We start from the raw sequence: 56,064 nt of genomic DNA, 5'->3' as shown, positions 1-56,064 counted from the left end.
CCCGTAGCGGTCGGCGACGGCGCCGAACACCAGCATCAGGCCGCCGAACACCACGGCGTAGGAGTTCGACACCCACTCCAGTGCCGTGGTGGAGGCGTGCAGGTCGCGGCCGATCGCGGGCAGGGCGACGTTGAGGATCGAGTTGTCGAGCATCTCGAACAGGAACACGGCGGACAGTCCGGTGAGGGCGATCCACGCTTCTCCCAATGAAGGGGTGCGGGTAGTTGTCACGAACACTGTTCTACTCACGAACACTGTTCGGGTCAACTGGTAGGGTGGGTGGCATGAAGCGGAAGAGCTCACGCGAGGAGTGGGCGACCCAGATCGCGGCGCTGGAACACGCGGCCCCGGCGCGCAAGGAACCGATCACGGTCGACCGCATCCTCGCGACCGCGTTGCGGCTGGTGGAGACCGAGGGGTTCGACGCGCTGACGATGCGCCGCGTCGCCGCCGCCCTGGACACCGGGCCTGCGTCGCTCTACGCGCACGTGCGCAACAAGGCCGAGCTCGACGACCTGCTGATCGGCGTGCTCAGCAAGAACGTGGCGCTGCCCACGCCGGACCCAGCGCGGTGGCGTGAGCAGGTCGCCGACGTCTGCGGGCAGCTGCGCGACCAGTTCCTGCGGTATCCGGGGATCTCGCGCGCCGCGCTGTCGGCCGCCCCCACCAACCTCGACACGCTCCGGCTCACCGAGGGGCTGCTCGCGATCTTCCTGGCCGGCGGTGTGTCGCCGCAGTCCGCGGCGTGGGCGATCGACGCCGCGTTGTTGTACGTGAGCGCCTACACCTTCGAAGCGTCACTGCGACGGCACCCGGACCACGACGCGGACGCCCGCGTGATCGACCGCGAGGAGATGCTCGCGCGGCTGCGAATGCTGCCGGTGAGCCGTTTCCCGCACACGGTCGAACACGCGGACAAGCTGAACGCAGGCGATGAGCACGAACGGTTCGACTTCGCCCTTCAGCTGATGCTCCGTGGACTCTAGGAGTGCGGGCAGTTGCCCCGGTACTCCTCGATCAGCGCACTGGGGGCCGGCAGCGGGCAGAGGAACTGCTCGTAGCGGGTGTCGTTGTCGATGAACCGCTTGAGCCACGAGATGCTGTACTTCGCGATCGTCGTGTTGGGCGTGTTCGGCGCGAGGTGTGACGCGTTGTTGAGCTCCAGGTACGCCTTGTCCAATGTGGACGGCAAGCTGGTGTAGAACGGTTCGGAGTGCGAGGCGACCGGCGCGATGGAGTCGTTCTCGGCGCCGATCACCATCGTCGGCACCTGCACGGACGGCCAGCTCTTCGTGGTGTGCCACGCGGTCAGCGGGATCGCCGCCTGCAACGCCGGCCGCTGACTGGCCGCGCGCAGGGTGCCGCCACCGCCCATCGAGTGGCCCATGACGCCGAGCCGGGTGGCGTCGACGCGTGTCCGCACGGTGCTCTGCTGGGTCAGGTAGTCCAACGCGGCGAGGAGTTGCGTCGCGCGGCTGTCGGGCGGGTCCCAGGTCGAGATCGTGTCGATGGTGAACACGACGAAGCCCTGGGACGCGAGGCGCGGGCCCAGCCACGCGATGGCGGACTGTGGGCTGAGGAAACCGGGCGAGATGGCGATCGCGCCGAACGTGCCGTCGGCGGTGCTCGTCGGGTAGTAGATCGTGCCGCCGCCGAAGCCGGTGACCGGCGGTGGCACCGAGGTCTGGGACACGGCGAACGGCCCTTGCACCGCCTCGATGCTCGCCACGGTCGGCGCCGGGCCGCGTTCGTACGGGTTGGCCGCCGCCTGTGCGGTGCCGGTGACGAGTATCAGTGAGAGTGCGACAGGGATCAGGGCGCGGAGTTGCACAGCGATGTACACCTCATTCGGCAGGGGAACCGAGGACGTCTCGACCCTGCAAGCCCGGCGCGCCGGCCCGCATCGGTACAACCACCGGTCTGCCGCGGAAAAACTAACAGCGGTAGTTAAAAGTTGCCCGAACCCCTTCCGCAGGTGGTCCCGCCGCCGCGAGACTGGCTCGATGCTGCGAGACCGCGAGCGGCAGCGCGTCGCCGTCGACGCGTTGATCGACCGTGCGCGTGCGGGGTGCGGCGGGGTGCTGGTGCTGCGCGGAGAGGCCGGTTCGGGCAAGACGGCGCTGCTCGACGCGGTACGGCCCACCTATGACGCGCTGCTGTGCGTGGAGGTCCTCGCTCTCGATGACGACCTTCTGCGGCTCGCCCGCGATGTCGCCGGCACGCGAGCCGCGTTGCTCATCGCCACCGAGGGAGAGCCGCACGGGCTGCCGAGCGTCACCCTCGACCCGCTGGACCGCTCGGCGAGCCTGCTCGTGCTGCACGACCTGGTGCCGGGACTGCCCGCCACCCTCGCCGTGGATCTCGCCGATCTGGCCTGCGGAAACCCGCTGGCGCTGGTCGAGCTCGCGGGATCGCTCACGTCCGCCCAGCTCGGCGGCACCGCACCGGCGCCGGACGTGCTGCCGGAGACCAGTTCGCTGCGGGCTCGGCTGCGTGCCCGGTTCGCCGCGTTGTCACCCCGCGCGCGGCACGTCGTCGCGCTGGCCGCCGCGGACGAGGAGCTCGACGCCGAGGCGCTGGCGAGGCTGGACCCGGACGCCGTGGCGGAGGCCGGCACGTTGCTCGACCCGCGCAGGCTGATCCGGTCGGTGCTGCGGGCCGAGGTGCCGTCGGCGCTGAGATGGCGGGCGCACGCCGAGCTGGCGAAGTCGCTGCCGCCGGGTGCGCGGCGCACGTGGCACGAGGCGGTCGCGCACCAGAACACCGCCCTCGCCGGCGACCTCACCAAGCACGCCGAACACGCCCGCCGGTGCGGTGATTTCGCCACCGCGGCCCGCGACCACGGCCGTGCGGCCCAGCTGGTCACCGATCCCGAGGCGAAGGCCCGGTGCCTGCTCAACGCCGCCGCCGACCATCTGACGCATGGTGCGCCGCACCGGTCGCGGGCGGTCCTGCGCGGCGCGGTCCGGTTGACCGACGATCGCGAACTGATGGCGCTCGTCGACCTCCTCGTCGGAGGTATCGACCTGGGCGAGGGACTCCCGGACATCGCCGCCGACCGCCTGATCCGTGCCGCGAAGAGCCTGGTCGGTACGCGCCGGACGCTCGCGATCGCCGCGCTGGGGTTCGCGGGCGAGGCGGCGAACATCGCGGGTGACCAGCGCAGGCACACCGCCGCGGCGGAGTTCGCCAGGGCGATCCGGCGCGGCGACGAACCACCGGCCACCCGCCTCACCCTCGATCACCTGATCGGGATGTCCGCGACGTTCGCCGGACGGCACGAGGAGGCCCTGCCCGCACTGCGTGAGGTGGTCGAGCTCGCCGACGAGGTCCCCGGCGCCCAGGCACGGATCTGGGCGAGCCAGGCGGCGTACGTGCTGGGCGACGCGGGCCGCTCGCACGAGATGGCGACCAGCGCGGTCACGTCGGCGCGAGAGGGCGGACTGACCGCGCTGGTGCCGTGGGCGTCGATGTACCGGGCGCTGTCGGCGTTGTTGCTGGACCAGCACGACGCGGCGCTGACCGCGGCCACCGAGGGCGTGCACGCGGCGACGGCGATCGGTCAGCACAACGCGGTGATCGACCACCTGACGATCCTCGCCCTGCTGGCGGCGTTGCGCGGCGACGCGGACAGCGCGCTGCACCGCATCGACACCGCCACCGAACACATGACCCGGCGTGGACTCATCCGGCCCGGCACCCTCCGCGCGTGGGCGTTCGCGTGCGTCGACCTCACGCGCGACCGGCCAGCCGACGCCCTGGCCCGGCTGCGGTTGCATTCCGGTCATGTCGGCATCAAGGTGATGGCCGCGCCGCACGTCGTGGAGGCCGCCGTCGCCTGCGGTGAACCGTCCACAGGGGACAGAGCGCTCGCCCGGTTCGAGAAGTGGGCGGACATCACGGGGAGCGCGGCACGGCTGGCCCTCTCACACCGGTGCCGCGCCCTGCTGGCGACCGGGACCGCCGACGAGCACTTCGAGGAGGCGATCCGGCTGCACCGAGCCAGCGGCACCGCCATGGAGCTCGCCAAGACCGAGCTGCTGTACGGGAACCGGCTCCGCAGAAGCCGCAAACCCAAGGCGGCACGCGAACATCTGCGGGACGCCGTGCGCATCTTCCAGTCCTACCAGGCTGATCACTGGACCGCGCGCGCCCAGGCCGAGCTGCGCGCGGCCGGTGACCCCACCGGTGAACCGAAGGACCACCCGGCGCTGACGCCGCAGCAGGCGCAGATCGCCCGGCTGGTCGCCGAGGGCGCCACGAACCGCGAGGTCGCCGCGCGGTTGTTCCTGAGCCACCGCACGGTCGAGCACCACCTGCGCAACATCTTCGCGCGGCTCGGCGTACGGTCACGGGTCGAGCTCACCCGGAGGCTCGACTGACGACGATGGAGGTCGTGTGCGCGACGACTACCGGCACTGGCAGCGGATTCCGACCCGGTGGGCGGACAACGACGTGTACGGACACGTGAACAACGTCGTCCACTACGCGTTCATGGACACCGTGATCAACACGTGGCTGATCGAGGCGGGCCTGGACATCCAGGCCGGGCAGCAGATCGGGCTGTGTGTGGAGTCCCACTGCAACTACCGCGCCTCGGTGTCCTTCCCGGACGCGCTGGACGCTGGGCTGCGCGTCGGGCACCTCGGCCGGTCGAGCGTGCGGTACGAGGTCGGGTTCTTCCTGGAGGGAAACGCCGACGTCGTGGCGGAAGGCCATTTCGTGCACGTGTTCGTCGACCGCACGACCCGCAAGCCGGTGGAGATCCCGGCGAACCTCCGCACGGCGATGGAAGGTCTGGTGATCGCGTGAGGACGCGAGGCGCGGTGCTGACCGGCGTCGGCGGGCCGCTCGAGATCGTCGACCTCGAACTCGACCCGCCCGGCCCCGGCGAACTGCTCGTCAAGGTCCACGCCACCGGCCTGTGCCACTCGGACCTGTCCGTGATCGACGGATCGCGCATCCGGCCGTTGCCCATGGTGCTCGGTCACGAGGCGGCGGGCGAGGTCGTCGAGGCAGGGCCGAACGCCGAGTTCAAGCCGGGCGACCACGTCGTGATGTCGTTCGTGCCCGCGTGCGGCGCCTGCCGTCGTTGTGCTTCCGGACGGCAGGCGTTGTGCGAACCGGGCGCCGCCGCGAACCGCGACGGCACCCTCCTCAGTGGACACCGCCGGTGGACGCTCGCGGACGGCACCCGGCCGCACCACCACCTCGGCGTGTCCGGATTCGCCGAGTACACCGTCATTTCCGACCGCTCGGCGACGCGAGTGCCATCGGACCTGCCACTCGACATCGCCGCCCTGTTCGGCTGCGCGGTGCTGACCGGCGCGGGTGCCGCGTTCTACAGCGCCCAGGTGGTACCGGGGGAGAAGGTCGCGGTGTTCGGCCTCGGCGGGGTCGGCCTCGCCGCGGTGCTCGCGGCCGTCACGGCCGGCGCGACCCAGGTCGTCGCGGTGGACGTCGTCGAGCACAAACGGCGGCTCGCCCTCACCCTCGGCGCGACGCACGAGGTCCCAGGCGGCCCGGACGTCGTCGAACACGTCCGAGAACTCACGAACGGTGGTGCCGACAAGGTCATCGACACCACCGGAGTCGCGGCCGTGCTCGAACAGGCTTATGCCGCAACGGCTGTCGGCGGCACCACGGTCACGGTCGGCCTGCCGCACCCGGATCGCACCGTCACCCTTCCCGCGCTGAACCTGGTCGCCGAGGAACGCACGCTCAAAGGCAGTTACCTCGGCTCGTGCGTGCCGCGCCGGGACGTGCCCCGGTTCGTCGACCTGTACCGGGCGGGCCGGTTGCCGGTCGACGGGCTGCTGTCCGGGCGGCTCGGCCTGGACGAGGTCAACGACGGGTTCGCGAGGCTCGCGTCCGGCGAGGCGGTCCGGCAGGTCGTGATCATGGCCTGAGCCGTTGCCTGATCTCGGCTTTGAGCACCTTGCCCACCTTGGACCGCGGCAGGTCGGGCCAGATCTCGACCTGCTTCGGCGCCTTCACGCTGCCCAGCTGCTCCTTCACGAACGCGATCAACGCGTCCTCACTGGCGTCACCAGCGGCGCGCAGCTGCACGACCGCGGCCACCCGCTCGCCCCACTTGTCGTCCGGAAGACCGACAACAGCGCTGTCCTGGACCGCCGGATGGGCCTGCAACGCCTTCTCGACCTCGGCCGAGTAGACGTTGAACCCGCCAGTGATGATCATGTCCTTCGCGCGGTCGACGATGTACAGGAAGTTGTCCTCGTCGAGATAACCGATGTCACCGGTGTGGTGCCAGCCGTGCGCGCTCACCTCGGCGGTGGCCGTCGGGTTCTCGTGGTACCCGGCCATCACCAACGGCCCGCGGACGACGATCTCACCGCGCTCACCGGGAGGCAGCAGCGCGCCGTCCGGAGCCATGATCGCGACCTGGGTCAGCGGCGTCGGCCTGCCCGCCGACGACAACCGCGCGGTGGCGATCGACCCGTCGGGCAGGAAGTGGTCGGCGGGGGCCAGGGTGGAGATCATGTTCGGTGCCTCGGTCTGCCCGAACAGCTGGCCCAGTACCGGCCCGATCCGCCGCAGCGCCTCGGTCAGCCGCACCGGGGACATCGGCGCGGCGCCGTACCAGAGGCAGCGCAACGAGGTCAGGTCTGTCGAGTCCAGGGCCGGGTGGTCGAGCAGGCCGTAGATCACCGTCGGCGGCAGGAACGCGTGCGTGATCCGGTGCTCCTCGATCAGCCGCAGGAACTCGCCGAGGTCCGGCGCCGGCATGATCACGGTCTCTCCGCCCAGCGCCATGATCGGGAACGTGAGCACGCCCGCCGAGTGCGTGAGCGGCGCGAGCGCCAGGTAACGCGGCCGCTCGCCGAACGGGTAGCTCATCAGGGTCAGCGCGGTCGCGGTCTGCAGGTTGTGGCCGGTCAGCCGCACGCCCTTGGGCCGGCCGGTGGTGCCGCCGGTGCCCGCGAGCACGCAGAGATCGTCCGGCGGCGTCACCGGCTCCGGCTCCCGGCCGTGTTTCGCCAGCCACTCGTCGAACGTGACAGCGCCGTCGACCTCACCGTCCAGGCACACCAGCGTGGTCAACGCCGGCAGGTCGCCGTGGATGCGTTCGACGAGTGGCGCGAACTTCGCCTGGAAGAACAGGCATCGGCAGCCGAACAGGTCGAGCAGCTCTCGGTTCTCCGCCGCCTCGTTGCGGGGGTTGACCGGGCACCACACCGCGCCGGCCCGCGAGATGCCGAACACGCAGGTGAGGGCGAGGGGGTCGTTGGCGGAGAGCACCGCGACCCGGTCTCCCGGCCTGATTCCGCTGTCCTGCAACGCTCCCGCGATCGCGCGGGAACGTTGCCGCACCTCGGCGTAGGACTGGGAGACGTCTCCGATGGTCAGACAGGGCGCGTCGGCACCGAGCGACGCGCCCTTGTCGAGGTAGTCGCAGAGCCGCATCAGCGGTGCACCTCGTGGATCGGGTCCAGCACGAGACCGAACGACCGCAGCGCGCCCAGCAGCTCCCGATGGCCGAACGCCTGGCAGCCCGACGCGAACCCGACCCGCCGCGGCACGTCCTGCAACAGGTGCACCGCCGCGTGCACGTTCAGCAACGCCGTCTGCTTGTAGTTGCAGTTGCCGTGGATGACGCAGTGCGCGCGCCCGAGCGGTCCGGAAGCGTGCACGGAGTCCAGCGAGATGTTGATCCGCGGGTTCTCGCGTGGCGGCATCTCACTGCGCACCTGCGCGGAGAACTCGTCGACGATCTGGTACTTCTCCGCGTCCGACTTGCCCTCCATCTGCTGGAGTGCGGCGGTGACGATCTGCGGCACACCGAGCATCAACGGCCGGTTGAACACCCCGCCGAGCGCCCGCACCGACGCCACGCGCGGATCCTTCTTGAACCACACCGGATGCGCGGTGCCGCCCCACGGCAGCGCCAGGCCCAGTTCGTGCTGGCCGGGCACCACGAGCTCGTACAGTCCCGCGTCCGCCGGCCATTCCACGTACTGGTTCTGTTCGAGGTAGTAGGCCTTCGCGAACGCGGCGTTGGTGAGGATCGTGTTGGTCGAAGCGACGGTGGGATAACCCTTCCAGAACACCCCGATGTCCAAAGTGTCCAGTCCGGGCTCCTCCAGGCAGATCTGCGCGGCGATCTCGCCGACCGTGTACATCTGCGCGAGGCCGGGGGACAGCAACAGGTTCTGCCTGGCGAACTCGGCGCCGTACTGCGCGTCGGCGTCGATCATCCAGTCCTGCTCGCCGTTGGTGTCGGTGTAGTGCGCACCGACGTTGAGGCTCGCCCGCACCGCTTCGTGGCCGTAGCGGGAGAACGGCCCGACGGTGTTCAGCACGACCTGGGCCCCGGTGAACGCCTCGGTCAGCGCCGCCTCGGTGTGTTCGACCTCCAGGATCTCGTGGTCGACGGTCTCGATGCCGGGCACCGCGTCGACGGCTTCCTTGACCCGCTTGCCGTCCCGGCCGGCGGCGAGGAACGGCACCCCGTACTCGCGCAGGTACTCGCAGATCAGACGTCCCGTGTAGCCGGAGGCGCCGTAGACGACGACAGGCTTGTCCATCACATCCCCATCCCGCCGTCGACCGGAAGACCAGCTCCGGTGATGAACTTCGAAGCGTCGGAGGCGAGGAACACCACGGCGTCGGCCATGTCGTCGACCTGCCCGAGCCGGCCGAGCGGCGTCAGCTCCACCACCGCGCCCGCGGCGGCCTCCGGTGAGGGGAACAGGCCGAGCTCGGCGCAGTCGACGGCCAGCTGGTTGCCCATCGCGGTGGGTGTGAGGCCGGGGTAGATGCAGTTGACCCGCACGCCGTAGCCGAGCTTGCCGGACTCCGCGGCCGCCACCCTGGTCAGCCGGTCGATGGCGGACTTGGTCGCCGAGTAGACGCTGATGCCGGGGAAGGCGATGGTCGCCGCGACCGATGCCACGCTGATGATCGAACCGCCGTTGCCAGCCGCGCCACCGGGACGCATCGCGCGCAGCCCGTGCTTCATGCCGAGCGCCGTGCCGAGCACGTTGACGTCGAGCATCTTGCGGATGTCGGGCGTCTTCAGCTCCGTGATCAAACTGGTGATCTCGACGCCTGCGTTGTTGACGAGGATGTCGAGCCCGCCGATCGCGTCGACCGCCGTGCTGACCGCCGAGGCCCAGCTCTCGTCGTCGGTGACGTCCAGCGGCACGAACTCCACGGTCGCGCCCGAGTCACGCAGCGTCTGGGCGGTCTGCTTGCCCTCGTCCTCCAGAACGTCGCCGATCAGCACCGACGCGCCGGCCGCGGCCAGCGCCTCGGCCATGCCCGCGCCCAGTCCTCGCGCACCTCCGGTGACCAGCGCTTTCCGCCCGTTCAGCTGATAACTCGTCATTGCGACGCCTCCTCAGTGAGTTGGCTCACACCCTAGCTGCGGCTTGACAGTCGTCAAGTTTTTCTTTGACAACTGTCCAAGATTCTTTGGACGACTGGTCAGCCATTGTCGTGATCGGCGTTAGGATCCGAGACGTGACAGACGTCGCTGAGGGCAAGGTCGCGCAGAGCAAGCAGGACCGCATCGCCCGCCGGCAGGTCGACAAGTTCGACGCCCGGCGGACCGAGCTCGCCGTGGCGACCCTGCACACGCTCGCCGAACTGGGCTACGCCCGCACCAGCCTGCGGGAGATCGCGCAGAACTCCGAGTTCTCGCACGGCGTCCTGCACTACTACTTCGCCGACAAGCGCGACCTGATCACCGAGGCCGTCCGCCAGTACGAGGTCGTCTGCGTGACGCGGTACGACGAGGTGGTCGCCCACGCCGTCACGTCGGAGCAGCTGCGGTCCGAGTTCGTGGCGATGTTCTTCGACACCCTCGGCCAGGACGCCACGCTGCACCGGCTCTGGTACGACCTGCGCAACCAGAGCCTGTTCGACGCGTCGTTCCGGGCGGACGTGCTGGAGATCGACAGCCACCGGGAAGCCATGGTGTGGCGGGTGATCAGCCGGTACGCCGAGCTGCTGGGCGGGTCGGTCGCGGGGTCTTCGGCCGCTGTCTACGTGACGCTGGACGGGGTGTTCCAACGCGCGCTGCTACACCACTTGGCGGATGACGCCGCCACCGTTGCGCAGCTACGCGCTGAGCTGCCGGCCGTGATGGACCTGCTCGTACACCCGTGAGCTGGCCATGAACGGCGCTTTCGTGGACCTCAGGTCCACGAAAGCGCCGTTCATGGCCAGCGATAGATCGGTACGGGGGCGAGCCGGGACTACGGTGGTCGGGGTAGTGACGGTGGAAGGCGGATGACGTGCTGACGACCACGACGGCGGACGTGCGGCGGCAGGTGGACGAGCGGATCAGGCGGCTGGAGTCGCGGCTGGTCCGGGAGCACGACGAGGTGCCACCGAGCCTGGTGCACGAGTGGATCGAGCGCGCCAACGCGCGGTTCGGTGACGCTCGGGTGCGGGACTTCGTGCCGTTGCTGGTCGAACGCGCGGTGCGGGCGTCCGCGCTGGACTTCTCGGCCGAGGTGCCGGAGGTGTCGGGGACCTGGCTGTCGGACTGGGCGCGCAACACCGCGCGACGGCTGCTCGCCGCCGAGTTGCCGCGCCGGTGGGCGCACACGGCCGGGGTGGCGCGCCGGGCTGGGCAGGTGGCGCGGGTGCTGCCGGTCGAGGAGCGCGAGCTGCTGGTCGCGGCCGCGTGGGTGCACGACATCGGGTACGCCTCGGAGCTCGTCGACACCGGCCTGCACTCCCTCGACGGGGCGCACTACCTGCTGCGGGCCGGACTCGACCGGCGGGTGTGCGGGCTGGTGGCGCATCATTCCGGCGCGTCGGCGGTGGCCGAGCTGACCGGGCTGGGTGAGCGGCTCGCGGAGTTCGGCGACGAACGCGGCAGGCTGCGGGACGCGCTCTGGTACGCCGACATGACGACCAGCCCGGACGGTCATCCGACGACGGTCGAACAACGGCTCGCCGAGATCCGGCGGCGGCGTGGGCCGGACGATCCGGTGGTGCGGGCGCTCGACCTCAACGTCGGCGAACGGCTGGCGGCGGTGCGGCGCGTCCACCGGCTGCTGCGCCGGACGTACCAGCCGGTCCGCGACCGCGGCTGATGCGCGTCGCGGTCGTCTCCGGGGGCGATCCGGGGCACGTCGTGCCGGCGATCGCGTTGTGCCTGAGGTTCGCGGCGGCCGGCGACACCCCGGTACTGCTCACCGGCGATCGATGGGTCGGCGCCGCGGCGGACGAGGGGATCACGGCGGCACGGGTGACCGGTCTGGCGCTGGCCGACCTGCGGGACGCCGAGGATCTCGGCCGCGCGCTGCACGACCAGGCCGCGGAACTGGCGTCCAAACTCACCCCGCAGCTCGCGGCGATCGATCCCGACCTGGTGGTGTGCGACGTGCTGGCGTTGGGCGCGAGCATGGCCGCGGAACTGCTCGGCGTGCCGTGGGCGCAACTCTCGCCGCACCCGCTGTACGAGCCGTCACGGGCGTTGCCGCCGATGGGCAGCGGGCTGGCCGCGGGTGTCGGGGTCCGGGGCAGGCTGCGGGACTCGGTGCTGCGGGCGATGACGGCCAGGTCGATCCGGCAGGGGGAACGGCAGCGCGCTGTTGTACGGCAGCGGATCGGTCTGAGCGCACGGGGCGCGGGCCCGGCGGTGCGGTTGATCGCCACGTTGCCCGCGTTGGAGGTGCCGCGCCCCGACTGGCCCCGCAACGCGCACGTGGTCGGGCCGCTGTTGTGGGAGGCGAGCCGGGAACGGATGAGTCCGCCGCCGGGTGACGCTCCATTGGTGATGGTCGCGCCGTCGACGGCCTGGACCGGTGCTGCCGACATGGCCGGCATGACGCTCGACGCGCTGCGGGACCTGGGTGTGCGGGCGGTGGTGTCGACGTTCGCGCCGCCACCGGGCGAGCTGCCGGCGTGGGTGCGGTCGGGGCCTGGCAGGCAGGACGAGTTGCTGCGCGCGTCGTCGGTGCTGGTGTGTGGCGGTGGGCACGGGATGCTGGCCAAGGCGTTGCTGGCCGGGGTTCCCGTCGTGGTGGTGCCGGGTGGTGGCGACCAGTGGGAGATGGCGAACCGGGTGGCGAGGCAGGGGAGCGGGGTGATCGTGCGTCCGGCCACTGTGGACGATCTGCGCGCCGCCGTGGCGCGGGTGCTGGGTGATTCGCGGTTCGCCGCCGCCGCGGCTCGTGCGGCGGCGACGGTGGACGAGGTGCGCGATCCCGTCGAGGTGTGCCGCGCGGTGCTGAGGGTCGCCACCTGACCGGGTGAAGTTCTGTCCAAACGGTGGCAGCGATTGGATTTTCGGTATCGCGGTCCGGTAATCCCTGCGCCGTGCGTCTTCCTCACGCGGTTTGGATCAGTGGGCTGTTGGTGCCCGCGCTGCTCGCCGCCACCGGCGTGTTCGTGTACGGCAACGACGTCGAACGGACGTTGTACACCGATGTGCGTTCGGCGCTGAGCAAGGCCGGCTATCACGGCGTTGTCGAGGTGAGCGGCCGTTCGGTCGTGGTGAGTGAAGTGTCGCCGCGGTCCGTGGACGCGGTACGCGCCGTGGTCTCTGACGTGTCCGGTGTCAGCAGCACCGACGTACGGCCCGCAGGACCCGAACAGCTGCTCGTCGCCGTGCGCGGTGGCGAGATCCTGTTGTCCGGCGCGGTCGCCGACGACACCGAGCGCGTGGCGTTGCTCAACGCGGCGAAGGCCGACGACCACCGGGTGACGGCCGCGCTCCGGCTCGGCGGCACGCTGCCCGTCCCGCCGGCCGTGGTCGGGCGACTGGTGTCGGCGGCGTTGTCCGCCAAGGTGTCCGAGGTGACCACGACCATCCACAACGGACAGGTCGCGATCGCCGCCCGCGTGCCGGACGAAGCCCGTGCGACCGCGGTCCGGGACGCGGTCCGGCAGGCCGCGAACGGACTGCAGATCACGGACCGCGTCGAGGTCGGACCGTCCGCGTCCGCCGGTGACCTGAACGTCGAGGCGCTGCACGACTCGATCAACCGGCTGGTGAACGGCAACGGCGCCATCCGGTTCGTGCAAGGCACTACGGCGTGGGAAGGCCACGGCCCGGTGCTCGTCCAACGCGTCGGTCGCATGCTTCTCGTCGCACCGCGCGCCTCGATCACGTTGGTGGCACACGGCACCGACCCCGCGATGGCCACGACACGCGCGGAGATGGTCCGCGATGTGCTCGTGGGCCAGGGCGTGTCGCCCGCGCTGATCGCACTTGAGACCCGTCCCGCCCCCGACGGCGAGTACGACCCGGCCCTGCGCCAGGTCGACGTCGTAGTCCGCTAGGAGTTCGTCGTGCTCTGGTTGTTCTCGCAGATGTTCCTGCTCTGCCTGGTGTCCTTCGGCGTCGGTTCGCTGATGACCTGGCTGTCGGTGCGCAACCGGCTGCGCCCTGAGCAGCCGTTGCCCCGGCTGGCCCTGCCCGCGCCGAGGCGTGCCGCGCCCGAGGAAGTGGTCGTGGAGCAGCCGCCGGTCACGCAGTCGTTGCCGGTCAAGGGGAACTCGAAGACGATGGTGTACCACACCTCCGATTCCCCTTACTACAACCGGATGAAGGGCGACATGGCCTTCACCTCGGAGACGGAGGCCGTCGCCGCGGGCTACCGGATGTGGACCACCAAGGCCCGTGTGAAGGTGTGACCGTCACACGAGCGAGATGACCATCATGGGTGGACTGGTCGGAGTCGCGGAACCTCCCTGCGGCTCCACGGTCAACGCCACCTTTTCCGCGCCGGACACTCCTGACGCCATCAGCGGAGCCGACCCGGTCGCGGGCAGCACTCCCGCTGGGCGGGGGCCGTCGGCGCCGATCATCCACAGCTGGTAGACCCGGTCGGTGGGTGGTGCGGGCAGATTCCGGCTCAGGAACAGCATTTCGTCCCGGCTCGCCGACACGACCGCGGTTCCCGTGGCGCCGTCCGGACCAGTGGCGCTGACCAGCCGGACGTCCGGGGTGGCCAGGAAATCGGTGAACTGGCTGTACTCGCGGGAGATCTGGGCCAGCGTGTCGCTGTCCTCGCTCGGCCCAAGTCCCTGCACCGTCAGGACGACCGCCGCGACCAGACAGGCGGCCGCGAGCAGCCCGCCCAGGCCGCGCAGGCTCCGGGCGCGGGCCACGCGTGCCGTTCGCGGTGGCAGCTGGCGGGTTTCGGCAGCGGCCGCCAGCACCCGCGCGCGCAGTTGCGGAGGTGGCGGGGAGGCGACCGCCGCACCCAGCCGGGCCGCCGTGGCGGTGAGCTCGGCGACCTCCGTGGCGCAGCAGCCGCAGCGGGAGAGGTGGGTGTCGAACGCCGCTCTTTCGGTGTCCGACAACGCGTTCACGGCGTAGGCGCCGGTGAGCGTGTGCAGGTCTGCGGATGTGCTCCTCATCCGGTCACCCCCATGCAGTCGCGGAGTCTGATCAGCCCGTCGCGCATCCTGGTCTTGACCGTGCCGAGCGGCAGCCCCAGCAGGCTCGCGACCTCCGGATACGAATAGCCCTGGTAGTAGGCGAGCAGCACGGACTCGCGCTGCAGATCGGTCAGGAAGCTCAGGCAACGGCGCACCTGCCGTTGTTCCAGGCGGCCGTTGACCTGTTCGCTGACCTCGTCGAACGGCCTCTCGGTGTCCAGGCGCGCCACGCGGTCCTCGCGGTGCGTGGCGGCCTGGGCGGACCGGACGCGGTCGACGGCGCGCCGGTGCGTCAGGGTCAGGATCCAGGTGTTGGCGCTGCCCTTGCCAGGATCGAACCTGGTGGCTGTTCGCCACACCTCGAGCATCACCTCCTGGAACACCTCCTCCGACTGCGCCTGGTCTCGCACGATCCGTCTGATCAGGCCGAACACCGAGCTGGACACGTGGTCGTACAACCTCTCGAACGCGGCCTCGTCGCCCCGTGCGACCAGGGCCAGCAGGTCGTCGGCCGCGAGCTCGGCCGGGCGGTCGTCGTCGCGTGGAATGCTTTGCAGCGACCGCTCACGCTTCTGCATCGGGTGTCCTCTCCACGGCGTCGTCCTCTGGTGTTCGCAGCGGAGGCCTCGATGGATCGGTCTCGAATGAGGAAAACGGTCTGACCGTCGACTGTGGACAGTGGGCTTGGTAACGGATCGGTAACCGCACCCATCCGTTCCTCGAATGGTGGCGAATCACGGGCAGCAACCGCTCGGCCACTCTTTGGAGATGTCCTGTCATGAACAAGACCGTCCGCAGCACCGCCCTGGCCATCGGCGCCGTCTCGCTCACCCTGCTCGCCGGCGCCTGCGGTTCGGGCGACATGGCGAGCAGCAGCAACTCCAGCGCCGCGCCCACCCCGACGACGACGTCGTCCGCCGCGATGGCCGACCCGGCCAAGGATCTCGTCGGTCCCGGCTGTGCCGACTACGCGAAGCAGGTCCCGTCCGGTGCCGGTTCCGTGTCGGGCATGGCCGCCGACCCGGTCGCCGTCGCCGCGAGCAACAACCCGCTGCTCACGACGCTGGTCAGTGCGGTGTCCGGCAAGCTGAACCCGAAGGTGAACCTGGTCTCGACGCTCAACGGCGCCGAGTTCACGGTCTTCGCGCCGGTCGACTCGGCGTTCGCGAAGATCGACGCCGCGACGATCGAGAAGCTCAAGACCGACGACGCGCTGCTGACCAAGATCCTGACCTACCACGTCGTCCCCGGCCAGATCTCGCCCGACAAGATCGCCGGTGACCAGAAGACGGTGCAGACCGGCACGGTGAAGGTCAGTGGTTCCAAGGACGCGCTGAAGGTCAACGACGCCAACGTGATCTGCGGTGGCGTGCACACCGCGAACGCGACCGTCTACCTGATCGACTCGGTGCTGCTGCCCCAGTGATGTTGTACCGCAGCACCTTCAGCGGATGAACGGATCGGCCGGACGGTCATCACTTCGGCGCGGGAGCCGCCAGGTGTCCGTCCGGCCGCAGCAACCCCTCCTCGGTCTCGACGTGCTCGCCGGTGCGCAGCCGCTCGAAAAGCCGCAGGCCGCCCACGCGCCGACCGGTCTCGTAGGTGACACCGAGTCCGGACAGCCGCTCGGCGAGCACCTTCGACATGTCGGGCGCCGTCGAGATCAACTGGCTGAGGACCGCGCGGAGTGCTTGTCCCTCAGGGGAGAACGTCGTCATCAACGCGGTCTGCGCCCTGGTGTGTTCGAGCAGTTCCGCACCGACCGGGTGCCGCTCGCGGTGATAGGTGTCCAGCAGGCTGTCGTCCGCCCGCCCGGTGACGACCGCGGCGAGCTTCCAGCCGAGGTTGTGCGCGTCCTGGATGCCCACGTTCATGCCGACGCCACCGGTGGGGAAGTGCATGTGCGCGGCGTCTCCCGCGAGCAGGACGTTGCCCTTGCGGTAGGTCGCGGCCTGCCGGGTCGCGTTGCTGAACCTCGACAGCCACACCGGATCGCGCATGCCGAAGTCGGTGCCGGCGATGCGCCGCACCGTCGTGCGCAACTCGTCGAGGGTCAGGTCGCCTGGCCGGTCGGACCGGTTCGCGGTGGGATCCCCGCCGACCAGCCGGTGGCGTCCGCCCGGCAGCGGCACGACCATCAGCCCGCCGTCCGGGCCCGTGACGTTCGCGAACCCCCGCGCGGGCGGGTCGTCCAGGACCACGTCGCCCAGCCAGCCCCACGTCGTGGGCCCGGTGCCCGGGAAGTCGATGCAGGCGGCCGTCCGGACGGTGCTGCGCGTGCCGTCGCAGCCGACGACGTAGCGCGCCTCGACCACCTCTCCGTCCGACAGCACCACGCCGTCCTCGGTCAGCCCGGTCACCTCGCGGCCCCGGCGGATGGTCACGCCCATGCGTTCGGCGCGGGCTTCGAGCAGTTCCTCGGTGCGGGCCTGCACGAGCACCAGCGTGAACGGGTACGGCGTGTCCAGCGCCGAGAAGTCGAGCCGGGCCGGCAGGCCCGCGAAGTGCCCGTCCGGAATCCGGATGCCCTCCTCCAGGAATGGTGCCACGACCCCGCGGCTGTCGAAGACCTCCAGCGTGCGCGGGTGAATCGTGAGCGCCTTCGAGTTCGGGTCCCGCTCCTGCCTGGACTCCAGCACCGTGACCGACGCCCCGCCCAGCCTCAGCTCGCCGGCCAGCCACAACCCGGTCGGCCCGGCTCCGACCACGACAACGTCCTGCATGCGACACCTCTCTTGGTCACTGACCAACAAGTCCTTTCGAGTAGACTTGGTCAGTGACCAAGAGTCAAGCCGATGTCGTGCGCACCGCACTGGAGCTCCTCGACGAGGAAGGAGCCGGCGCCGTCACGTTGCGCGCGATCGCCCGCCGCCTCGGGGTGCACATGAACTCCGTGGTGTGGCATGCCCGCAGCAAGGTCCGCCTGGCCGAGCTCATGGCCGACGCGATCGTCGCCGGCACCTCGCTCGACGGTCTTCCGGACGACTGGCACGCCCGCGCCACCGAGATCGCCCGCCGCTACCGCCGCGCTCTGCTCGCGCACCGCGACGGCGCCGCCGTCGTGGCCGGCACCTACGCGAACGAGCCCGCGACGCTGGACGTCGCCGAGGCGTTCGTCGCGGCGCTGCTCGACGGTGGCCTGTCCGAACGTGAAGCCGCGTGGACCTGTTGGGGCGTCATCTACTTCATCCTGGGGCTGTGCCAGGAGGAACAGGCCCTGTCACAGCGTTCGTCCGGCGAGCTCACGCCGGGGGAGCGCCCCGCGTTGGAGAAGGTGCTGCCGTTCCTCGCCGAGGAGTCGTTCGAGGAGCGGTTCGAGTTCGGCGTCGCGAAGCTACTAGCTCGCTGAGTCGCGGTTCGCGTTGATCTCGTCGCGGTGCTCGATCGCCCACTCGGCCAGCGCGATCACCAGCGGCACCAGCGTCCTGCCCAGCGCGGTCACCTCGTACTCGACGCGCGGCGGCACCTCGGGGTAGGCCGTGCGGCTGACCAGGCCGTCCTCGACGAGGTGTTTCAACGTCAGGGTGAGCATGCGCTGGGAGATGCCGGTGATCGTCTTCTCCAGCTCGCCGAAGCGCAGCGGCCCCGACCGCAACGCGCCCATGGCCAGCAGGCTCCACTTGTCGCTGATGCGGTCCAGTACCTCCCGGACCGCGCCGCCGTCGTTCAACGGCGGCGGACAGGTGCGCGTGTGCGTGATCCCGGCCACAGCCCACCTCGCCTTCCTGGACACATACATCGATGTGCCTTTTGCAGAACTTCAAAACTTACCGAGCATGAGGCTACGCACAACTCGTAAGGATTGGAGACTGCGGTGAACATCGCGTTGTGGGTGGTGCAGGGGCTGCTGGCGGCGGTCTACCTGGCGGCCGGCGTCATGAAGGTGGCGCGCTCACGTGAGCAGATGGTGGCCTCCGGCGGGTTCGAGTGGGCGAAGGACATGACGGACGGGGCCGTGAAGGCGATCGGTGCCGTCGAGGTGCTGGGCGCGCTCGGCCTGGTCCTGCCGCAGCTGACCGGTATCGCCCCGGTGCTCACGCCGATCGCCGCCGTCGGGCTCGTGATCGTGCAGGTCTTCGCGATGCGGGTGCACCTGAAGCTGGGGGAGACGAAGTCGTTGCCCGTCAACGTGATTCTGCTGCTCCTGGCCGCGTTCGTGGCGGTGGGTCGCTTCGCCACCGGATGATGGGCCCATGCGTCTGCACGAGGGTGAGGCCGAGGCCACGGGTTGGCGGGTCGAGAAGCTGGCGGACGTCGGGCGACGACTGTGCGCACTCGGACGGCCCGCTCTCGTCGCGGTCGACGGACGTGGCGGTGCCGGGAAGTCCACCCTCGTCGAACGGCTGCGGCAGGTCGTTCCCCGGTCCGCGGTCGTGCACACCGACGACATCGCGTGGAACCAGGCGTACTTCGACCGGGCGGACCTCCTCGCGGAGAACGTCCTGAGGCCGCTGCGCCGGGGCGGGGCGGTGGAGTTCCGGCCGCCCGCCTGGATCGAGCACCACCGTCCCGGCGCGATCCGCGTCCCCGCCGGGATGGACGTCGTGTGGGTCGAGGGCACCGGGATCATCCGCGCGGATCTCGCCGGGTGGTTCGACGCCTCGGTCTGGATCCAGGGTGACCTCGACGAGCAGGAACGCCGGCTGGTGGCCAGGGACGGCGACTCCGCGGCCCAGCGACGTCACGTCCGGGCGTGGCTGGCCGAGGAGCTGCCGTTCATGCTGCGCGAACGGCCGTGGGAGAAGGCGACGATCATCGTCGCCGGCATGACGGGGCTCCCGCACGATCCCGAGACCGAGATCGTCACAGCTCCTTGTGGAAGATGAGGAAGTCGCACGGACAGGCGAGGTGCGGGACCAGTTGCGGAAAGGCCTCACCGAAATCGTCCGAGCGCACGACGCGATAGCCGATGCGCGTGTACCAGACCCGCAGGAAGTCCTTGACCGGATGCGTCCAGCCCTGCGGGACCAGCAGTTCCAGCTGCATGCGGGACAGCCCGCGCTCGCGGGCCCAGTCCTCGGCGAAGGAGACCAGGTCCCGGCCGAAGCCGGTGCCGCGTTCTTCTGGCGCGGCGACCAGCATTCCGAACTCGCCCATGTCGTCATCGAGTTGCTGGACGCGCACGGCACCCACGACGCGCTCGGACGACCGGGCCACGGCGATCTGCCCGGCGTCGACCAGGCCCGCCATCTCGGCCTCGGTGGTGCGGGCGGCGCCGGTGACCCAGAGTCCCTTCTCGGCCTCGGCGTACACCCGGTTCACCAGGTCGGCGAGCTCGGCCGCGAGCCCGGGAGCGGCGGACGCGAAGGTCACCACGGGGACGGCTGGGTGGTCTCGGCGAGCTTGTTCGCGTGCTGGAGCACTCCCAGTTCGCGCAACATCCGGTCGCGCTGGGCGGGGTCGTGCGCCACGTGCGAGACGTGCAGAGCCTTGCGCAGCCGAGCTTTCCGCCACGGCGTCCAGCGGCTGGCCAGCGCGAGTTCGGCCGCGCGCAACGCCGCCCGGTCGCGGGTGCGCGCCAGGGCGTCGCGGCCGTCGTCACCCAGGCCCAGCAACGACAGCACGCGTTCCCGCAGTTCGCGGCCCACGCGTGCCCAGGTGGTCGTGCGCTGACGCGACGCGCGGATCTCGATGCCGAGTGCGAGGTGCAGCATCACCAGGCCCAGCACCGGTCCGAGCAGGACACGGGCGGTACCGGCGATCGGGCCGGACAGGCTGAGGGCGGCGAACGCGGCGAACGCCGTCAGCGCCCACGCCACCAGCCGCGCCGGACCGGGGCGGCCGTCGCGGCGCACGCCACCGCGCATCGCCCAGCCGCACGCGATGAGCGCCGCCTCCATCACGGAGAACAGGGCGACGCGCTCCCAGGTGTCGGTGATGCCGAGGCGCTGCTCGAAGAACCGCCACGAGGTGTCGACGCTGACGCCGATGCTCAGCAGCGCGACCGCGTAGAAACCCTTGGCACCATCGGGTTCAGCCGGCACCGCGGGAGTGTTGTCGGCCTTCTCGACGGCACTGTCGGCTTCGTCCAGCTTCGCGATCAGTTCGGGTGTGAGCAGCACCTGGCCGCTCGTGTCGGTGATCCCGTTGCGAGCGCGCCATTCGTTCACGATCGGCGTGGCGTACGGCCTGCTGGGCACCTTCTGGCCCTGCTTGCTGAGCCAGCGGCGCACGTCCTCCACCGAACTCCCGCGCGGCATGTGCTCCAGCGCGTACTGGATCTGCTCTTTCATGGTCTTGAGCCGGCCTAACTCGGCTTTCTGGCCGGCCTCTTCGGTGCGCACTCGTCCTCTCCGTCCTCCGCGCCGGCGACGCGAATCTCCACTGTGCAATTCGAGACGCGCGGCACCCTACCGGCTGCCCGGGACGGCACAGCACCGGGTTTTCCCACTCGCCGCGGGGACGGCTGCCGGAGCAGGGGCCACGGCGCCAGCACGCCGCGGCCCCGCGGTGTGGTCAGGCGGTCGGCAGGTGGATGTCGCTGACGTGCACGTCCACGGCCGCGACGTCGAAGTTCAGGAATCCCTCGACAGCCTCGATCACGTCGGTGCGGACCTGCTCGGCCAGCGTCTTGATCGGGTGGCCGAACACGACCACCAGCGAGAGCTTGATCGTGGCGACGTCGCCGTCCACCTCGACGGAAATGCCGTCCGCGTCAAGGCTGTGCACGCCGTCGATCTTGGCGGTGACGATGGTGACGACCTTCGCGACGACGCCGTGGTCGACGCTGATGTTGCCGCGAGCGCCGGCGGCGGCGCGGGCCGGTGCCGCGGCTTCCTCGGCGGCGGGCTCTGCCGCAGCGACTGGCGCTACCACGGTGACGGGCTCCGCCACGGCGACCGGCACGATCTCGGTGACCGGCTCGGTCTTCTCGTCCTCGTCGGCTTCCTCGGCCTCGTCCACTTCGGCCGCGGTGGGCTCGTCGGACTGCTCGGCGAGGGCCTCGTCCGCGTCGGATTCCTCGGACTGTTCTGCCTCGTCCTCGGCGACGGCCTCGTCGGTGCCGGACTCCTCGGCGGCGGCCTCTGCCTCGTCGGTCTCGTCAGCTTCGTCTTCGGCAACGGCCTCGTCGGACTCCTCTGCCTCGTCCTCGGCGACGGCCTTGTCTTCGTCGGACTCCTCGGCAGCCTCGGTCTCGTCGGCTTCGTCCTCGGCGACGGCCTCCGCCTCGTCTTCGGCGTCGTCGTCTGCCTCGTCGTCCGCGGCGACGGGCTCGTCCTGCTCGTTCTCCTCGGCCTCGCTGGAGATCTCCTCGGCGGACTCGCCTTCCACGTCCTCCTTCGCGTCGGACTCGACGTCGGCCGGCTCGGTGGGCTCGATCGCTTCGGTGGCAACGGTTTCGTCGGTGGCGGCAGGGGGCGCGACGGCCTCGCGGGTTTCGGCGGTGTCGTACTTGGGGCGGCCGAAGAAGTTGCTGATGATCTCGGTCATGGGTGTGTCCCGTCTCGCGAGCGAAGGAAGCAGGGGAGGAAGCGACGAGCAGACGGCGCAAGAATAGGCACGGGGCCGGTGATCCACGTCACCGGCCCCGCTTGGAGATTTCCCTGTGTCCCAACAATGTTCAGCTCGTGACTTGACAGCGGTCGCACGAGGAGTCAGCAGCGTGCGGGGGTGCTGCCAAGGGCGGCGTGAGGTGTGCCGGCGGCCAGGCCGGACAGCGTGATCGGGACCCGGACGCAGTTGTTGTGGTCGGCGACCTCGCGGATCTTGTCGGTCGGGTCGACACGGGTGACCAACGTGTAGGTGCCGTCCGACAACGAACTGACCTCGATCATCTGATCTGGCAACGCCCACCAGTACTCGTCGGCCCAGCCGCGCGAGATGCCGTTCTTGAACGCGTCGACACCGGGTGGTGAGGTCGGTTCGGGGTCGAGGCAGCGCGGCGCCGGGTAGCTCTGCGGTGCGTTGCCCTTGCGTGCCCACCAGGGCATCTCGGTGTCGGCCATGCAGAAGCCGTTCTTCTTCCCGGTGGCGACGACCACGCCGGAGGAGTTCTCCAGCGTCGAGACCGAGAAGTCCTCGAAGTGGTAGTGGCTGTGGATCGGGTGGTAATGCATCACGCCGACGGACGGCACGTCGCGGAACGTCCCGTCGGCGCGGTGGATGCGTTGCGAGCCGGGCACTTCCGGCGGGCGCTGACCGGCAGGGGTCGAGTAGCGCACGTCGGCGGGGCCCTCGCCGACGTTGGCCATCGCCTGGCCGAAGCGCAGGCACGTGCGGGCGTGCTGCTCCTCGACCTCGCTGCGGAAGCACGACGAGCCCGGCGCCGCGACGTCGTCGAAGAACGGTGGTGGCGTCTCGAACGTCGCGTACCGCTGGGGGAGTGCCTCCAGGTCGGGCAGCAGTTCGCGGGAGGACGGCCGGAGTGAGTTCTCGTTCTCCAGCAGGCCCTCGTACCGGACGATGTCAGAGCCCAGCTCGGGAACGAACGGGTTGTAGAAGACGTAGACGGTGTAGCGCGCGGAGGTCTTCGGCAGCCAGATCGACCGGGCCGGGCCGATCTGCGCGTCGACGAGTGCGACGCGCCGAGACCCCTGGTAGACGGCGAACCCGAGGCTGTCGTCGGGGGTGGCGCCGACCGACCGGATCGCCAGTTCGACACCACCGGGTTTCGCTCGCAGGCCGGCGGGCAGCCGGACTCCGACGGACGCGCGGTCGCAGCCGTTCTTCCGGCACTCGGGTACGTCGCGCAGCCGTGGATCCGACTTGCGCACCTCGCCCTTCCAGAAGACCGCGCGGTCGGAGACGACCGTCGGTGCCGAAGCGATGGCGGACGGCGTGAGCAGCAGTAAAAGTGTTGCCAGGATTGCCAAGCCTCTCATTCCATGCCCCCTCAGTGCACGTTTTGGTCACGCTCAGCAACTAGCACGCTACTCGCTACTGCAACGTTGACACTGTCACGGTTGCAGTGTCACTATCGAGTGGTGTGGACGCTCGACGAGTTGCTGGAACGTGTCTCCGCCGCGCTGACGGCGGAGTACCCAGGCGCGCCCAACGGACGTGTGCGGGACGTGCCCGACCGTCGGGCCGTGCGCTGGTACGCGACGACCGGGCTGGTCGACCGGCCGTCCGCGATGCGCGGCCGCACGGCGTTGTACGAGAAGCGCCACCTGCTCCAACTGGTGGCCGTGAAGAGACTGCAGTCGGAGGGGAGGGCGCTGGCGGAGATCCAGACCGAGCTCGCGGGCGCCACCGACCAGACGCTCGCGGCGATCGCCCGCGTGCCCGAGGAACTGCTCGAAAGCGGTGATCCGGAACCGCAGGAGGCCGTCCGCCCCCGGTTCTGGGCCGAATCCGCCGCAGCACCACCCGCAGCGCCGTCACCCGCGCCGGCCGTCGCGTTGAACGGGGTCGCGCTCGGCGGGGGTGCTGTCCTGCTCGTACCGGGTACGCCCACCGCGGCCGACTGCGCGGACCTCGCGGCCGCCGCCCGGCCGTTGCTCGACCTGCTCGCCGCCCGTGGTCTGCTCACGAACGAAAGGGACTCCTGATGACCATCTCCGTCGCCCCGATGACGTCCGCCGAAGCGGACCGGATCGCCCGGACCAGCGAGGACGCGGGTGTCGGCGCGCTGCGCACCGAACGCGGCAACCTGCCGCTGGAGCGCCTCGACGTGCGGGCGACGATCACCGGTCTGGTCGGCCGAACGGTGCTGACGACCGGATTCGTGAACACCCACGACACCGCCCTCGAAGCCACCTACGTGTTCCCGCTGCCGGACCGCGCCGCGGTCACCGGCATGAAGATGACCGCGGGCGACCGCACCGTCGAGGCCGAGTTGCAGGAACGCGGTGCCGCGCGCCAGGCCTACGACGACGCGATAGCGGCGGGCCGGAGAGCGTCCATCGTGGAGGAGGAGCGGCCCGACGTCTTCACCATGCGGGTCGGCAACATCCCGGCGGGCGAACGGGTGACGGTCGAGCTCAGCCTGGTCGGGCCGCTGGTGTTCGAGGACGGCGCGGCGACGTTCCGGTTCCCGCTGGTGGTGGCGCCGAGGTACGTGCCGGGCTCGCCACTGCCAGGACCGTCGGTCGGTGACGGGTACGCCGACGACACGGACCTGGTGCCGGACGCCTCCCGGATCACGCCGCCGGTGTTGCTGCCGGGCTTCCCGAACCCGGTCCGGCTCGCGATCGGCGTGGAGATCGACCCGGCCGGGCTTGAGCTCGGCGAGGTGCGGTCGAGCCTGCACACGGTCGTCAGCGAGGGCAACACGGTGTCGGTCGTGCCGGGAGAGCGCGTCGACCGCGACTTCGTGCTGCGCCTGGCCTACGCGGGCAACAGCTCCGCCGCCGTGTGCGTGCCCGATCCCGGCAACGCCGACGAGGGCACCTACCAGCTGACCGTCCTGCCGCCCGACCTCGCCGGCCAGGTGCGCCCGCGCGACGTGGTGCTGCTGCTCGACCGGTCCGGCAGCATGTCGGGCTGGAAGATGGTCGCGGCCCGGCGCGCGGCGGCCCGCATCGTCGACACGCTGACGAACGACGACACGTTCTCCGTGATCACCTTCGACGACCGGGTGGAACGGCCGGCCGAGCTCGGGACCGGACTGGTCGCGGCCACCGACCGGCACCGCTTTCGCGCCGTCGAGCACCTCGCGGCCGTGCAGGCACGGGGCGGCACCGAGATGTTCGAGCCGCTGCGGCAGGGACTGAGCCTGCTCGCGGACGTTCGGGAGGGCCGCGACCCGGTCCTGGTGCTGGTCACGGACGGACAGGTCGGCAACGAGGACCAGCTGCTGCGCGACATCGGCCCGGTGATCAACCGGACGCGCGTGCACGCCGTCGGCATCGACACGGCGGTCAACGCGGGCTTTCTCGGCAGGCTGGCCGCGGCGGGCGCCGGCCGGTGCGAGCTCGTCGAGAGCGAGGACCGCCTGGACGAGGCGATGGCGCACATCCAGCGGCGGATCGGCGCACCGGTGATCACCGACGTCGTGGTCTCGCCCGAGTCGTCGTTGCCCAAGCAGCCCACGGCGATCTATCCCGGTGTGCCGCTGGTCGCGTTCGGCCGTTATCGCGGGACGGCGCCGGAGTCGTTGAGCGTGCGCGGCCGGACGCGGGACGGTGCCGAGTGGCAGGAGACCGTGCCGGTGGTGCGGCACGCCGAGCCCGCGGTCCGGGCGCAGTGGGCCCGCGCGGCGCTGCGCGACCTCGAGGACCGGTACGCGACCGGTGAGCGGGCGGTGGAGTCCGAGATCGTGCGGACCTCGTTGCGGTTCGGGGTGTTGTGCCGCTTCACCGCGTTCGTCGCGGTGGACGAACAGGTGGTGTCCGACGGCAAGGTGCACCGGGTGGTGCAGCCGGTCGAGTCGCCCGCGGGCTGGGAGATGCCGGTGGCACCGTTCGCGGCCGCGCCGATGGTCAGTTACGCCGCGGCGCCCGGTGGTGGTTACGGCGGCGGACCCGCCGCGCGTGCCGGGTTCGACGGCGCGCCGTTGCCACCCCCGGCGCCCCAGGCCGCTGCCGGCCACGCCCGCAGCCGTCCGGCCGCACCGAAGATGATGCCCGCACCGGCACCCGTGCCGTCGCCCGACGACCCGGCGGAACTGCGTGGGATCGCCGCGCTGGAGGTCCAGCGGCTGGAGCAGGACGCGGGACGGCCCGACTGGGAACGCCGGGAGCTGCTCGCCGACCTGGCCAGCCGGCTCGGCACCCTCGTCGCCTCCCGGCAGGGGCCGGCGTACGAGCCGCTGAGGCAGCTGGTCGTGGAGCTCACGGCGGGCGGCGACGTGAACCAGCTGTGGGCACGGGCTCAGCAGGTGCTGCGGGAGTTCGCGCAGGCACCCGCCGCACCGGAGCGCCGGCGGAGTTTCTGGCGCTGATCGGACGATTGCCCGCCCGTGGGTGTTGCCGGAACGCTGCTACGGGTGAGCGCGTTCGGGGAGTGGACGACGGCCGAGGGCCTGCCCGCGTTCGACTACCGGGCGGGCCCTCGGCCGTGGGATCCGATCCTCGACCCGCCGACGCCGGTGCACCGGGTGCACCTGGGCAACCGCCGGATCACGCTGGTGGCCGGCACCGACGGGCTCAGCGGCGTGTGGGACGAGCACCTCGGGTGCCGGTGGCTCGCCGAGCACACCGGCATCGCCCGGTTCGGTGCGCTTTCCACCGATGCCGCCGCCACAAAGCTGTTCGGACCCACGTTCTTCCGGCTCTCGGTGGCCGATTCGCACTGCGAGGTCGAACGCACGGTCCTGTGCCCTGAGGGCGCGGCGCCGTGGCTCCTGATCAGGGTGGACGTCGTCAACCGCGGCGAGACGACGCTGCGCCGGTCCCTGACCGAGGAATGGGTGGTGCGCCGGCGTTCGGTGAACCTGGAGTTCGGCCCCAAGGCTGTCGATGAAGGGACCCTTNNAAGGGTCCCTTCATCGACAGCGGGTGGGGTTGGAGGTGTGCGGCGGCGAGCGGGTGGAGGGCGTTGCCGGAAAGTTGACGGTCGGGATCGCGCTGGAGGTGCCACCGGGCGGGCGGACCACCGCGTGGTTCCGGTTCGGTTTTCTGGACGAACCCGTGGACCCGGCGGTGGTCTACGCCGACAGCCTTGCCGCGCTACGGGAACGCCTTCCGGCCGAGACTCCGGAGATCACCTGGCACGCGGCCATGCTCACGGGCGGCGCCTGCGTCGACGGGGTGCTCGGCGGCCACACCCTGAACCAGGGATCCGCCTATGCGTTCCGGCACGGATTCAACGGCGCCGCAAGGGATCCGTTGCAACACGCCCTCCCGCTCGTCCACCTCGAACCGGACCTCGCGCTCTCGGTCCTGCGCAACACCTGCGCCTGGGGCAGCCCGGACGGCGACCTGCCGTACGCGCTCGACGGTCACAAGCAGCCCTGGACCCAGCTGTTCCGGCCGTCCGACCAGAACCTGTGGGCGCTCTGGCTGGCCGCCGAGTACGCCGCGGCGACCGGCGACCTGGCCGCGTTCGGCCGGCCGGTGCCGTATCACCCGTGCCACGGCGCGGATCCCGTACCGCTGGCGGAGAACCTGCGGCGCCAGTTCCGGTTCTTCGTCGACGAGGTGGGCGTGGGGGAGCACGGGCACGTCCGCATCCTCAACGCCGACTGGAACGACCTCGCCATCAGCGAGTCCGGCGTGGACCGCGACCTGATGATCGAACGCGGTGAGTCGGTGCTGAACTCGGCGATGGCCGCCTGGGTGCTCCCGGTGTACGCGGGTCTCGCCGAACGGCTGGGTGACCACGCGACGGCGGAAGAGGCGCGCGACCGTGCGGCCGATCTCCGCGAACGGGTTGCAGGGGAGTGGAACGGCCGTTGGTTCCGGCGCGCGCACGCCCCCGGTGGTGAGCCAGTTGGCGATCACGACCTGTGGCTGGAGGTGCAGCCGTGGGCGATCCTCTGCGGTGCGGCCACTCCAGAGCAGGCACGCGCGTTGCTGCACACGATCGACGAAACGTGCCGAGCCGGGTCACCGCTGGGCGCGCGGCATCGGTGGCCGGTCAGCGGGCAGGGCCAGGTGTGGTTCTCGGTCAACATGACGCTGATCTGGGCGGCTTCCCGGTACGACCCGGAACTGGCGTGGGACGAGTGGCGGCGCATGACCCTGCACGCGCACACCGCCGCCTACCCGGAAACGTGGACCGGCACCCTGTCCGGCCCCGACTGCTATCTCGCGCCGGAGAGCGATCGGCCCGGCGAGACGTGGGCGCTGCCCGATGTCGGCGTCGCGATGCAGGCCTATCCGGTCGCCAACCTGCACAGCCATTCCCAGCCGTTGCTCGCCCACCTGCGGCTGCGAGGTGTCGAACCCCGGTTCACCTGAGCGCGAGCAGCGCCGTGAGCAGGTCCTCGGGTGTCTCGACCTGGGGCAGGTGGCCGGTGCGGGGGAGCAGGGTGAACGTCGCCGACGGGATCGCGGCCGCGTACGCCTTGCCGTAGCCCGGATCGACGATCCGGTCGCTCTCGCCCCAGAGCACATGGACGGGAAGGCGCACGTCGCCGAGCCGGCCGAGCAGCGTCGGGTCCGACATGGACGGTCCGGCGTAGGAGATGAGCGCCTGCACGTCCGGGCTCGGGCCGCCGCCGGCCGGTGCGGGCGCCTTGCCGGGGTCGTGGAACGAGAACGACTGGATCTCGGCGACGGACATGCCGCTGACGTCGGTCATCGGGTGGCCGGCGACCTCGATGCCGATCCCGTTGACGATCACCGCGCTGCTCACGCGGGGGCTGGCGCACAGGGCGATCTCGGCCGCGAGCCAGCCGCCGAACGAGTTGCCGACCACCGTCACGTTCGTGAGGTCCTGCTGGTCGAGCAGGGCGACGTAGTGCCGCGCGAGGCCGGGAACGTCGGTGAGCCCGGCGCGCGGCGTACCGCCGAAGCCCGGATGGGTCGGTGCGAGCACCTGGGCACCGGTGCGATCGGCCAGCAGGTCCGCGAACGCCGTCATCGTGCGGGCGCCGCCACCGCCGTGAAGAAGTAAGTAGGTCATGTAAGGAACCTTATGTAAGTATCCTTAGATAAGCAAGCTGGTTAAGCTCTCCGCTGTGAAACCCACTGACGTCGCTCTTGCCGTGAAGCGCCTGCAGCACCGCCACCACCGGGCGCTCAGCCAGGCGCTGGCCCCGCTCGGACTGTCGCTCGTGCAGTGGGACACCTTGCGTCATCTGCATCAACGGCCGGACGCGTCGCTGCACGACCTCGCGGTGCTGACCTTCCAGACCGACCAGTCGTTCGGTTCCCTGGCGGTGCGGATGGCCGAGCGCGGGCTCATCGAGCGGGTGGCCGGGCCGGGGCGCGCTGTGCGTCATCGGCTCACCGAGGAAGGTGCGCGGCTGCGGGCCGAGGGGCAGGGCCTGGTCGACGGCGTCGTCGAGTCGTCGTTCAGCGCGTTGTCGGCCGAGCAGCTCCAGCAACTGGGCGGTCTGTTGAACATCGCGCTCGATGAGTGACCCGTCATGCGAACCCGCGGTGCGGCCCATACCGTCGATTTGTGATCGTGGTGGTGGGAGCAGGCCTTGCGGGGTTGAGCGCTGCGTTGGAACTGACCGCGGCCGGCGTCGAAGTCACCGTGCTGGAGGCCGGTGACGAGGTCGGTGGCCGCGTCCGGACGGACGTCGTCGACGGCGTGCGGTTCGACCGGGGTTTCCAGATCATGCTGCCCGCGTACCCGGAGCTGGAGCGGCTGGACCTGGGCCCGTTCCCGTTGCGGCACTTGCGGTCTGGCGTGTTCGTGCACGACAACGGCAGGCACGACCTGCTCGCCGACCCCCGCGGCAGCGGATCCGCCGCGTGGGACGGAATGCTGCGTCAGCACGTGCTGGGCGCGCGCGATCTGGCGGCGCTGGCCGCGTTCTCGGCGCGTGACGCTTTCGGGCCCGTGTGGCCGCTTCTCGCCGCAACGGACCGAACGACGCGAGAAGAGTTACGCCGCCTCGGCATCACCGACCGGGCGGTGGACGCGGTGTTCCGCCGGTTCCTCTCCGGCGTGTTCCTGGAACGGGATCTGAAGACCTCGTCGCGCTTCTTCCACCTGGTGTGGCGCAGCTTCGCGCGGGGTGGTGCGGCCGTGCCCGCGCTCGGCATGGGTGAGCTGCCGAAGGCGATGGTGGCGCGGTTGCCCGAGGGGACCGTCCAACTGGAAACCGCCGTGCGCGCTGTGCACGACGACGGCGTGGACCTCGAAGGCGGCGGACACGTGGCCGCCGACGCGGTGGTCGTGGCGACGGACGGCACGACCGCGGCCACCCTGCTGCCGGGGCTGGCCGAACCCCGCTGGAACAGCGTGACCACCTGGTACTTCCGGCCGCCGCGGTCCCCGCTGCGCGACGGGTGCCTGGTGATCGACGCCAACGGTGGTCCGGTCGTGAACACCGCCGTGATGTCGGAGGTCTCGCGCCCCTACTCGCCGCACGCCCCGCTGGTGCAGGCAACCGTGCTGGGAGAAGCGTCCGAACAGGACGTTCGCACGCACCTGAACCGCCTGTACGGCACCGACTCCAGTCGATGGGAAATCCTGCGGAGGTACGACATCGAGCGTGCGCTCCCGTCGATGAACGCGCCGCACCGGCTGCGGCAGTCCGTCCGTGCGGGCGGACGTCGTTACGTGTGCGGCGACCACCGTGACACCAGCTCGATCCAGGGCGCGCTGTACTCCGGACGCAGGGCCGCCCGTGCGGTGCTGGAGATTTACAAATAGCCGACTCTTGTCAAACCAGATTTACAAGCCCTATCGTTCTGTCAACCTCCTGAGGAGCGTGGCATGAGCGACAAGAAGGCAACGGTGCCCGTCGGCTCAACCGAGCAGTGGACGGACGGCAAGCGCTACCTGTGGCTGCTGGGACTGGTCGTGCCATCCCTGGCGTTCCTGGCGATCGGCCTGCACGCGGCGACCGGCTGGGGCATCTGGTTCTGGATCGGGCCGATCGTGGTGCTGATCGTCGTCCCGGCCATCGACCTCGTCGCCGGGCTGGACCGCGGCAACCCTCCCGACGACGTGATCGAGCGGCTGGAGAACGACCGCTACTACCGCTGGATCACCTACCTGTACCTGCCGATCCAGTACGCCGGGTTCGTGGCGGCGTTCTGGCTGATCGCGCGCGGGGACCTGACCGTCGTGGACAAGATCGGGCTCGCGGTGTCGATCGGCTGTGTCGGTGGCATCGGCATCAACACCGCCCACGAGCTCGGGCACAAGAAGGAGAGCCACGAGCGCTGGCTGTCCAAGATCGCGCTCGCGCAGAGCTTCTACGGGCACTTCTACATCGAGCACAACCGCGGCCACCACGTGCGGGTCGCGACCCCGGAGGACCCGGCGAGCAGCCGGGTGGGGGAGAGCTTCTACCGGTTCTGGCCGCGCACCGTCGCCGGCTCGGTGAGGTCGGCGTGGCGGCTCGAACGCAAGCGGTACGCGCGCCGCGACCGGCACCCGCTCCGGCTGGGCAACGACGTGCTCAACGCGTGGCTGATGTCGGCGGTGCTGTGGGCGGCGATGATCGCGTGGCTCGGCGTCGGGATCCTGCCGTACCTGCTGATCCAGGCGGTGATCGGCTTCTCGCTCCTCGAGGTCGTGAACTACATGGAGCACTACGGGATGCTGCGGCAGAAGGTCGGCGCGCCCGACCGCCGGCGCTACGAGCGGGTGGATCCCAGCCACAGCTGGAACTCCAACAACATCGCCACCAACGTGCTGCTCTACCACCTGCAGCGGCACAGCGACCACCACGCCAACCCGACCCGCCGCTACCAGACGTTGCGCGACTTCGCCGAGTCGCCGGTGCTGCCGACCGGGTACGCCGGGATGATCGTGCTGGCGCTGGTGCCCCCGCTGTGGCGCCGGGTGATGGACCCGCGGGTGCACGCTCATTTCGGCGGTGACATCGCCCGCGCCAACATCCAGCCGGGCAAGCGCGCCCAGGTGCTCGCACGGTACGGGGGCGTCGCCACCCGGGAGGCCGTCGTCGCCGACACCCGTGGCGACGCGACCGCGGGTGGGATGTGTCCCGGCTGCGGTTACGTCTACGACGAGACGACCGGCGATCCCCGTGAGGGCTTCCCCGCGGGCACGCCCTGGTCCGCGATCCCGGACTCCTGGTGCTGCCCGGACTGCGGGGTGCGGGAGAAGATCGACTTCGTCGCGCCGGGCAGGGTCGGGTCAGCTTAGGATCGGCGGCATGACTTCTCCGGCCGCGGGTGGCCAGCGCCGGCAGCCGATCGTCGAGGCGGCGATCGAGATGACGGCGCGCAACGGCTGGGCCGCGGTCACCATGGCGCGGCTCGCCGAGCAGGTCGGGGTGAGCCGCCAGACCGTCTACAACGAGATCGGCTCGAAGAACGCGCTCGCCGACGCCATGCTCGCCCACGAGCTCGACCGGTTCGTCACGGCGATCGGCGACGCGTTCGACCGGCACGCCGACAACCTCGTCGAGGCTGTCTACGACGCGGTGCGCGACGTGCTCGAACTCGCCCGCGGCAACCTGCTGGTCCGCGCCATCGCGTCGGCGACGCACGGCGCGGACACGGAGCTGGTGCCGCTTCTCACCACGCAGGCCGAGACGTTGCTCGCCGGGATCAAGACGATGCTCTTCGAACGGGTCGAGTCCTACCGGCCGGGGCTGACGGGCGACCAGATCGCCGTCCTGATCGACATCGTCACCCGCACGGTGCTCAGTCACGTGATCCAGCCGACCGGCACGCCGGCCGCCACCGCCGACGGGATCGCCTGGCTCGCCTCGCGGGTGCTCGAAGAACCCGCGCGCAAGCCCCTCCGGTACGGCTGACCGCGGGACTCCTCAGCCGCCCAGGTACCGCGTCACCATGTCCACCAGCTCGTTCTCGAAGGTCTCGACCGGAATGGTCTGCGGCGAGGCCGCGAGCCGGTGGGTGTTCAGCTCGACGGTGAACACGATGAGCTCGGCCGCCGTGTCGAGGTCCCGCACGCGGACGTCGGGGTGGCGGGCGAACAGGTCGCGGACCTGGGCGATGCGCTGGGCGCCGTGCCGGGCCATCGTCTCGCGCACCTCGTCCGAGAACGGCCCCTGCTCGATCATGATCCGCAGCAGTTCGGGGTCGTCGCGGTGCGCGTCGACCGCGTCCCGGACCAGCGCGCGCACCACGGTCTCCAGGCTGCCCGGCGACAGGTCGAGGTGGTCGGCCTGCTCCCACCGGCCGCGGTCGATGTGGCGCACCAGCAGCTCGGCGAGGATCGCGTCCTTGTTCGGGAAGTACTGGTACAGCGAGCCGATCGAGACGCGGGCCTGTTCGGCGATGCGGTTGGTGGTGCCCGCGGCGTACCCGTGCTCGCTGAAAACGTGAGCAGCGGCGGTCAGGATGCGGTCGCGGGTGAGCTCCGCGCGGACCTGCCGAGGCTTGCGACGTGGTTCGACGTGTCGGTGGGGCGACGGCACGGCTGGCACCTCCTGGTGCTGCGAAAAGCGAGTACGCAAAACCTGAGCAAAAGCTCATAATAGTGCTATGACCAGCGAGAACAAAGTTTCCGGGCTGGACCCTGCGCACCGGCTCGCGACGGTGGAGGAGATCGAGGCCGTCGTCGGGCGGCCGCCGTCGGTGCTCCTGCTGAAGCAGGTCGGCGCGCTCGACGAGGGGTGCGTGGACGTGCTGGCCCGCAGCCCGATCGCGGGCTTCGGTCACCGGGACGCCCAGGGTGTGAGCAGGACGACGTTCGTCGGCGGCAAGCCGGGTTTCGTGCGCGTGCACTCGCCGACGCGGATCTCGTTCGCGGGCGGCCCCGCGGTCGGACCGGCGTCGCTGCTCTTCCTGTTGCCGGGCGTGGGGGAGACCTTGCGGGTCAACGGGTCCGCGTCCACGGGCCGGGGTGGCGAGGTGCTCTTCGACGTCGAGCAGGTGTACGTGCACTGTGCCCAGGCCGTCCTGCGTTCCGGGTTGTGGCAACCGCCCTCGCCGGCGCGGCCAGGGCCCGAGGTCGACGGCGGTCCACTCGCGCTGCCCGGGGTCGCGGACTTCCTCGCCGCCGCACCGTTCCTGGCTCTGTCCACATGGGACGCATCGGGCGGTGGCGACACCAGTCCGCGCGGAGACCAGGGGGCGGTCGTGCGGATCCTGGACGGCCGCACACTCGTGATCGCGGACCGGAAGGGCAACAAACGCGCGGACACGTTGCACAACCTGCTGGAGGACGACCGGCTCTCGTTCGCCGCGCTGGTGCCGGGCCGGACCGGCGTGCTGCACGTCCGCGGCAGGGGCACGATCACCGTCGACCCCGAGCTGCTGGAGCCGTTGTCGCTGCGCGGAATCCCACCGCACGCCGCGCTGCTCGTCGAGGTCGAATCCGCCGAGCTGACCACGAGCAACGCGGTCACGCAGGCGCGGTTGTGGACCGCGCACCTGGACCCCGCCGAGGCGCCCGACCTGATGGCGGTGGCGAGCCGGCACGTGGCCGCGAACTCCACGAGCCGGTTGGCCGGGGTCGCGCGGCTGATCCCGGCCAGGTGGCTGAGGGCGCTGATGGACCTGAGCTATCGCTGGGGTCTGCGCAAGGAGGGGTACGAGGTCGCCGGCCTGGAGACCCGTGCCGCGTCCGTCGACCCGTTGCGGGAGGTCCGGGTCGTCGAGGTGCGCCGGGAGACGCCCAGTGCCGTCACGTTGGTGCTGGAGGGATCGGGGACGTTCGACTTCCGCCCCGGCCAGTTCTTCACGCTGGTGACCGACATCGACGGACAGCAGGTGCGCCGGCCCTATTCGGCGTCGTCGGTGCCGGGCTCGTCCCGGTTGGAGATCACGGTCAAACACGTAGACGGCGGCCGGTTCTCCGGTCACGTCCACCGCTCTCTCGCCGTGGGCGCCCGTCTGTCCGTGCGCGGACCGTCGGGTGACTTTCACGTGGAGGCTGGGCATGACGTTGTGCTGATCGCGGCGGGCAGCGGTGTGACGCCGATGATGAGCATGATCCGGACCCTGCTCGCCGAGTCCACCTGCCGCATCGCCCTGCTCTACAGCAACCGCAGCGTGGAGGAGACCATCTTCGCCGCTGAGCTGGAACGGCTGGCGGAGCACGACCGCCTTTCCGTCACGCACGTGGTGACGTCCCGCGACGGACGGCTCGACGTTTCCGGTGTTCGGGAGTGGGTGGATGGCGTGGCGTCGGCCGGCACGCGGTTCTACCTCTGCGGGCCGGAACCGTTCATGGACACCGGCCGGCAGGCGCTGAAGGAGCTCGGTGTCCCGGACGAGCACGTCCGCGTCGAGCGCTACACCACCGGACCGGTCCCTGCGACGGGATCCACCGTGCCGCAACGGATGCTGGTCGAGGGTGTCGGTGCCGCGGTGGTGGAACCGGGGCAGATGCTGCTCGACGCGGGGCTCGCGGCCGGGCTGCCGCTGCCGTTCTCCTGCACGGTGGGCAGCTGCGGGGAGTGCGTGGTGAAGCTCCGTTCCGGGCAGGTCTCGCAACAGGAGCCGAACTGCCTGACCGAGCAGCAGAAAGCCGACGGCCTGATCCTCACCTGCACCAGCGCGCCGCTGACGGAGGTTGTTCTTCTGATTGCGCCAGCTCTATAGCTTCAGTGTTGACTAAAACCAGTCCAGTGGGTCCGCGCCGGCTGCAAGCGACACGGACCCGCTGGGCTGGATCTTCATCTCGGGGCGTTCTCCGGACTGGCCGCACGTGCCAGCGGCAACCGGCGCAGCGCGGGTTTGAGGACCTTCCCGGAACCCGTGCGCGGCAGCTCGTCCACCACCTCGACGTGCACCGGGATCTTGTACTTCGCCAGGCGTGGCAACAGGAACTCGCGCAGCGCGGCCGCGTCGAGAGCGGCACCGGCACGGGTGCGCACGAACGCCCGCCCGACCTCGCCCCAACGCTCGTCCGGTACGCCCACGACCGCCACCTCGGCGACGTCCGGGTGGTCGGTGATCGCGTTCTCGACCTCGGCCGGGTACACGTTCTCGCCGCCGGAGATGAACATGTCCTTGACCCGGTCGACGACGTACAGGTGACCGTCGTCGAGCCGCCCGATGTCGCCGGTGCGGAACCAGCCGTCCTCGGTGAACGCGTTCGCGGTGGCGACCGGGTCGTTCCAGTAGCCAGGGGTGACGTTGGGGCCCTGCACCTCGATCTCGCCGGTGTCGGCGAGGCGCAGATCGGAGAAGAAGACCGGGGTCCCCGCCGAGCCAGCCTTGCGCACGCTGTCCGCCGCTTCGAGGAAGGAGGCGCCCGGCGCGGTCTCGGTGAGGCCGTAGCCCTGGCAGAACACCAGTCCCCGGTCCTGGTAGGTGTGGATCACCGCGTCCGGCACCGACGCCCCGCCGCACAGCAGCACGCGCAGCGCGGACAGGTCGGCGGTGGGCCAGCGCGGTGACGCGGCCAGGTCGGCGTACATCGTGGACACGCCGAACATCCAGGTCACCCCGTAGCCCTCGATCAGGTCGAGGCACTCCTCCACGTCCCAGCGCGGGGTGATCACGGCGTGCCCGCCCTTGATGAAGGTGGGCAGCAGTGTCTGGGTGAGCGCGGCGACGTGGAAGAGCGGTGCGGCGACCAGCGCGACGTCGTCGGAGGCGATGTCGACGCCGATCATCAGGTTGAACGTGTTCCACAGCAGGTTGGCGTGGCTGAGCACCGCGCCCTTGGGCCTGCCGGTGGTGCCGGAGGTGTAGAGGATCAGGGCCGGTTCGTCGATGGTGACCGGCACGTCCAGTGGTTCGTCGGAACCACCGGCGAGCCAGTCCTCGTACGAGTCGAGCGATATGGCCCGCTCGTGCTCCACCTGGTGCGACGGCGCGTGGATCAGCACGCGCGCGCCGGAGTCGGCCAGCTGGTAGTTGATCTCGGCGGGGGAGAGGCGGAAGTTCAGCGGGACGAAGACCGCGCCGAGCTGGTGCGTGGCGAACATCGTCTCGGCGAACGAGGGGTGGTTGGCGCCGAGGTAGGCGACGCGGTCGCCGTGGCGGACACCGAGTTCTTCGAGCTGTCGCGCCAGTTTCGTGGTGCGGGCGGCGACTTCCTCGTAGGTCGTGGAGACTCCGTGGAAGGAGAAGGCGTCACGCTTCGGCGCCATGCGCGCGCGGCGGTGTGGCCAGCTGCCCAGTCCCGCGTTCCGCATTCCTGTCTCCTGTCAGGCTGGTGTGGCTGGTCTCGCGCAGGGCGAGCGTGCAGACGACGGTGAGCACGCAGAACGCGGCGAGGATGATCGGGATGGCGCCGGTGCCCGCGGTCTTCTGCACCTGTGCGAACAGCAGCGGGGCGAGGCCGGCGCCCAGGCCCGCGAGCTGGTAGCCGAGCGAGGCTCCGGTGTAGCGGCTGCCGGTGCTGAACAGCTCGCTGTAGAGCGCGGCGAGCGGGCCGTACATCATCGGGTGGATGACGGCCTGGCCGAGGACGAGCGCGATGACGATGAGTCCGTTGTCCACCAACGGGAACAGTGCGAACCCGAAGGCGGCCATGACCACGGCGCCGGCGAGCACGACGGGCCTGCGGCCGAACTTGTCCGAGGCCGCCGACCAGCTGATGATGCCGATCACGGCGAGTGCGGACGACAGCGTCAGGGCGTTGAGGATCGCCTGCCTGCTGTTGCCCGCCTGGACCCCGTAGGCGAGCACGAACGTCGTCAGGGTGGACTGTGCGACGAACGCGGCGAGACCGACCCCGACGCTGAGCAGCAGCGTGCGCGGGTGGTTGCGCAGCACGTCGGCCAACGGCATGGAGGTGCGCTTGCGTTCCGCCTTGAAGACCGGCGTCTCCTCGACCTTCATCCGGACGAACAGGCCGATGCCGAGCAGGACGAGGCTCAGCAGGAACGGCACCCGCCAGCCCCAGTCGAGGAACGCCCGTTCGCCGACCAGCGCCGCGGTGCCGGTGAGCGCGGCGGTCGACAGCACCATGCCGCACGGCGCGCCCGCGTTGGTGAAGCTCGCCCACAGTCCGCGTCGCGAGGTGGCGTGCTCGGCGGACATGAGGACGGCGCCGCCCCACTCACCGCCGACGGAGATGCCCTGCAGGACCCGCAGCAGGATCAGGCCGGCCGGGGCGAGCCAGCCGACCTGCGCGTAGGTCGGCAGCAGGCCGATCAGGAAGCTCGCCACACCCATCAGGCTCATGGTGAGCACGAGCATCTTCTTGCGTCCCAGCAGATCACCGAAGTGTCCGAAGAGGACTCCGCCGAGCGGGCGGGCGAGGTAGCCGGTGGCGAACGTGCCGAAGCTGGCGATCGTGCCGACCAGCGGATCCAGTGAGGAGAAGAAGACCTTGTTGAACACGACCGCGGAGGCCGTGGCGTAGAGCAGGAAGTCGTAGTACTCGATCACGCTGCCGAGGAAACTGGACGCGACGGCACGGCGTAACTGCGTTGTTGTCGCCATGGCATTCCCATCTCAGGCGTAGTGGCGGTAGACCCCGCGCGCGACGCACGCGGGCTTGTCGGAGCCCTCGATCTCGACGGTGAAGTCGATGGTGATCTGCACGCCGTCGCCCTTGACCTCGTCGACGGTCGCGACCTGGCCCTTCAGGCGGATCTTGGCGCCGACCGGCACGGGCGCGGGGAACCGGACCTTGTCCAGCCCGTAGTTGAGGCTCATTCGCACGCCGGAGACCTCGAGCAGGTCGCTCATCAGCGGGATGAGCAGTGCCAGCGTGAGGTAGCCGTGTGCGATCGTGCCGCCGAACGGTCCGGCGGCGGCGCGTTCCGGGTCGACGTGGATCCACTGGTGGTCGTCGGTGGCGTCGGCGAAGGTGTTGACGCGGCCCTGGTCGATCTCCAGCCAGTCGGTGTGGCCGAGATCGGCTCCGGCCAGGGACTTGAGTTCTTCGAGTCCTTGCACGGTGGTGGTCACGCGGTCTCCTTGACGAGTCCGAGCAGGCGGGCGGCGTTGTGCTTGAGGATCTTGGGACGGACCTCGTCCGAGATGTCGAGCTTGGCGAAGTCGGCGAGCCAGCGGTCCGGCGTGATCACCGGGTGGTCCGAGCCGAAGAGGACCTTGTCCTGCAGGAGGGTGTTGGCGTAGCGGACGAGTTGCGGCGGGAAGTACTTCGGCGACCAGCCGGACAGGTCGATGTACACGAACGGCTTGTGCGTGGCGACGGCGAGTGCCTCGTCCTGCCACGGGAACGACGGGTGCGCGAGCACGATCTTCAGGTGCGGGAAGTCGACCGCGACGTCGTCGACGAGCATGGGGTTGGAGTGCTTGAGCCTGATGCCACCGCCGCCGGGCACGCCGGCGCCGATCCCGGTCTGTCCACTGTGGAACAGCGCGGGCACGCCGAGTTCCTCGATCACCTCGTACAGCGGGTAGGCCATCCGGTCGTCCGGCGAGAAGTCCTGGAGGCTGGGGTGGAACTTGAAGCCGCGCACGCCGTGTTCCTCGACGAGCCGGCGGGCCTCCCGGACCGCGGCGCGTCCCTTCCACGGGTCGACGCTCGCGAACGGGATCAGCACGTCGGCGTGCTCGGCGCAGGACGCGGCGATCTCCTCGTTGGCGATGCGCGGGTGGCCGGTGGCGTGCTCCGCGTCGACCGTGAAGATCACCGCCGCCATCTTGCGTTCCCGGTAGATCTGCGCGGTCTCGGCGATGGTGGGCTCGCGGTGTGCTGCCTTGAAGTACTTCGTGGAGGCCTCGATCAGCGCCGGGCTGAGCGAGTGGTGGCCGTCCTTGGAGATCTCGGCGTGCGTGTGCACGTCGATGGCGACGAGATCGTCCACGTTCATCTCGGCGACGGTCATGGCGCCACCGGAGCCGGGATGCCGTAGGTCTCGGCGTCGAACTCGTGCCAGCGCTCGGCGATCTGTGCCGCCTGCCAGCCGCCGTCGGCGAACTGGACCTGCTTCTCGGTGGGGTGTGCCCACAGCGCGAGGCGGTCGCCGCCGATGCCGATCGCCTGTCCGGTGATGCCCTTCGCCGCGTCCGAGGCGAGGTAGACGATCAGTTCGGCGACGTCCTCGACGGTGCCGAGGCCCTCGTCGCGGCGCACCCAGGCCGGCAGCGGCGTGCCGTTGCGTTCCGACTCCTCGATCAGCGGCGCGAACGCCGGGATCGTCCTGGTCATCTCGGTGGCGGCGACCGGCACGACGGCGTTGACGGAGATGTCCGACCGCGCGAGTTCCAGCGCCCAGGTCCTGGCCATGGCGGCGATGCCGGCCTTGGCGGCGGAGTAGTTGGTCTGCCCGAAGTTGCCGCGCTGCCCGGCCGGTGACGCGATCAGCACGAGGCGGCCGCCGGTGCCCTGCTCGCGCATCCGCACCGCCGCCGCCCGCGCACAGGTGAAGGTGCCGCGCAGGTGCACGTTGATCACGGCGTCGAAGTCGTCGTCGCTCATCTTCCACAGGACGCGGTCGCGCAGGATGCCGGCGTTGGTGACCAGCACGTCGAGCTGTCCGAACGCCTCGATCGCCGTCGCCACCAGTCGTTCCGCGGTCTCGGTCGAGCCGACCGGCGCGACCACGGCCCGCCCGCCGATGCTCGCCGCGACCTCCTCGGCGCTCTCGTCCACGTCGTTGACGACGACCTGGGCCCCGTTGCGCGCCAACGCTTCCGCGTAGGCCCGCCCCAGGCCGCGGCCGGCCCCGGTGACGATCGCGACCTTTCCCGACAGATCCATCCGACGAGTCCTCTCCGTTGTGCTCGCGACTCAAAGTACGGCACATTCGTGACGCTCGTCTAGATGCTGCCCAACATGTATCGTGGTGGACGTGACGCCGCAGTCGTTGATGCTCAACTTCCTCGGTCTGCACGTGTTCGGCCGCGACATCGCGGTCTACTCGGGCAGCGTGATCGACGTCTTCGCGCGCGTGGACGTCTCGGAGGAGGCCACCCGCTCGACGCTGACCCGGATGACCTCGCGGGGCCTGCTCACCAAGCACCGCAACGGCCGCAAGGTCTACTTCGGACTGACGCCGCGCGCGAAGGACGTCCTGCGGGACGGCGAGCGGCGCATCTGGCAGCGCGGCGCGGTGAACCGGGACTGGGACGGCACCTGGACGCTGGTCGGCTTCTCCCTGCCGGAAGGCCGCCGCAGTGACCGCCACGACCTGCGCTCGCAGCTGCAGTGGGCTGGCTTCGGTCCCGTGCAGAACGGCCTGTGGATCGCCCCCGGCACCCGCGACGTCACCGAGATGGTCGCCGACCTGGGCCTCACCGGGAACGTCACGGTCTTCACCGCCCAGCACGCCAAGCCGACCGAAGCCGCCGACCTGGCCGTCCGCGCCTTCGACACCGCCGCCATCGCCGCGCGCTACCAGGACTTCCTGGCCCGCTGGCGGCGGCCGCCGGCCGCGCTGCCGGACGACCTGGCCCGCCAGTTGCTGCTGCACGGCGACTGGCTCGACCTCGTGCGGCAGGATCCCCACCTGCCGGCCGAGCTGCTCGCCGGCGACTGGCCCGCGATCGAGGCGGAGCAGCTGTTCCAGACGCTCGCGACGCGCTACGTCGAGACGGCGACGCCGCTGGCCGCCGCGGCGATCGAGTCGATCGACGTGTGACGCCCGATCCCGCCCGGCGTCTGCAAGTACTACCAACCCAACATCAACAGGCCGGTAACTACACCCAACCTGTTCGGCACTCGTCGAACAGGTTGGGTGTAGTTGAGGGCGGTTTGATCATGAGTTGGTGGTACTTGCAGATGCCTGTCGGGCGGCGGCTCGGGTGTGGCGTGCCGCGAGAACGGCGTGTGTGCAGCGTGTGCGCAGCGTGCGGAATCAATCACAGCGCGCGTGCTGTGAAGGAAGTCGCCCAAATTCGATTGAACCTTTTTCGTTCTTGACGATTTCGTTGTGGGATGACAACACTTTCTCGACCACGACGACCAGCGCGTTTGTGCCAAGGAGTGTTCGCGCCTCAAGAATTCGGGACCACCATTGCCCAACCCAGTCGAGTCCGACGTCCACCGGAAGCCTCCCGGAATCGCCCGCCGTCTGTGGTGGCGCACCAACCAGCCCACCAGGATCGCGATCATGGGACTCGGTGTGCTCACCGTGCTCGCGACGACGGGAGCGGCGGGTGTCATCGGCGGCGCGGACCGGCAGGATCCGCGCGAGGCCCGGCCCGACGTGGCGGTGCACCGGGGCGACGACTTCGAGGTGACCGTCCGCTCGGTGTCCGATGTGGACTCGTTCGAGGGGAGCGAGCCCGCCACCGGGCTCTCCTTCCACGCCAAGGTGGCCGGGATCAACCTGATCACGCAGTGCTGGTTGGCGGAGTCCCGCGCCACCGCGGAGAAGCTGTTGCTCGGCAAGACCGTGTGGCTGACCGTCAAGAAGGACGCCATTTCCGGGGACGACGAGATCGCGGTCGACGTGCGACTGCCGGACGGGGCGGACTACGGGCAGGCCGTCGTGCACGCAGGTATGGCGACGGCCGACATGTCGACCCGCGGTGAGCTGTTGTCGGTGGAGGCCACCGCACGGGTGGAACGCCGCGGCGTGTGGGCGGCCTCGTGCGCTCCCGGCGCGGTGACGGCGACGTCGTCGAGTGCGCCGACCTCCACCACCACGACGGCGCCGACCACCACGACGACGACCACCGTCCCGCCTACGACGGAAACCTCGGAAGAGCCGCCTCCGCCGCCGAGCAGTTCCCCCGACCGGCCGCTGCCCGACGATGACGACGAAAAAGAGTGGGTCGACGCCAGGCTGGGAAAGCTCTGCTTCATCGAGGGCGCGCGCAGGACGTCGCCGGGCGGCACCGAACTGATCTGCGCCCGCAACAACAGGAACGTGCTGAGGTGGCGACGTGCGGACTGACGATCATGTCGACCTGTTCAGCAAGCCGGTCGTCGACCCGGCGCCCGTGCTGGCGGAAGGCACGCCGCCGCGTGGCCTGACCAAGGACGGCTGGGTGCGCACGACGGGCTGGCTCCAGGTCGGCGACCACCCGGTGAGCTCCGCGCACATCGCCGCGGTGGTGGGGCTGCTGTGGTCTGCGGTCGGCGCGGCCGTGCTGGTGAGCAGGGCTCCGGTGGTCGCCGGGCTGCTGGTGCTCACGACTCCGGCGCTGTGCGGGGTGTCGTGGTGGCTGCTCATCTCACGGGTGCGGCCGGCGTCCGCGGCCCGCAACGTCGAGACGACCTACGCGGAGGAACTGTCGCCGGGTGACCTGGTCCGGCTGTACGGCTCGATCGGCCCGGTCGGTCAGGTGACCGAGGTGACGGTCGGGGACGACGTCCGGGTCACCTTCCACGGCGGAGCGCACCGGTCGTGGCATCCCGGCCAGGTCGTGCACGTCGCGGAGTTGCTCACCTGACCTCGGTCACACGGGAGTCCTGGCCGCGGCGGTGTTGTGGTCGCGTGCCTTCTCCTCGCGCCTGCGGTCGAGCAGCCACATCGCCGGCGACGCGGACAGGCCGTGCACGAGGACCGAGCCGATGACGACCAGCCCGACGATCCGCCACACCGCGCCCTGCTCGGCGAACCGGCCTTCCTGCAGCGCGTAGGTGACGTAGAACAAAGACCCGACGCCGCGGACGCCGAAGAACGAGACGACCGCCCGTTCGCGCGGCCCCGTCCGGCCTCCGAGCAGGCCGAGCCAGCCGGTCAACGGGCGCACCACCAGCAGGATCACGGCCGCCACCGCCACCTCGAGCCACGTCGTGCCGGCGAGCAGTCCCGTGACCGCGGCACCGCCGAGCAGGAACACCAGCAGGACGGTGAGCATGCGCTCGGCCTGTTCGACGTAGCGGTGCAGGACCTGGTGGTAGCCGTGGTGCCGCTCGGCCGCCCTGATCGCACAGGCGCAGACGAAGACGGCGATGAACCCGTACCCCCCGACGAGCTCGGTGATCCCGTAGGCGAGGAAGGTCGCGGCGAGCGCGACGAAACCCTCCGCGTGTTCGGCCAGGCGGAACTTCTCCGACGGCGCGGAGAAGAACAGCTTGCCCAGCAGCCAGCCCACCCCGCCGCCGACGGCCAGCGCCGCGACGACGCGCCAGAGCACGTCCACCGCGAGCCAGTGCGGGAACCAGAGCGCCGGTGCGGCACCGGCCACGCTGATCGCGATCGCGGCGTAGGTGAAGGGGAACGCCAGGCCGTCGTTGAGCCCGGCCTCCGAGGTGAGGGCGAACCGGGCCTCGTCCTCGTCCTCGTTCGACTCCGGGTGCTCGGCGGGTTCGGCGACCTGCACCTCGCTGGCCAGCACGGGATCGGTGGGCGCGAGCGCCGCCGCGACCAGGACCGATGTCGCGATGCCGAACCCCAGCACCGCCCAGCCGAGCACGCCGACGAGCAGCATCGACAACGGCATGGTGATCGCCAGCAGCCGCCACGTGGTGGCCCAGCCGCGCGGACTCACCGCCCGGTTGAGCGCGAGCCCGGCCCCCATCAGCGAGATGATCACGCAGAGCTCGGTGAGGTGCAGGAGCACGGGAGCGTGCGCGACCGGGTCGGGGTCGGGCAGCGGTTCCACCACCGCGAACGTGAGCGCGCCCGCGCCGAGGAACAGCATCGGCATGGAGACCGGCGCGCGGTCGAGCAGCCGGGGCAGAAGTGCGGCGGCGAGGGTCGCGAGGCCCGCGCCGGCGTACAACAGGGGAGCGGGGTCCACGTCGCGCCTTTCGTCCGGACGGACCAGGTACCCGGCGGGGTCGTGCGCAAACCCGCGATCAGTCCGGTCAGGAATCAAGAAGCACCGCCGGGCGGGTGCCGTTTAGCGTTTCCGGCATGACCTCAATCGACGCGATCACCCTCGAAGTGGCCGACCTCGCGGCCGCCGAACGCTTCTACGCCAACGCTTTCGGGCTCGGCTCCCGGCTGCGCCTGCGGGCCGCGCAGGAACCGGCCACCGGTTTCCGCGGCTTCACCCTGTCCCTCACGGTGTCGCAGCCCGCGGACGTCAACGCCCTGATCGGCGGCGCGGTGGACGCCGGCGCGACGGTGCTCAAGCCCGCCGCGAAGTCCATGTGGGGCTACGGCGGCGTGGTGCAGGCCCCGGACGGCACCATCTGGAAGGTCGCCACCTCGGCGAAGAAGGACACCGGCCCGGCCACCGGACAGATCGACTCCGTCGTGCTGCTGCTCGGCGCCACCGACGTCGGCGCGAGCCGGCAGTGCTACCTCGACCAGGGCTTCACCGTGGCCAAGAGCTTCGGCCGCATGTACGTCGAGTTCGCCTCGTCGGGCACGGTGAAGCTGGGGCTGTACCGGCGCCGCGCCCTCGCCAAGGACGCCGGGGTCTCGCCGGAGGGCACCGGATCGCACCGGATCGTGGTGAACGGCGCCGGTTCGTTCACCGACCCGGACGGATTCGCCTGGGAGGCCCTGTCGACGTCAGGGCAGCCAGCCGGCCGGGTCGCCTCGTAGGTCGCCTGAGCCGCTGGGCTCAGTGCTGCTTGGCGTAGTCGTCCGAGCCCTGCCAGTCGATCAGCACGCACGGTTCGTCCCCGATGACCCACGCGTCGTGTCCCGGTGCGGCCATCATGAAGTCGCCGGGCCGGATCTCCTCCTCCTGGCCGTCGTCCATGACGATCATCATCCGGCCCGACACGCAGTAGCCCTTGTGGGCGACCTGGCAGCTGTCGGTCTGGGCGAGCGGCTTGACGTGGTCGGACCACCGCCACCCCGGCTGGAACACGGCCCGGCCGACCGGGCCGGAGTCCAGGTTGACCAGGTCCAGCTGACCCATGTTCTGCTCGAACGGGCGGGTCTCCTCAGGCTTGTCGAAGCTCTTGACCAGCAGACCGGACATGGCCGCCTCCTCGGTGATCGGTTGGTGGGGCACTGATCGAGGACAACACGCGGCGGGCACCGCGCGCTGGTGGCGCAAGACCCGTTCGCCAGGGCCGAAGGATGGAACCTGTTGGTAGTTTCGGGCTAACTCTGCGTCAGCTGTGCTCGGCCAGGTAGGTGCTGCAGGGCGTGGCGATCGGTCTCGATCACTTCGCCTGGCGCTTGTCGGCGTGACGCGTGGTGTGGGCGAGACCGGACAGGTCGAGGATGCGGGCAGGAGCACTGCCCGCACCGGCCACAATGGACAGAATGCGGCCGCGCTCCTTGGCCGATCCCAGTGCCTGCAACAACAACGCGACGCCGGAGCTGCTGAGGTAGTCGAGACCGCTGAGGTCCAGCTCGATCGGCCTGTCGTCCGCGGCCTCCACCCTGGTGAGCAGCTGCACGCGCAGGTCGTCCACGGTCGCGGTGTCGAGATCGCCGGTCAGCAGCATCAGCTGGACGTGGTCGTCGACCTGTTCGACCAGACCGGTCACCGCTGCCGGAGGACGGATCGGGGACGGGGCGGCCTCGGTGTTCGGTTCGGCCGGTACGTGGAAGCGGATGGTCGTCCCGTCGCCGCCGGTGTCCAGCTCGACCTCGTCGCCGATCGTGCTGATCAACGTCAGGCCGCGGCCCCGGTAGCCCTTGTCGTCCGGCGCCGGGCGCCAGCGGCCCTGGTCGGCGACGGTCACCCGGACCCCGCGGCCGGTGCACTCCAGCGTCGTGTCGAACGAACCGCCCTCGGCCGGGTACGCGTGGTCCACCACGTTCGCCGCGGCCTCGCCCAGCGTGAGCTCCAGGTCGTAGATCGCGTCCTCGGACAACCCGGCCACCGCCGCCCACGTCGTCGCGGCTCGTCGCAACGGTGACAGCTCGACGGAAAGGGCAGGCAGGTGGCGGTGCAAGGGCGGAGGAAGGTGCCTGGCCACCACGAGCGCCACGTCGTCGGACTGACCGTCCGGCAGCATCGCGGCGATGATCCGCCGCACCAGCGCGGCCGGGTCGAGGCCGGACGCGCCGGTCACCACGTCCGCGAGCCGTTGCATGCCCTCGTCGAGCAGCTCGCCCCGGCGTTCCACCAGGCCGTCGGTGTACAGCACCACCGAGGCACCCGGTGGGAACTCGGTCGTGTGCTGGCGGCGCAACGTCGGACCGCCCGCCCCCAGCACCTCACCGACGTCGGCCGGCAGCACCCGTGCGCCGGAGGGCTCGATCACCACGGGTGGCGGGTGCCCGGCCGCCGACCAGCACAGCTCCCCGGTGGTCCAGTCGAAGATCAGGCACGCGCACGTGCTGCCCGCCGCGCCGTTCACCCGAGTGGCGAACGCGTCCAGGCGCCGCAACGACTCCGCGGGGGAGTGACCGTCGAGCAGGTAGCTGGCCAGCGCGGTGCGCAGCTGTCCCATGACCGCGGCGGCAGCGGGGCCCTTCCCGACGACGTCGCCCACCGACAGACCGACGCGGGTCGCGGCGATCGGGACCACCTCGTACCAGTCGCCGCCGATCTGCGAGTGCTTCGCGGCGGGCAGGTACCTGGCGGCGGTCGTGAGCCTGGGCAGCACGGGGAGTTCGCGGGGCAGCAGGCCTTCCTGCAACGCGGCGGCGATCTCGTGCTCGCGCTGCAGCAGCAGCTCCCGCTCGGCCTCGGCCCGCCGGCGTTCGGTCACGTCCCGGCCGATCGCCTGCAGACCCGTCGGCGTCGGCTGGAGGCTGAGTTCCAGCGCGATCTCCGTGCCGTCCGCGCGGCGCATGGTCACCACGTGCGACGCGGACAGATCGGCCGGGAGCCCGTCCACGACGAGGTCGGCGACCAGGGTGCCGAGCAACTCCTCGGGTGCGTAGCCGAGCAGGTGGCCCGTGGCCGGGTTGACGGCGACGAACCTCAGGTCCTGGTCCAGCAACCAGATCGCGTCGGTCGCCCGTTCCACGAGCTGCCGGTGGCGTTGTTCGCTGTCGCGCAACGCCCGGTCGGCGTGCGCGCGCTGCATCGACTCCCAGCAGCGGTTCACCACGACCGACACCAGGTCGATCTCGGCCTGGGTCCACCGCCGCACGCTGGCCTGGTGCACCGCCATCGCGGCGACGAACCGCCCACCGCGCAACAACGGCAGGCAGATCACCGCGCGAATGCCCGTGACCCGGTACGCGGCGAGGTCCTCCGCGTCCAGCCGCGGGTCGTCGAACGAGTCGACCACCACCCACGGTTCGCCCGCGCGCATCGCGGCCAGCGCGCCGTTGCCGAACTCGCGCATCGCGAACCGCCCCGGCAGAGGAGGCAGGCCGGTCGCGTGGTCGCCGCTCATGACGAAGTGGTTCTCGTCCGCTTCCGTTCTGGCGTAAGCACACCGGTCGACGTCCATGTGCTCGCCGAGTAGCCGGGTCGCCAGCGACATCAGCTCTTCGGCGTCGTCGAGCAGTTGCGACTCGCGGTCGAGGAGATCGAGGAACTGCTGCCGTTGCAGCGCCGCCTGGCGTTCGGTCACGTCGATCAGCACGCCGCTGCGGACCTTGCCCCGCACCCGCGTCTTCTCCAGCAGCCACAGGAGATCACCGGACGCGGTGGTGACCCGGTAGGTCGACTCGTAGTCGGCCTCCGAGTCCCATCTGAGTCGTTCGCTCGCCTCGCGGTCGTCGGGATGCGTGATCCCGGCCCAGAAACCGGGATCGTCGAGCCAGCGCTGCCGGGAATGGCCGAGAAGTCGCTCGGCGGAGCGGGACAGGAACGTGATGACACGAGTGGTGGAATCACCGCGCCACACCACGACCGCGAGATCGTCCACCAGCGCGGCGAGCTCCGAGTCGTTCATGTCATCTCCACGTCCTCCACCTTGGCGAACGGAAACGACACTACTGGGAACGCCGGTCGCCTGCCCTTTGGTTCAGGCAGGCCGCGACAGCACCGGCGCGAGGTCGGCTTCGGCCGGCACGTCGCGCGTCCTGGCCGCGCGTTCGTGCCAGCCTCGCTGGTCACGCCGGAACACCGGGACGGCGAACGCCCCGAAGGCGAACAACGCCACGACGACGACGTCCAGCCGGCCGATGTTGATCAGCGGTGACACGACGATCGCGTAGGTGAGCAGTCCGGTGACGCCCAGCAGTTCGCGCAACGCGACCTGCAGCGGGTTGGCGCGGGAGCCGTCCTCGCCGCGGATCCGGTACCGCATCAACCAGCCGCCGATGGTCGTGCCGGGTGTCACGGCCGGCAGCACCACGCGGAACGCCACCAGCACGCAGAGGGCCCAGCGCGGGTCGGAGTGCAGCACCAGCTTGGCGATGACGAGCACCAGCATGAGCTCGGTGACCAGCCCGAGCAGTGTGCGGGGCACGGTCACGGTGCCGTCCGGAGAGGTCGACTCGGCGGAGCCCGGAACCCTGGGCACCACGAGCGCCGCCGGGCCCACCATCCACCCCAGCAGGCCACCGAAGGTGTTCGAGATCAGGTCGTCGACGTCCGCGATCCGGTACGGGCAGGCGTAGTAGCCGAAGTTGCCGGTGTACTGCACCACTTCCACGGCCAGCGACACGCCCAGCGAGATGGCGATGACGGCCAGCGGTCCCTTGCCGTAGGCCTTGCGCAGCACCATGCCCAGCGGGACGAACAGCGCGACGTTGAACAACTGCTGCAGGAACGCCTGCGACCTGACCATGGCCAGGATGCCGGAACGTCCGTTGGCCGCCATGTTGTTGCTCATGTCGGTCCACCACTGGAACGGAACGGTGGACAGCATCTGCTCGCCCTGGCACACCTGCGCCGGGTCGTCCGGGAACGGCAGGAAGATCAGCGCCAGCGCGACGAGTCCGTAGGCGAGCAACCCGTACAGCACGAACGCCCGGCGCGGCTCCACCCGCCCGAAGCGCCAGTAGTGCAACGACACCAGGGGGACGAGCACCAGCAGGCCGATGCCCACGAACGCCAGGAAACCGGTCCGGGCGGTTTCCCAGTACGACGCCATCATGAGCGGTCCTGTGCCCGTCGGCGTGACCGGGCAAACCAGGATCGCCGAGAATGCACCGAACGGCTCAGCCGCGTTTCGCGAGATACACGGTGTTGGTCGAGTCCTTGCCCTGCAACGGATTGGGGAAGCTCACGACCTCGGCGCCGACGTCACTGAACACCGTCGCGAGCGTGGCGGTGTAGTCGTCGTCCGGCGGGTCGTTGGACCACAGCGCGAACACCCCGCCGGGACTGAGCAGGCCGGCGAGGCGCCGCATGCCCTCGGGTTCGTAGAAGTCGGCGTTCGACGGGTGCAGCAGATGGCGCGGCGAATGGTCGATGTCGACGACGATCGCGTCGAAGAGCCTGCCGGGCGTCTCCGGGTCGAAGCCCTGGCCGGAGCGCAGCATGGCGAAGAAGTCACCGTGGACCAGCCGGCAGCGCGGGTCGGCCGCGAGCGCCTTCCCTGCCGGGATGAGCCCCTGCTGGTGCCATTCGATCACCTCGGCGAGAGCGTCGACGACCAGCAGCGAACCGACGTTCTGGTGCTCCAGCACCGTTTGTGCCGTGTAGCCGAGGCCGAGACCGCCCACGACCACCTGCAGCGGTTCGCGCGGGAGTTCGGCGAGGGCGAGGCGGGCCAGTTCGACCTCGGCGACGGTGAAGAGGCTCGACATCAGGAACTCGTCGTTGAGCTTGATCTCGTGGACGTCCGCGCCGGTGCCGGGGTCACGCCGTCGGCGCAGGGTGAGTTCGCCGAGCGGGGTCTGGCGGTAGTCGAGTTCCTGGAAACGAGCACTCATGCGCAGGCACGGTACCTCGCGGCCGCGGACACGATCGGGCGACCGGTCAGAGTGCGGCCAGCGGTACCGGCTTCCCGAGGAGGAATCCCTGGGCCTGGTCGCACCCGAGCGCCCGCAGGATCTCCAGCTGGTCGGGCTGCTCGACTCCCTCGGCGACGACGGTCAGGTCGACCGCGTGGGCCATGGCGATGATGCTCGTTACGATCGCCTCGGCCTCGTCGGATCGGCCCAGTCCCGCGGTGAAGGAGCGATCGATCTTGAGCGTGTCCAGCGGCAGGGTCAGCAGCTGGGCCAGCGAGGAGTAGCCGGTGCCGAAGTCGTCGATCGCGAGCCGCACGCCCAGTTCGCGCAACGCCGCGAGGGTGCGGGCGGCCAGGGCCGGGTCGCGCATCAGGGCGCTCTCGGTGATCTCCAGGCACAGCGAGCTGGGCGGCAGCCCCGCCTTGTGGGTGGCGTGCCGGATCGCGGACACGAGCCACGGGTCGTCGAGCTGGCGGGCCGACAGGTTCACGGTCAGCAGAAGCTCCGGCGCCAGTTCGGCGATCTCCCTGGTGGCGGCGTGCAGCATGTGGGCACCGATGATGTTGATCAGATCGCTTTCCTCGGCAAGCGTGATGAACTCCGCGGGGGAGATGAGGCCGTAGCGGGGGTGCGTCCAGCGCAGCAGACCCTCGACGGCCGTGCGCCGGTTCGTGCGGAGGTCGACGATCGGCTGGTAGGCGAGCCACAGCTCGTCGCCGAGCGGCGCCCTGCGCAGGTCCTGCTCCAGCTGCAGGCGGCGCTGGATGCGGTCGCGCAGCTCGACGTCGAAGAACGCGACGCGGCCGCGGCCCGTGGTCTTCGCCTGGTACATCGCGAGGTCGGCGTCGCGCAGCAGGTCGGAGCCGTCGCGCGGGTCGGTCGGTTCGGTGAGCACGATGCCGATGCTCGCGTCGACGTGCAGCAGCCGGCCGTCCACCGAGATCGGCCGGTTGAGCTCGGCGCGGATGTGGTCCGCGAGGGCGGTCGCCTCGTCCGGGCCGGACACGCCGTAGGCGATGACGGTGAACTCGTCGCCGCCGAGCCTGCCCACGACGTCGCCGCGGCGGGAGCCCTGGCTCAGCCGCGTGCCGACGACCCGCAGCACCTCGTCACCAGCGCTGTGACCGAGGGAGTCGTTGATGACCTTGAACTTGTCCAGGTCGATGAACAGCACCGCGGTGAGCCCGGACCGGTGCGCCCGCGCGGCCGTGCTGAGCCGGTTGATGGTCACCGTGCGGTTGCACAGGCCGGTCAGCGCGTCGTGCGTCGCCTCGTGCTCCAACCGGCTGTCGATCAGGCGGCGTTCGGTGATGTCGGTGAACGACACGACGGTCGCCGACGGCAGCTTTCCCTCGTGGGTGAGCGCGCGGGCGCTCAGCGACAGCCAGACGCGGCTGCCGTCCGGGCGGCGCGCGCAGACGATCCGCCCGTGCTGCGCCCGGCCGGTGGCCCTGGTGATGGCGGACGGGAAGTGCGTGGGCGGGATGGGCCTGCCGGTCTCGTCGTACAGCTCGGTCAGCGACGAGGACTTGCCGATCACCTCCCGGGCGCGGATGCCGAGGATCCGTTCGGCAGCGGGGTTCACGGACTCGACGAGGCCCGTGGAGCCGACGACGAGCACACCCTCGCCGATGGCGTCGACCACCGCCGTGAAGTGGTGCTCCGCGCGTTTGCGGGCGGTCTCGTCCGCGCAGATCAGCACGTACCCGTCCGCCGTCCGGGCGGCCGACACCCGCACCGCCAGCGCCTCGCCGTCGGGTCTGTGGTGCACCGCCTGCACCACGCCGCCAGCCTCCAGGACCGCCACCGGGTCCAGCGGTGCACCCACCACCTGGTCGATGGGTAGCCCGATCGCGTCGGCGGCGCTGCGGTCGTAGACCTTCTCCGCGCTGAGGTTCCAGCACGTCACGACGCCGTCGGGGGTGGTGCCGATGAGCGCGTCGCTGACGTGCTCGGCGAGCGCGGCCTGGTGCCGCAGCGCCGCCGCGGTCGCCTTCTGCTCGGTGACGTCCCGCATGATCACCTGGAACGCCGGCCTGCCCTCCCACGTCGTGCGCACCGACACCGACTCGACGTCGGTGGTGCCACCGTCGAACCTGAGCAGCACGGCCTCCGCCGGGTCGCTCGTCGCGCCCGGCACGGTCAGCTTCGCGATCCGGCTCAGCATCTCCTGCCGCGAGTCCGGGTGGACGAAGTCGGTGATCGGACGGCCGATGACCTCGTCGTCGGCCCCGGCTCGCACGAACTGGATGGCCGCCGGGTTCGCGTAGACGAGCCGGCCGGCCTCGTGCACCACGATCGCGTCCGGCGAGTGGTCCACCAGGAGCCGGTAGCGGTCGGCGAGATCCGCGAGCTCCTGCTGCTGGGTGTGCCGCCGGGTCACGTCGGCGACGACGCCGACCAGGGCCCTGGCGGTTCCGTGGGTCGAGACCCGTGCCCGGAACTGGAGCCAGCGCGAGCCGAGCGGCGTGTCGAGGGGCTGTTCGAGGTCGAAGTCCTGCCACGCCGGCGCCTCTTTCGCCGCCACGGTCAGCGGCGCGACCAGCTCGGCCAGCCGGGCGCGGACGGCGTCGGAGTCCGCGCCGGGCACGCCGATCACCACGTCGAGCCCCGGCATCCAGCCGAGCCGGTCCGCGCCGAGGTCGAGCCACCACACCACCGCGGCGCCGACCGAGAGCGCGAGTTCGGTCAGCAGGTCGTGGTCGAAGCCGGCGTCGCCGATCAGGCCGCTCACGTCGTGAGTCCCGGAACCGACGCTTCCTCGGGTTCGTGGTGGCGTTGCCATCGTGAAGTCCTACTACACACTTGACCGAAGCCGCATCTGTCCGGCGTGAACATGGTGTGCCGTTATATCCGGTCGCCGGATCCGCCCGGTGGTCAGGGCTCAATGTCCATTGTGGACGAATGAATGATGTCCGCTAGGGGTTGGTTTACACCGTTATCCTCGTGACAGAGGTGTCGGCCCTCGGTGTGGGGGAGCTGGATATGGTCGCGCGAGGTGTGGGTATCTGCGGAATCGGCGTGGTCAGCGGATACGGCTGGAGCCGTCAGTCGCTGTGGGAAGGGCTGGTGAGCGGCAAGCCCGCCGCCGAAGTCGTTCCTGAGCTGGGCCGTTTCCCCGGTGACACCGTCTGGGCGGCGTGTGTCGGCCAGGGCGGTGATCCGGCGGACGGGCCGAGCAGGTTCGCACAGGCGATGCGTGCCGCCGCCAGGGAGGCCATCGTGGACGCGGGCACCCGTGGCTGGCAGCCCGGTCGGAGAGTCGGCCTTTTGCACGCGGTGGTACTGGGCGAAGTGGACCTGTGGCGCGACTTCTACGTCACGCGCGGTGGCACCCTGCCAGTGCACGACTACCTGGCGTTGATGCCGTCCACTCCGATGTCGACGCTGATGCAGGAATACGGTTTCCATGGCCCCGCGATGAACGTCTCGGCGATGTGCGCGTCGGGCAACGCCGGTCTGCTCACCGCGAAGGCGTGGCTGGACGCGGGAATCGTCGACGACGTCGTGTTCGTCGCGACGGATCTTTCGCTCACGCCGGAGAACGTCGCCCACTTCGTCCGGCTCGGCGTCGCGATCGTGGACGCGGAGCCGCTGGACGCGTGCCGGCCGTTCCAGGAAGGCAGCAGGGGTTTCACGCTGGGGGAGGCGTCGGTGGCGTTCGTCCTTTCGCGACGTGCGACGCGTCCGTACGCCGTCACGCTCGGCGGCGCGATGTCGCACGACGCCTACCACGTGACGTCGATCGATCCCCGGCTCGACCAGATCACCGCGTGCTTCACCGACGCGCTGGACAACGCCTCGGTGAGCGCGGCCGACGTGCGTTATCTCAACGCGCACGGCCCCGGCACCGCGCAGTGCGACGCCGCCGAGGCGACCTTGCTGGAGCAACTGTTCGGGACGGACACCGAGGTCTACTCGGTGAAGCCGCTGACGGGGCATTGCCAGGGGGCGGCGTCGGCGATCGAGGCCGCGGTGACCGCGATGGGGTACGACCGCGGGATGATCCCCGCGCCGCCGGTGGTCGCGTCGGCACATCCGAGACTGCTGGACGGGCTGACGCCGGTCGCCGACGGCCTCACGATCAAGTCGTCGCTCGGCATGGGCGGCCACAACTCGGCGGTCGTGTTGGCGCCGCCGGGCTGAGGATCAGCGTCCCAGGGAGCGGGCGATGAACCCGGTCTCCCGCAACTCGGTGATGACGTCGTTGAGGAACCGCACGGTCTCGGGCCGCCGGGACCTCGTCGTGCCGACGGCCTGCCGGATCTCCATGAAGCGTTCGTCGATCAGCCGCACATCGTCGTTGCCGGCCGCGAACGCGGTCATCGGCTCGCGGATCCCCGCCGCCACGTCGAGTTCCTGCTCGCGGAAGACCTCGACACCCTCGTCGCCGCGCACCACGACCGCGTGCCGCAACGTCCGCGTCAGGTACAGGTCGTACGCGGAGCCCTGCTTGACCCCGATCCGCACACCGGGCTGGTCGACGTCGCCGACCGTCGTGATCGCCGAGTCCGCCGGCACGGCGAACACGCCCTCGATCACCACGTACGGCTCGGTGAACGCGACCTCCGCCTCCCGCGCGGGTTCGATCGCGAGGAAGCAGATGTCGGCCAGTCCGGCCGTCATCGCCTCGAACGACTTGCGCGCCGCGTCGAAGCAGACGAGTTGCACCGGCAGGTCCAGCCGAGCGCCGATCTCCCGTGCGATGTCGACCGTGACGCCGGCAGGTTCGTCGGGCGTTCCCCGCGCCAGCACCGGATTTCCCAGGTTGATCGACGCCCGCAACACGCCCGTCGGTGCCAGGTCCTCGGCAACAGTCATGATCACCAGCCTACTGAGGGTGCTCCCTCACGCCAGTCGGGCGCGCAGCGACGCCATCAACTCGGACCGCCCGCTCACCGCCAGCTTCTGCCGGATCTTCGCCACGTGCTGCTCGACCGTCTTCGGCGAGATGTAGAGCCGCGCACCGATCTCCTTGTGCGTCAAGCCTTCCATCAGCAACTCGCCGACCGAACGTTCCCGCTTGGACAGCCCGTCGCCCGGCTTGTCGTGTTCGGTGCCGATGCGAGCCCGCAACGCACGCCCCGTGCTCAACAACTCACGCGCCGCTGCTGGATCGCTCAACCGCGCGGCCGCGGCACCGCACAACGCCATCGCGTCCCACGGCTGCCCCGCGCGTGCCAGCCGATCGGCGACCCCGGCCACCACGACGGGATCGACGTCACCGGCGAGGATCGACGCCCACATCCGTGCCGCCGAAGCCCGCGGCTCCACGGTCAGTTCCACCACCACCGACGTGTCACCGGCGACCACGGCCCGTTGCACGCGCCACCAGTTGTCCGTCTCCGTGCACCACCCGGCGTCGACCCGAGCGACCGCGGCGGTCATCGCGTCGACGATCGTGTCGCGTTCGAACGCGCTGCCCGCCCCTGCCGACAGTTCGCCCCACGCGTCCAGCAGCAACGGTTCCACGTCCACCCCGGCCACCACGGGCGCGACCCGGCGCCAGGTCGTCCGCAACGCGTCCTTGTCACCGGCCCGCCGAGCGAGCCCGATCGTGACGGCCGCGGCCAGCACCGCGTCCCGGCGCAACACCGGCGCGGTGCAGGCGGCGATCTCGGTGCGGGCGGCGGACAACCGCCCCGCTCGCAGGTGCAACCACGCCGTGAGCAACCGGCGGCGAGCCGTCGGACGGTCCGCGAACATCATCAGCAGTTCCTCGGCGCTCGCGTCGTGCCCACCCGCGATCAGCGCGGTGATCGCCAGGTCACCCCACTGCTCGGCGGCCATCGGGTCGGCGGGCACGGTGG

54 protein-coding genes (2 of these 54 running past the window's edge) are annotated in these 56,064 nt (G+C 70.4%); 26 read left to right on the top strand and 28 right to left on the bottom strand.

The features are described from left to right. On the bottom strand, positions 1 to 231 hold the start of the coding sequence (locus tag B0F77_RS19950) for an MFS transporter (RefSeq protein WP_342746807.1). Its footprint begins 1,176 nt before the window's first position; only the first 231 of its 1,407 coding nucleotides appear in the window; it begins with the start codon at positions 229 to 231; its stop codon lies off the left edge, out of view. 53 nt (positions 232 to 284) lie between these two features. On the opposite strand from B0F77_RS19950, the gene B0F77_RS19945 reads away from it, so the two are divergent. After that, the gene (locus B0F77_RS19945; protein WP_086664432.1) at positions 285 to 986 is read left to right on the top strand and encodes a TetR/AcrR family transcriptional regulator; all 702 of its coding nucleotides are present in this window, start codon (positions 285 to 287) and stop codon (positions 984 to 986) included. On the opposite strand, the gene B0F77_RS19940 is transcribed toward B0F77_RS19945, so the two are convergent. After that, positions 983 to 1,831 carry an alpha/beta hydrolase family protein gene (locus B0F77_RS19940; RefSeq protein ID WP_245848423.1) on the bottom strand — a complete coding sequence of 283 codons (849 nt, stop codon included), beginning with the start codon at positions 1,829 to 1,831 and terminating at the stop codon, positions 983 to 985. The genes B0F77_RS19945 and B0F77_RS19940 overlap by 4 nt on opposite strands. Before the next feature lie 172 nt (positions 1,832 to 2,003). Between B0F77_RS19940 and B0F77_RS19935 the strand changes: the two genes are divergently transcribed. The 3 genes from B0F77_RS19935 to B0F77_RS19925 are packed head-to-tail and all read left to right on the top strand — an operon-like array spanning position 2,004 to position 5,909. Further along, positions 2,004 to 4,382: a LuxR family transcriptional regulator gene (locus B0F77_RS19935; protein ID WP_143466830.1), complete on the top strand. Its 2,379-nt coding sequence runs from the start codon at positions 2,004 to 2,006 to the stop codon at positions 4,380 to 4,382. A gap of 16 nt (positions 4,383 to 4,398) precedes the next feature. Further along, positions 4,399 to 4,812 carry an acyl-CoA thioesterase gene (locus B0F77_RS19930; RefSeq protein WP_086664430.1) on the top strand — a complete coding sequence of 138 codons (414 nt, stop codon included), beginning with the start codon at positions 4,399 to 4,401 and terminating at the stop codon, positions 4,810 to 4,812. Next, on the top strand, positions 4,809 to 5,909 hold the full coding sequence (locus B0F77_RS19925; RefSeq protein WP_086664429.1) for a zinc-binding dehydrogenase: 1,101 nt from the start codon (positions 4,809 to 4,811) through the stop codon (positions 5,907 to 5,909). The genes B0F77_RS19930 and B0F77_RS19925 overlap by 4 nt, the downstream gene beginning before the upstream one ends. On the opposite strand, the gene B0F77_RS19920 is transcribed toward B0F77_RS19925, so the two are convergent. From B0F77_RS19920 to B0F77_RS19910, 3 genes are read right to left on the bottom strand one after another with little or no spacing between them, the layout of a single operon-like run. Beyond that, positions 5,899 to 7,428: an acyl-CoA synthetase gene (locus B0F77_RS19920; RefSeq protein ID WP_086664428.1), complete on the bottom strand. Its 1,530-nt coding sequence runs from the start codon at positions 7,426 to 7,428 to the stop codon at positions 5,899 to 5,901. The genes B0F77_RS19925 and B0F77_RS19920 overlap by 11 nt on opposite strands. Further along, positions 7,428 to 8,549: a DUF5938 domain-containing protein gene (locus tag B0F77_RS19915; protein WP_086664427.1), complete on the bottom strand. Its 1,122-nt coding sequence runs from the start codon at positions 8,547 to 8,549 to the stop codon at positions 7,428 to 7,430. The genes B0F77_RS19920 and B0F77_RS19915 overlap by 1 nt, the downstream gene beginning before the upstream one ends. Continuing rightward, the gene (locus tag B0F77_RS19910; protein WP_086664426.1) at positions 8,549 to 9,352 is read right to left on the bottom strand and encodes an SDR family NAD(P)-dependent oxidoreductase; all 804 of its coding nucleotides are present in this window, start codon (positions 9,350 to 9,352) and stop codon (positions 8,549 to 8,551) included. The genes B0F77_RS19915 and B0F77_RS19910 overlap by 1 nt, the downstream gene beginning before the upstream one ends. A gap of 134 nt (positions 9,353 to 9,486) precedes the next feature. Between B0F77_RS19910 and B0F77_RS19905 the strand changes: the two genes are divergently transcribed. From B0F77_RS19905 to B0F77_RS19885, 5 genes are all read left to right on the top strand, one after another. Further along, the gene (locus B0F77_RS19905) at positions 9,487 to 10,134 is read left to right on the top strand and encodes a TetR/AcrR family transcriptional regulator (protein ID WP_245848422.1); all 648 of its coding nucleotides are present in this window, start codon (positions 9,487 to 9,489) and stop codon (positions 10,132 to 10,134) included. A 128-nt stretch (positions 10,135 to 10,262) separates the two neighbouring features. Continuing rightward, positions 10,263 to 11,072, top strand: coding sequence for an HD domain-containing protein (locus B0F77_RS19900; protein WP_245848420.1), 810 nt, complete (start codon positions 10,263 to 10,265; stop codon positions 11,070 to 11,072). Then, a complete protein-coding gene (locus tag B0F77_RS19895; RefSeq protein ID WP_086664425.1) occupies positions 11,072 to 12,229 on the top strand; it encodes a glycosyltransferase in 1,158 nt (385 codons plus the stop codon). The genes B0F77_RS19900 and B0F77_RS19895 overlap by 1 nt, the downstream gene beginning before the upstream one ends. Before the next feature lie 110 nt (positions 12,230 to 12,339). Next, positions 12,340 to 13,266 carry a hypothetical protein gene (locus tag B0F77_RS19890; protein ID WP_143466829.1) on the top strand — a complete coding sequence of 309 codons (927 nt, stop codon included), beginning with the start codon at positions 12,340 to 12,342 and terminating at the stop codon, positions 13,264 to 13,266. A gap of 9 nt (positions 13,267 to 13,275) precedes the next feature. Continuing rightward, complete coding sequence (locus tag B0F77_RS19885) at positions 13,276 to 13,620, top strand: sunset domain-containing protein (RefSeq protein ID WP_086664423.1); 345 nt, start codon at positions 13,276 to 13,278, stop codon at positions 13,618 to 13,620. Between the two features lie 3 nt (positions 13,621 to 13,623). Here the strand turns inward: B0F77_RS19885 and B0F77_RS19880 are convergent, their stop codons facing one another. Then, complete coding sequence (locus tag B0F77_RS19880) at positions 13,624 to 14,349, bottom strand: anti-sigma factor (protein WP_086664422.1); 726 nt, start codon at positions 14,347 to 14,349, stop codon at positions 13,624 to 13,626. After that, positions 14,346 to 14,948, bottom strand: a complete 603-nt coding sequence (locus B0F77_RS19875; RefSeq protein ID WP_086664421.1) for a sigma-70 family RNA polymerase sigma factor — start codon at positions 14,946 to 14,948, stop codon at positions 14,346 to 14,348. Before B0F77_RS19875 ends, B0F77_RS19880 begins: the two co-directional genes overlap by 4 nt. Before the next feature lie 200 nt (positions 14,949 to 15,148). Here B0F77_RS19875 and B0F77_RS19870 point away from each other — a divergent pair, with 200 nt between their 5' ends. Then, positions 15,149 to 15,796: a fasciclin domain-containing protein gene (locus B0F77_RS19870; protein WP_086664420.1), complete on the top strand. Its 648-nt coding sequence runs from the start codon at positions 15,149 to 15,151 to the stop codon at positions 15,794 to 15,796. Positions 15,797 to 15,845: 49 nt separating this feature from the next. Here the strand turns inward: B0F77_RS19870 and B0F77_RS19865 are convergent, their stop codons facing one another. After that, complete coding sequence (locus tag B0F77_RS19865) at positions 15,846 to 17,093, bottom strand: FAD-dependent monooxygenase (RefSeq protein ID WP_086664419.1); 1,248 nt, start codon at positions 17,091 to 17,093, stop codon at positions 15,846 to 15,848. 53 nt (positions 17,094 to 17,146) lie between these two features. Between B0F77_RS19865 and B0F77_RS19860 the strand changes: the two genes are divergently transcribed. After that, a complete protein-coding gene (locus B0F77_RS19860; RefSeq protein WP_086664418.1) occupies positions 17,147 to 17,719 on the top strand; it encodes a TetR/AcrR family transcriptional regulator C-terminal domain-containing protein in 573 nt (190 codons plus the stop codon). Here the strand turns inward: B0F77_RS19860 and B0F77_RS19855 are convergent. Continuing rightward, positions 17,708 to 18,079: a winged helix-turn-helix transcriptional regulator gene (locus B0F77_RS19855; RefSeq protein ID WP_245848418.1), complete on the bottom strand. Its 372-nt coding sequence runs from the start codon at positions 18,077 to 18,079 to the stop codon at positions 17,708 to 17,710. The genes B0F77_RS19860 and B0F77_RS19855 overlap by 12 nt on opposite strands. Before the next feature lie 105 nt (positions 18,080 to 18,184). On the opposite strand from B0F77_RS19855, the gene B0F77_RS19850 reads away from it, so the two are divergent. Continuing rightward, positions 18,185 to 18,556 carry a DoxX family protein gene (locus B0F77_RS19850; RefSeq protein ID WP_086664416.1) on the top strand — a complete coding sequence of 124 codons (372 nt, stop codon included), beginning with the start codon at positions 18,185 to 18,187 and terminating at the stop codon, positions 18,554 to 18,556. A 7-nt stretch (positions 18,557 to 18,563) separates the two neighbouring features. Next, positions 18,564 to 19,196, top strand: coding sequence for a uridine kinase family protein (locus B0F77_RS19845; protein ID WP_211293886.1), 633 nt, complete (start codon positions 18,564 to 18,566; stop codon positions 19,194 to 19,196). Here the strand turns inward: B0F77_RS19845 and B0F77_RS19840 are convergent. From B0F77_RS19840 to B0F77_RS47225, 4 genes are all read right to left on the bottom strand, one after another. After that, complete coding sequence (locus tag B0F77_RS19840; RefSeq protein WP_245848416.1) at positions 19,174 to 19,683, bottom strand: GNAT family N-acetyltransferase; 510 nt, start codon at positions 19,681 to 19,683, stop codon at positions 19,174 to 19,176. The two genes, B0F77_RS19845 and B0F77_RS19840, sit on opposite strands and share 23 nt — an antisense overlap. After that, positions 19,680 to 20,654: a hypothetical protein gene (locus B0F77_RS19835; RefSeq protein ID WP_086664415.1), complete on the bottom strand. Its 975-nt coding sequence runs from the start codon at positions 20,652 to 20,654 to the stop codon at positions 19,680 to 19,682. The genes B0F77_RS19840 and B0F77_RS19835 overlap by 4 nt, the downstream gene beginning before the upstream one ends. 172 nt (positions 20,655 to 20,826) lie before the next feature. After that, complete coding sequence (locus B0F77_RS19830; protein WP_086664414.1) at positions 20,827 to 21,801, bottom strand: Asp23/Gls24 family envelope stress response protein; 975 nt, start codon at positions 21,799 to 21,801, stop codon at positions 20,827 to 20,829. 164 nt (positions 21,802 to 21,965) lie between these two features. Beyond that, entirely contained in the window at positions 21,966 to 23,192 is a 1,227-nt protein-coding gene (locus tag B0F77_RS47225) for a lysyl oxidase family protein (protein WP_143466828.1), read from the bottom strand. A 102-nt stretch (positions 23,193 to 23,294) separates the two neighbouring features. Here B0F77_RS47225 and B0F77_RS19820 point away from each other — a divergent pair, with 102 nt between their 5' ends. The 3 genes from B0F77_RS19820 (at position 23,295) to B0F77_RS19810 (ending at position 28,154) form a co-directional block, all read left to right on the top strand. Next, positions 23,295 to 23,861, top strand: a complete 567-nt coding sequence (locus B0F77_RS19820) for a MerR family transcriptional regulator (protein ID WP_143466827.1) — start codon at positions 23,295 to 23,297, stop codon at positions 23,859 to 23,861. Next, positions 23,861 to 26,194: a VIT domain-containing protein gene (locus B0F77_RS19815; RefSeq protein WP_086664412.1), complete on the top strand. Its 2,334-nt coding sequence runs from the start codon at positions 23,861 to 23,863 to the stop codon at positions 26,192 to 26,194. Before B0F77_RS19820 ends, B0F77_RS19815 begins: the two co-directional genes overlap by 1 nt. Positions 26,195 to 26,750: 556 nt before the next feature. Then, positions 26,751 to 28,154 carry a GH36-type glycosyl hydrolase domain-containing protein gene (locus tag B0F77_RS19810; RefSeq protein ID WP_158102769.1) on the top strand — a complete coding sequence of 468 codons (1,404 nt, stop codon included), beginning with the start codon at positions 26,751 to 26,753 and terminating at the stop codon, positions 28,152 to 28,154. Here B0F77_RS19810 and B0F77_RS19805 read toward each other — a convergent pair. Further along, entirely contained in the window at positions 28,147 to 28,821 is a 675-nt protein-coding gene (locus B0F77_RS19805; RefSeq protein WP_086664410.1) for an alpha/beta fold hydrolase, read from the bottom strand. The two genes, B0F77_RS19810 and B0F77_RS19805, sit on opposite strands and share 8 nt — an antisense overlap. A 55-nt stretch (positions 28,822 to 28,876) precedes the next feature. Between B0F77_RS19805 and B0F77_RS19800 the strand changes: the two genes are divergently transcribed. From B0F77_RS19800 to B0F77_RS19785, 4 genes are all read left to right on the top strand, one after another. Continuing rightward, positions 28,877 to 29,281, top strand: coding sequence for a MarR family winged helix-turn-helix transcriptional regulator (locus B0F77_RS19800; protein WP_086664409.1), 405 nt, complete (start codon positions 28,877 to 28,879; stop codon positions 29,279 to 29,281). 41 nt (positions 29,282 to 29,322) lie between these two features. Then, complete coding sequence (locus tag B0F77_RS19795) at positions 29,323 to 30,528, top strand: NAD(P)/FAD-dependent oxidoreductase (protein WP_086664408.1); 1,206 nt, start codon at positions 29,323 to 29,325, stop codon at positions 30,526 to 30,528. 63 nt (positions 30,529 to 30,591) lie between these two features. Then, a complete protein-coding gene (locus tag B0F77_RS19790; protein WP_086664407.1) occupies positions 30,592 to 31,992 on the top strand; it encodes a fatty acid desaturase in 1,401 nt (466 codons plus the stop codon). A gap of 10 nt (positions 31,993 to 32,002) precedes the next feature. Next, positions 32,003 to 32,608, top strand: a complete 606-nt coding sequence (locus B0F77_RS19785) for a TetR/AcrR family transcriptional regulator (protein ID WP_086664406.1) — start codon at positions 32,003 to 32,005, stop codon at positions 32,606 to 32,608. A 12-nt stretch (positions 32,609 to 32,620) separates the two neighbouring features. Here the strand turns inward: B0F77_RS19785 and B0F77_RS19780 are convergent, their stop codons facing one another. Next, a complete protein-coding gene (locus B0F77_RS19780) occupies positions 32,621 to 33,235 on the bottom strand; it encodes a TetR/AcrR family transcriptional regulator (protein ID WP_086664405.1) in 615 nt (204 codons plus the stop codon). 67 nt (positions 33,236 to 33,302) lie between these two features. On the opposite strand from B0F77_RS19780, the gene B0F77_RS19775 reads away from it, so the two are divergent. Beyond that, positions 33,303 to 35,366 (top strand): 2Fe-2S iron-sulfur cluster-binding protein, encoded by a 2,064-nt coding sequence (locus B0F77_RS19775; protein ID WP_086664404.1) that lies wholly within the window; start codon positions 33,303 to 33,305, stop codon positions 35,364 to 35,366. Positions 35,367 to 35,440: 74 nt separating this feature from the next. On the opposite strand, the gene B0F77_RS19770 is transcribed toward B0F77_RS19775, so the two are convergent. The 5 genes from B0F77_RS19770 to B0F77_RS19750 are packed head-to-tail and all read right to left on the bottom strand — an operon-like array spanning position 35,441 to position 40,398. After that, positions 35,441 to 36,910: an acyl-CoA synthetase gene (locus tag B0F77_RS19770; RefSeq protein WP_086664403.1), complete on the bottom strand. Its 1,470-nt coding sequence runs from the start codon at positions 36,908 to 36,910 to the stop codon at positions 35,441 to 35,443. Next, on the bottom strand, positions 36,849 to 38,165 hold the full coding sequence (locus tag B0F77_RS19765; RefSeq protein ID WP_086664402.1) for an MFS transporter: 1,317 nt from the start codon (positions 38,163 to 38,165) through the stop codon (positions 36,849 to 36,851). Before B0F77_RS19765 ends, B0F77_RS19770 begins: the two co-directional genes overlap by 62 nt. Before the next feature lie 12 nt (positions 38,166 to 38,177). Next, positions 38,178 to 38,636: a MaoC family dehydratase gene (locus tag B0F77_RS19760; RefSeq protein WP_086664401.1), complete on the bottom strand. Its 459-nt coding sequence runs from the start codon at positions 38,634 to 38,636 to the stop codon at positions 38,178 to 38,180. Continuing rightward, positions 38,633 to 39,508 (bottom strand): amidohydrolase family protein, encoded by an 876-nt coding sequence (locus B0F77_RS19755; protein WP_086664459.1) that lies wholly within the window; start codon positions 39,506 to 39,508, stop codon positions 38,633 to 38,635. Before B0F77_RS19755 ends, B0F77_RS19760 begins: the two co-directional genes overlap by 4 nt. Before the next feature lie 11 nt (positions 39,509 to 39,519). Further along, a complete protein-coding gene (locus B0F77_RS19750; protein ID WP_086664400.1) occupies positions 39,520 to 40,398 on the bottom strand; it encodes an SDR family NAD(P)-dependent oxidoreductase in 879 nt (292 codons plus the stop codon). Between the two features lie 91 nt (positions 40,399 to 40,489). On the opposite strand from B0F77_RS19750, the gene B0F77_RS19745 reads away from it, so the two are divergent. The 3 genes from B0F77_RS19745 (at position 40,490) to B0F77_RS19735 (ending at position 43,037) form a co-directional block, all read left to right on the top strand. Then, the gene (locus B0F77_RS19745; RefSeq protein WP_245848413.1) at positions 40,490 to 41,278 is read left to right on the top strand and encodes a PaaX family transcriptional regulator; all 789 of its coding nucleotides are present in this window, start codon (positions 40,490 to 40,492) and stop codon (positions 41,276 to 41,278) included. Positions 41,279 to 41,653: 375 nt separating this feature from the next. After that, complete coding sequence (locus B0F77_RS19740; protein ID WP_086664399.1) at positions 41,654 to 42,538, top strand: thermonuclease family protein; 885 nt, start codon at positions 41,654 to 41,656, stop codon at positions 42,536 to 42,538. Beyond that, complete coding sequence (locus B0F77_RS19735; RefSeq protein ID WP_086664398.1) at positions 42,528 to 43,037, top strand: hypothetical protein; 510 nt, start codon at positions 42,528 to 42,530, stop codon at positions 43,035 to 43,037. Before B0F77_RS19740 ends, B0F77_RS19735 begins: the two co-directional genes overlap by 11 nt. A 6-nt stretch (positions 43,038 to 43,043) precedes the next feature. Here B0F77_RS19735 and B0F77_RS19730 read toward each other — a convergent pair whose 3' ends face one another. Beyond that, positions 43,044 to 44,333: a cation:proton antiporter gene (locus tag B0F77_RS19730; protein ID WP_086664397.1), complete on the bottom strand. Its 1,290-nt coding sequence runs from the start codon at positions 44,331 to 44,333 to the stop codon at positions 43,044 to 43,046. Positions 44,334 to 44,449: 116 nt separating this feature from the next. Between B0F77_RS19730 and B0F77_RS19725 the strand changes: the two genes are divergently transcribed. Further along, positions 44,450 to 45,088 (top strand): VOC family protein, encoded by a 639-nt coding sequence (locus B0F77_RS19725; RefSeq protein WP_086664396.1) that lies wholly within the window; start codon positions 44,450 to 44,452, stop codon positions 45,086 to 45,088. A gap of 19 nt (positions 45,089 to 45,107) precedes the next feature. Here the strand turns inward: B0F77_RS19725 and B0F77_RS19720 are convergent, their stop codons facing one another. From B0F77_RS19720 to B0F77_RS19700, 5 genes are all read right to left on the bottom strand, one after another. Further along, entirely contained in the window at positions 45,108 to 45,473 is a 366-nt protein-coding gene (locus B0F77_RS19720) for a cupin domain-containing protein (RefSeq protein ID WP_086664457.1), read from the bottom strand. Between the two features lie 187 nt (positions 45,474 to 45,660). Next, on the bottom strand, positions 45,661 to 48,303 hold the full coding sequence (locus B0F77_RS19715; RefSeq protein WP_086664395.1) for a SpoIIE family protein phosphatase: 2,643 nt from the start codon (positions 48,301 to 48,303) through the stop codon (positions 45,661 to 45,663). Positions 48,304 to 48,375: 72 nt separating this feature from the next. Further along, a complete protein-coding gene (locus B0F77_RS19710) occupies positions 48,376 to 49,452 on the bottom strand; it encodes a VanZ family protein (protein WP_086664394.1) in 1,077 nt (358 codons plus the stop codon). Positions 49,453 to 49,516: 64 nt separating this feature from the next. After that, positions 49,517 to 50,233, bottom strand: a complete 717-nt coding sequence (locus tag B0F77_RS19705; RefSeq protein ID WP_086664393.1) for a spermidine synthase — start codon at positions 50,231 to 50,233, stop codon at positions 49,517 to 49,519. 46 nt (positions 50,234 to 50,279) lie between these two features. Further along, on the bottom strand, positions 50,280 to 53,039 hold the full coding sequence (locus tag B0F77_RS19700) for a sensor domain-containing protein (RefSeq protein ID WP_086664392.1): 2,760 nt from the start codon (positions 53,037 to 53,039) through the stop codon (positions 50,280 to 50,282). A 200-nt stretch (positions 53,040 to 53,239) separates the two neighbouring features. Between B0F77_RS19700 and B0F77_RS19695 the strand changes: the two genes are divergently transcribed. Then, complete coding sequence (locus B0F77_RS19695; RefSeq protein WP_086664391.1) at positions 53,240 to 54,400, top strand: beta-ketoacyl synthase N-terminal-like domain-containing protein; 1,161 nt, start codon at positions 53,240 to 53,242, stop codon at positions 54,398 to 54,400. 3 nt (positions 54,401 to 54,403) lie between these two features. Here B0F77_RS19695 and B0F77_RS19690 read toward each other — a convergent pair whose 3' ends face one another. Both B0F77_RS19690 and B0F77_RS19685 read right to left on the bottom strand, forming a co-directional pair. After that, a complete protein-coding gene (locus B0F77_RS19690; protein ID WP_086664456.1) occupies positions 54,404 to 55,075 on the bottom strand; it encodes a transporter substrate-binding domain-containing protein in 672 nt (223 codons plus the stop codon). A gap of 27 nt (positions 55,076 to 55,102) precedes the next feature. Then, positions 55,103 to 56,064, bottom strand: the 3' portion of a protein-coding gene (locus tag B0F77_RS19685) for a helix-turn-helix transcriptional regulator (RefSeq protein ID WP_086664390.1). Its footprint extends 415 nt past the window's final position; the window shows 962 of its 1,377 coding nt (coding positions 416-1,377); the start codon falls outside the window, past its right edge — the gene reads right to left on this strand; the stop codon is at positions 55,103 to 55,105.

It is taken from the genome of Lentzea kentuckyensis, assembly GCF_002150765.1.
In the GTDB taxonomy this organism is placed as follows: Bacteria; Actinomycetota; Actinomycetes; order Mycobacteriales; family Pseudonocardiaceae; genus Lentzea; species Lentzea kentuckyensis.
This window is presented reverse-complemented; position numbering and strand designations above follow the sequence as displayed.

What these genes read in the sequence shown, in the direction of transcription:
- B0F77_RS19865 (WP_086664419.1), bottom strand. Translation starts at nt 17,093, where the DNA reads ATGCAGGACGTTGTCGTGGTCGGAGCCGGGCCGACCGGGTTGTGGCTG.
- B0F77_RS19830 (WP_086664414.1), bottom strand. Translation starts at nt 21,801, where the DNA reads ATGACCGAGATCATCAGCAACTTCTTCGGCCGCCCCAAGTACGACACC.
- B0F77_RS19790 (WP_086664407.1), top strand. Translation starts at nt 30,592, where the DNA reads ATGAGCGACAAGAAGGCAACGGTGCCCGTCGGCTCAACCGAGCAGTGG.
- B0F77_RS19720 (WP_086664457.1), bottom strand. Translation starts at nt 45,473, where the DNA reads ATGTCCGGTCTGCTGGTCAAGAGCTTCGACAAGCCTGAGGAGACCCGC.
- B0F77_RS19755 (WP_086664459.1), bottom strand. Translation starts at nt 39,508, where the DNA reads ATGAACGTGGACGATCTCGTCGCCATCGACGTGCACACGCACGCCGAG.
- B0F77_RS19770 (WP_086664403.1), bottom strand. Translation starts at nt 36,910, where the DNA reads ATGCGGAACGCGGGACTGGGCAGCTGGCCACACCGCCGCGCGCGCATG.
- B0F77_RS19870 (WP_086664420.1), top strand. Translation starts at nt 15,149, where the DNA reads ATGAACAAGACCGTCCGCAGCACCGCCCTGGCCATCGGCGCCGTCTCG.
- B0F77_RS19915 (WP_086664427.1), bottom strand. Translation starts at nt 8,549, where the DNA reads ATGGACAAGCCTGTCGTCGTCTACGGCGCCTCCGGCTACACGGGACGT.
- B0F77_RS19805 (WP_086664410.1), bottom strand. Translation starts at nt 28,821, where the DNA reads ATGACCTACTTACTTCTTCACGGCGGTGGCGGCGCCCGCACGATGACG.
- B0F77_RS19815 (WP_086664412.1), top strand. Translation starts at nt 23,861, where the DNA reads ATGACCATCTCCGTCGCCCCGATGACGTCCGCCGAAGCGGACCGGATC.
- B0F77_RS47225 (WP_143466828.1), bottom strand. Translation starts at nt 23,192, where the DNA reads ATGAGAGGCTTGGCAATCCTGGCAACACTTTTACTGCTGCTCACGCCG.
- B0F77_RS19880 (WP_086664422.1), bottom strand. Translation starts at nt 14,349, where the DNA reads ATGAGGAGCACATCCGCAGACCTGCACACGCTCACCGGCGCCTACGCC.
- B0F77_RS19725 (WP_086664396.1), top strand. Translation starts at nt 44,450, where the DNA reads ATGACCTCAATCGACGCGATCACCCTCGAAGTGGCCGACCTCGCGGCC.
- B0F77_RS19785 (WP_086664406.1), top strand. Translation starts at nt 32,003, where the DNA reads ATGACTTCTCCGGCCGCGGGTGGCCAGCGCCGGCAGCCGATCGTCGAG.
- B0F77_RS19875 (WP_086664421.1), bottom strand. Translation starts at nt 14,948, where the DNA reads ATGCAGAAGCGTGAGCGGTCGCTGCAAAGCATTCCACGCGACGACGAC.
- B0F77_RS19920 (WP_086664428.1), bottom strand. Translation starts at nt 7,428, where the DNA reads ATGCGGCTCTGCGACTACCTCGACAAGGGCGCGTCGCTCGGTGCCGAC.
- B0F77_RS19775 (WP_086664404.1), top strand. Translation starts at nt 33,303, where the DNA reads ATGACCAGCGAGAACAAAGTTTCCGGGCTGGACCCTGCGCACCGGCTC.
- B0F77_RS19715 (WP_086664395.1), bottom strand. Translation starts at nt 48,303, where the DNA reads ATGAACGACTCGGAGCTCGCCGCGCTGGTGGACGATCTCGCGGTCGTG.
- B0F77_RS19750 (WP_086664400.1), bottom strand. Translation starts at nt 40,398, where the DNA reads ATGGATCTGTCGGGAAAGGTCGCGATCGTCACCGGGGCCGGCCGCGGC.
- B0F77_RS19845 (WP_211293886.1), top strand. Translation starts at nt 18,564, where the DNA reads ATGCGTCTGCACGAGGGTGAGGCCGAGGCCACGGGTTGGCGGGTCGAG.
- B0F77_RS19695 (WP_086664391.1), top strand. Translation starts at nt 53,240, where the DNA reads ATGGTCGCGCGAGGTGTGGGTATCTGCGGAATCGGCGTGGTCAGCGGA.
- B0F77_RS19690 (WP_086664456.1), bottom strand. Translation starts at nt 55,075, where the DNA reads ATGACTGTTGCCGAGGACCTGGCACCGACGGGCGTGTTGCGGGCGTCG.
- B0F77_RS19895 (WP_086664425.1), top strand. Translation starts at nt 11,072, where the DNA reads ATGCGCGTCGCGGTCGTCTCCGGGGGCGATCCGGGGCACGTCGTGCCG.
- B0F77_RS19945 (WP_086664432.1), top strand. Translation starts at nt 285, where the DNA reads ATGAAGCGGAAGAGCTCACGCGAGGAGTGGGCGACCCAGATCGCGGCG.
- B0F77_RS19910 (WP_086664426.1), bottom strand. Translation starts at nt 9,352, where the DNA reads ATGACGAGTTATCAGCTGAACGGGCGGAAAGCGCTGGTCACCGGAGGT.
- B0F77_RS19935 (WP_143466830.1), top strand. Translation starts at nt 2,004, where the DNA reads ATGCTGCGAGACCGCGAGCGGCAGCGCGTCGCCGTCGACGCGTTGATC.
- B0F77_RS19705 (WP_086664393.1), bottom strand. Translation starts at nt 50,233, where the DNA reads ATGAGTGCTCGTTTCCAGGAACTCGACTACCGCCAGACCCCGCTCGGC.
- B0F77_RS19765 (WP_086664402.1), bottom strand. Translation starts at nt 38,165, where the DNA reads ATGGCGACAACAACGCAGTTACGCCGTGCCGTCGCGTCCAGTTTCCTC.
- B0F77_RS19710 (WP_086664394.1), bottom strand. Translation starts at nt 49,452, where the DNA reads ATGATGGCGTCGTACTGGGAAACCGCCCGGACCGGTTTCCTGGCGTTC.
- B0F77_RS19700 (WP_086664392.1), bottom strand. Translation starts at nt 53,039, where the DNA reads ATGGCAACGCCACCACGAACCCGAGGAAGCGTCGGTTCCGGGACTCAC.